General features: G+C 46.3%; 60 protein-coding genes. 20 read left to right on the top strand and 40 right to left on the bottom strand.

Annotated features, from left to right (window positions below; translation table 11 throughout):
- The first annotated feature begins 6 nt into the window (after positions 1-6).
- Entirely contained in the window at positions 7-150 is a 144-nt protein-coding gene (locus tag BM100_RS18910; protein ID WP_092513831.1) for a tail fiber assembly protein, read from the top strand.
- A gap of 26 nt (positions 151-176) precedes the next feature.
- Here BM100_RS18910 and BM100_RS18905 read toward each other — a convergent pair whose 3' ends face one another.
- The 10 genes from BM100_RS18905 to BM100_RS18860 all read right to left on the bottom strand — a co-directional run bounded on the left by BM100_RS18905 (position 177) and on the right by BM100_RS18860 (position 7,234).
- The gene (locus BM100_RS18905) at positions 177-608 is read right to left on the bottom strand and encodes a tail fiber assembly protein (protein ID WP_092513829.1); all 432 of its coding nucleotides are present in this window, start codon (positions 606-608) and stop codon (positions 177-179) included.
- Position 609: 1 nt separating this feature from the next.
- The gene (locus tag BM100_RS18900; protein ID WP_244590650.1) at positions 610-1,413 is read right to left on the bottom strand and encodes a phage tail protein; all 804 of its coding nucleotides are present in this window, start codon (positions 1,411-1,413) and stop codon (positions 610-612) included.
- A gap of 7 nt (positions 1,414-1,420) precedes the next feature.
- Positions 1,421-2,065, bottom strand: coding sequence for a DUF2612 domain-containing protein (locus BM100_RS18895; RefSeq protein ID WP_092513826.1), 645 nt, complete (start codon positions 2,063-2,065; stop codon positions 1,421-1,423).
- Positions 2,062-3,249, bottom strand: coding sequence for a baseplate J/gp47 family protein (locus tag BM100_RS18890; protein WP_092513824.1), 1,188 nt, complete (start codon positions 3,247-3,249; stop codon positions 2,062-2,064). The genes BM100_RS18895 and BM100_RS18890 overlap by 4 nt, the downstream gene beginning before the upstream one ends.
- Before the next feature lie 4 nt (positions 3,250-3,253).
- Positions 3,254-3,598 carry a contractile injection system sheath initiator gene (locus BM100_RS18885; RefSeq protein WP_092513822.1) on the bottom strand — a complete coding sequence of 115 codons (345 nt, stop codon included), beginning with the start codon at positions 3,596-3,598 and terminating at the stop codon, positions 3,254-3,256.
- Entirely contained in the window at positions 3,598-4,353 is a 756-nt protein-coding gene (locus tag BM100_RS18880) for a phage baseplate assembly protein V (RefSeq protein ID WP_092513820.1), read from the bottom strand. The genes BM100_RS18885 and BM100_RS18880 overlap by 1 nt, the downstream gene beginning before the upstream one ends.
- Complete coding sequence (locus BM100_RS18875) at positions 4,350-5,303, bottom strand: phage protein (RefSeq protein ID WP_092513818.1); 954 nt, start codon at positions 5,301-5,303, stop codon at positions 4,350-4,352. Before BM100_RS18875 ends, BM100_RS18880 begins: the two co-directional genes overlap by 4 nt.
- 47 nt (positions 5,304-5,350) lie before the next feature.
- A complete protein-coding gene (locus tag BM100_RS18870; protein WP_092513816.1) occupies positions 5,351-5,650 on the bottom strand; it encodes a hypothetical protein in 300 nt (99 codons plus the stop codon).
- Positions 5,651-5,910: 260 nt separating this feature from the next.
- The gene (locus BM100_RS18865) at positions 5,911-7,101 is read right to left on the bottom strand and encodes a Rha family transcriptional regulator (RefSeq protein WP_092513814.1); all 1,191 of its coding nucleotides are present in this window, start codon (positions 7,099-7,101) and stop codon (positions 5,911-5,913) included.
- Positions 7,082-7,234 carry an Arc family DNA-binding protein gene (locus tag BM100_RS18860; RefSeq protein WP_092513812.1) on the bottom strand — a complete coding sequence of 51 codons (153 nt, stop codon included), beginning with the start codon at positions 7,232-7,234 and terminating at the stop codon, positions 7,082-7,084. The genes BM100_RS18865 and BM100_RS18860 overlap by 20 nt, the downstream gene beginning before the upstream one ends.
- A gap of 132 nt (positions 7,235-7,366) precedes the next feature.
- Here BM100_RS18860 and BM100_RS18855 point away from each other — a divergent pair, with 132 nt between their 5' ends.
- Positions 7,367-7,711 (top strand): Arc family DNA-binding protein, encoded by a 345-nt coding sequence (locus tag BM100_RS18855; protein WP_092513810.1) that lies wholly within the window; start codon positions 7,367-7,369, stop codon positions 7,709-7,711.
- Between the two features lie 14 nt (positions 7,712-7,725).
- Here the strand turns inward: BM100_RS18855 and BM100_RS18850 are convergent, their stop codons facing one another.
- Genes BM100_RS18850 through BM100_RS18760 form a run of 20 tightly spaced genes read right to left on the bottom strand, consistent with a single transcriptional unit; the run spans position 7,726 to position 23,283 of the window.
- The gene (locus tag BM100_RS18850; protein WP_092513808.1) at positions 7,726-8,457 is read right to left on the bottom strand and encodes a DUF4431 domain-containing protein; all 732 of its coding nucleotides are present in this window, start codon (positions 8,455-8,457) and stop codon (positions 7,726-7,728) included.
- Positions 8,458-8,492: 35 nt separating this feature from the next.
- Positions 8,493-8,795: a phage baseplate plug family protein gene (locus tag BM100_RS18845; RefSeq protein ID WP_092513806.1), complete on the bottom strand. Its 303-nt coding sequence runs from the start codon at positions 8,793-8,795 to the stop codon at positions 8,493-8,495.
- Entirely contained in the window at positions 8,792-9,391 is a 600-nt protein-coding gene (locus BM100_RS18840) for a phage baseplate protein (protein ID WP_092513804.1), read from the bottom strand. Before BM100_RS18840 ends, BM100_RS18845 begins: the two co-directional genes overlap by 4 nt.
- Positions 9,391-11,592 carry a hypothetical protein gene (locus BM100_RS18835; protein WP_092513802.1) on the bottom strand — a complete coding sequence of 734 codons (2,202 nt, stop codon included), beginning with the start codon at positions 11,590-11,592 and terminating at the stop codon, positions 9,391-9,393. The genes BM100_RS18840 and BM100_RS18835 overlap by 1 nt, the downstream gene beginning before the upstream one ends.
- Complete coding sequence (locus tag BM100_RS23210; protein ID WP_169924724.1) at positions 11,579-11,728, bottom strand: DUF6889 family protein; 150 nt, start codon at positions 11,726-11,728, stop codon at positions 11,579-11,581. Before BM100_RS23210 ends, BM100_RS18835 begins: the two co-directional genes overlap by 14 nt.
- A gap of 35 nt (positions 11,729-11,763) precedes the next feature.
- Positions 11,764-12,207, bottom strand: a complete 444-nt coding sequence (locus BM100_RS18830; RefSeq protein WP_092513800.1) for a phage tail assembly chaperone — start codon at positions 12,205-12,207, stop codon at positions 11,764-11,766.
- Positions 12,208-12,218: 11 nt separating this feature from the next.
- On the bottom strand, positions 12,219-12,659 hold the full coding sequence (locus BM100_RS18825; RefSeq protein WP_092513798.1) for a phage structural protein: 441 nt from the start codon (positions 12,657-12,659) through the stop codon (positions 12,219-12,221).
- Between the two features lie 4 nt (positions 12,660-12,663).
- Positions 12,664-14,130, bottom strand: coding sequence for a DUF3383 domain-containing protein (locus BM100_RS18820; protein ID WP_092513796.1), 1,467 nt, complete (start codon positions 14,128-14,130; stop codon positions 12,664-12,666).
- 5 nt (positions 14,131-14,135) lie between these two features.
- Complete coding sequence (locus tag BM100_RS18815) at positions 14,136-14,675, bottom strand: phage neck terminator protein (protein WP_092513794.1); 540 nt, start codon at positions 14,673-14,675, stop codon at positions 14,136-14,138.
- Positions 14,672-15,052: a head-tail adaptor gene (locus tag BM100_RS18810; RefSeq protein ID WP_092513792.1), complete on the bottom strand. Its 381-nt coding sequence runs from the start codon at positions 15,050-15,052 to the stop codon at positions 14,672-14,674. The genes BM100_RS18815 and BM100_RS18810 overlap by 4 nt, the downstream gene beginning before the upstream one ends.
- Entirely contained in the window at positions 15,052-15,594 is a 543-nt protein-coding gene (locus tag BM100_RS18805; protein WP_092513790.1) for a hypothetical protein, read from the bottom strand. Before BM100_RS18805 ends, BM100_RS18810 begins: the two co-directional genes overlap by 1 nt.
- Positions 15,591-16,001, bottom strand: a complete 411-nt coding sequence (locus BM100_RS18800; RefSeq protein WP_092513787.1) for a DUF4054 domain-containing protein — start codon at positions 15,999-16,001, stop codon at positions 15,591-15,593. The genes BM100_RS18805 and BM100_RS18800 overlap by 4 nt, the downstream gene beginning before the upstream one ends.
- A complete protein-coding gene (locus BM100_RS18795; protein ID WP_092513785.1) occupies positions 15,982-16,350 on the bottom strand; it encodes an STY1053 family phage-associated protein in 369 nt (122 codons plus the stop codon). Before BM100_RS18795 ends, BM100_RS18800 begins: the two co-directional genes overlap by 20 nt.
- On the bottom strand, positions 16,351-17,289 hold the full coding sequence (locus BM100_RS18790; protein WP_092513783.1) for a DUF2184 domain-containing protein: 939 nt from the start codon (positions 17,287-17,289) through the stop codon (positions 16,351-16,353).
- Between the two features lie 9 nt (positions 17,290-17,298).
- Entirely contained in the window at positions 17,299-17,790 is a 492-nt protein-coding gene (locus BM100_RS18785; protein ID WP_092513781.1) for a structural cement protein Gp24, read from the bottom strand.
- 4 nt (positions 17,791-17,794) lie between these two features.
- The gene (locus BM100_RS18780) at positions 17,795-19,027 is read right to left on the bottom strand and encodes a DUF2213 domain-containing protein (RefSeq protein ID WP_092513779.1); all 1,233 of its coding nucleotides are present in this window, start codon (positions 19,025-19,027) and stop codon (positions 17,795-17,797) included.
- Positions 19,028-19,033: 6 nt separating this feature from the next.
- Positions 19,034-19,744: a phage head morphogenesis protein gene (locus BM100_RS18775; protein WP_244590651.1), complete on the bottom strand. Its 711-nt coding sequence runs from the start codon at positions 19,742-19,744 to the stop codon at positions 19,034-19,036.
- Entirely contained in the window at positions 19,641-21,089 is a 1,449-nt protein-coding gene (locus tag BM100_RS18770; protein ID WP_092513775.1) for a DUF1073 domain-containing protein, read from the bottom strand. Before BM100_RS18770 ends, BM100_RS18775 begins: the two co-directional genes overlap by 104 nt.
- Positions 21,089-22,708 (bottom strand): TerL protein, encoded by a 1,620-nt coding sequence (locus BM100_RS18765; protein WP_092513773.1) that lies wholly within the window; start codon positions 22,706-22,708, stop codon positions 21,089-21,091. Before BM100_RS18765 ends, BM100_RS18770 begins: the two co-directional genes overlap by 1 nt.
- A 2-nt stretch (positions 22,709-22,710) precedes the next feature.
- Positions 22,711-23,283: a terminase small subunit gene (locus BM100_RS18760; RefSeq protein WP_092513771.1), complete on the bottom strand. Its 573-nt coding sequence runs from the start codon at positions 23,281-23,283 to the stop codon at positions 22,711-22,713.
- Positions 23,284-23,482: 199 nt separating this feature from the next.
- Between BM100_RS18760 and BM100_RS23205 the strand changes: the two genes are divergently transcribed.
- On the top strand, positions 23,483-23,890 hold the full coding sequence (locus BM100_RS23205) for a C2H2-type zinc finger protein (protein ID WP_169924725.1): 408 nt from the start codon (positions 23,483-23,485) through the stop codon (positions 23,888-23,890).
- Positions 23,891-23,935: 45 nt separating this feature from the next.
- The gene (locus BM100_RS22725; RefSeq protein ID WP_139216995.1) at positions 23,936-24,352 is read left to right on the top strand and encodes a hypothetical protein; all 417 of its coding nucleotides are present in this window, start codon (positions 23,936-23,938) and stop codon (positions 24,350-24,352) included.
- Positions 24,353-24,434: 82 nt separating this feature from the next.
- Here the strand turns inward: BM100_RS22725 and BM100_RS18750 are convergent, their stop codons facing one another.
- From BM100_RS18750 to BM100_RS18715, 8 genes are all read right to left on the bottom strand, one after another.
- Positions 24,435-24,677 (bottom strand): Acb2/Tad1 domain-containing protein, encoded by a 243-nt coding sequence (locus BM100_RS18750; RefSeq protein ID WP_092513767.1) that lies wholly within the window; start codon positions 24,675-24,677, stop codon positions 24,435-24,437.
- Positions 24,658-25,200 (bottom strand): lysis protein, encoded by a 543-nt coding sequence (locus tag BM100_RS18745; protein WP_244590652.1) that lies wholly within the window; start codon positions 25,198-25,200, stop codon positions 24,658-24,660. Before BM100_RS18745 ends, BM100_RS18750 begins: the two co-directional genes overlap by 20 nt.
- A 27-nt stretch (positions 25,201-25,227) precedes the next feature.
- Positions 25,228-25,767 (bottom strand): lysozyme, encoded by a 540-nt coding sequence (locus BM100_RS18740; protein ID WP_092513763.1) that lies wholly within the window; start codon positions 25,765-25,767, stop codon positions 25,228-25,230.
- Complete coding sequence (locus tag BM100_RS18735; protein ID WP_476756454.1) at positions 25,748-25,927, bottom strand: phage holin family protein; 180 nt, start codon at positions 25,925-25,927, stop codon at positions 25,748-25,750. Before BM100_RS18735 ends, BM100_RS18740 begins: the two co-directional genes overlap by 20 nt.
- A gap of 433 nt (positions 25,928-26,360) precedes the next feature.
- Positions 26,361-26,759, bottom strand: a complete 399-nt coding sequence (locus tag BM100_RS18730; protein ID WP_092513759.1) for an antiterminator Q family protein — start codon at positions 26,757-26,759, stop codon at positions 26,361-26,363.
- 79 nt (positions 26,760-26,838) lie between these two features.
- Positions 26,839-27,522, bottom strand: a complete 684-nt coding sequence (locus BM100_RS18725; protein WP_092513757.1) for a competence protein CoiA — start codon at positions 27,520-27,522, stop codon at positions 26,839-26,841.
- Between the two features lie 259 nt (positions 27,523-27,781).
- Positions 27,782-29,854: an AAA family ATPase gene (locus tag BM100_RS18720; protein ID WP_092513755.1), complete on the bottom strand. Its 2,073-nt coding sequence runs from the start codon at positions 29,852-29,854 to the stop codon at positions 27,782-27,784.
- Between the two features lie 4 nt (positions 29,855-29,858).
- Positions 29,859-30,035 carry a helix-turn-helix domain-containing protein gene (locus BM100_RS18715; RefSeq protein ID WP_244590659.1) on the bottom strand — a complete coding sequence of 59 codons (177 nt, stop codon included), beginning with the start codon at positions 30,033-30,035 and terminating at the stop codon, positions 29,859-29,861.
- A gap of 169 nt (positions 30,036-30,204) precedes the next feature.
- On the opposite strand from BM100_RS18715, the gene BM100_RS18710 reads away from it, so the two are divergent.
- The 6 genes from BM100_RS18710 to BM100_RS18685 all read left to right on the top strand — a co-directional run bounded on the left by BM100_RS18710 (position 30,205) and on the right by BM100_RS18685 (position 35,289).
- Positions 30,205-30,879, top strand: a complete 675-nt coding sequence (locus BM100_RS18710; protein ID WP_092513751.1) for a S24 family peptidase — start codon at positions 30,205-30,207, stop codon at positions 30,877-30,879.
- 718 nt (positions 30,880-31,597) lie between these two features.
- Positions 31,598-32,047: a helix-turn-helix domain-containing protein gene (locus BM100_RS18705; RefSeq protein ID WP_092513749.1), complete on the top strand. Its 450-nt coding sequence runs from the start codon at positions 31,598-31,600 to the stop codon at positions 32,045-32,047.
- Between the two features lie 453 nt (positions 32,048-32,500).
- On the top strand, positions 32,501-32,632 hold the full coding sequence (locus BM100_RS23860; RefSeq protein WP_274539945.1) for a hypothetical protein: 132 nt from the start codon (positions 32,501-32,503) through the stop codon (positions 32,630-32,632).
- A 16-nt stretch (positions 32,633-32,648) separates the two neighbouring features.
- The gene (locus BM100_RS18695; protein WP_092513745.1) at positions 32,649-33,404 is read left to right on the top strand and encodes a hypothetical protein; all 756 of its coding nucleotides are present in this window, start codon (positions 32,649-32,651) and stop codon (positions 33,402-33,404) included.
- 2 nt (positions 33,405-33,406) lie between these two features.
- On the top strand, positions 33,407-34,705 hold the full coding sequence (locus tag BM100_RS18690) for a DUF2800 domain-containing protein (RefSeq protein WP_092513743.1): 1,299 nt from the start codon (positions 33,407-33,409) through the stop codon (positions 34,703-34,705).
- A gap of 20 nt (positions 34,706-34,725) precedes the next feature.
- Entirely contained in the window at positions 34,726-35,289 is a 564-nt protein-coding gene (locus BM100_RS18685) for a DUF2815 family protein (RefSeq protein ID WP_092513741.1), read from the top strand.
- Between the two features lie 48 nt (positions 35,290-35,337).
- Here BM100_RS18685 and BM100_RS18680 read toward each other — a convergent pair whose 3' ends face one another.
- Positions 35,338-36,060: a hypothetical protein gene (locus tag BM100_RS18680; RefSeq protein WP_092513739.1), complete on the bottom strand. Its 723-nt coding sequence runs from the start codon at positions 36,058-36,060 to the stop codon at positions 35,338-35,340.
- Between the two features lie 30 nt (positions 36,061-36,090).
- On the opposite strand from BM100_RS18680, the gene BM100_RS18675 reads away from it, so the two are divergent.
- From BM100_RS18675 to BM100_RS18655, 5 genes are read left to right on the top strand one after another with little or no spacing between them, the layout of a single operon-like run.
- Positions 36,091-38,157 carry a DNA polymerase gene (locus BM100_RS18675; RefSeq protein ID WP_092513737.1) on the top strand — a complete coding sequence of 689 codons (2,067 nt, stop codon included), beginning with the start codon at positions 36,091-36,093 and terminating at the stop codon, positions 38,155-38,157.
- A gap of 3 nt (positions 38,158-38,160) precedes the next feature.
- On the top strand, positions 38,161-38,430 hold the full coding sequence (locus tag BM100_RS18670) for a hotdog family protein (RefSeq protein WP_092513735.1): 270 nt from the start codon (positions 38,161-38,163) through the stop codon (positions 38,428-38,430).
- A 10-nt stretch (positions 38,431-38,440) separates the two neighbouring features.
- On the top strand, positions 38,441-38,683 hold the full coding sequence (locus BM100_RS18665) for an ANR family transcriptional regulator (RefSeq protein WP_092513733.1): 243 nt from the start codon (positions 38,441-38,443) through the stop codon (positions 38,681-38,683).
- Positions 38,640-38,906 carry a PDDEXK family nuclease gene (locus BM100_RS18660; RefSeq protein WP_092513731.1) on the top strand — a complete coding sequence of 89 codons (267 nt, stop codon included), beginning with the start codon at positions 38,640-38,642 and terminating at the stop codon, positions 38,904-38,906. Before BM100_RS18665 ends, BM100_RS18660 begins: the two co-directional genes overlap by 44 nt.
- Complete coding sequence (locus tag BM100_RS18655) at positions 38,903-39,070, top strand: Arc family DNA-binding protein (protein WP_092513729.1); 168 nt, start codon at positions 38,903-38,905, stop codon at positions 39,068-39,070. The genes BM100_RS18660 and BM100_RS18655 overlap by 4 nt, the downstream gene beginning before the upstream one ends.
- Here BM100_RS18655 and BM100_RS18650 read toward each other — a convergent pair.
- Positions 39,048-39,377 carry an Arc family DNA-binding protein gene (locus BM100_RS18650; protein WP_092513727.1) on the bottom strand — a complete coding sequence of 110 codons (330 nt, stop codon included), beginning with the start codon at positions 39,375-39,377 and terminating at the stop codon, positions 39,048-39,050. The two genes, BM100_RS18655 and BM100_RS18650, sit on opposite strands and share 23 nt — an antisense overlap.
- Before the next feature lie 158 nt (positions 39,378-39,535).
- Here BM100_RS18650 and BM100_RS23200 point away from each other — a divergent pair, with 158 nt between their 5' ends.
- The 5 genes from BM100_RS23200 to BM100_RS18630 all read left to right on the top strand — a co-directional run.
- Positions 39,536-39,712: a hypothetical protein gene (locus tag BM100_RS23200; RefSeq protein ID WP_169924726.1), complete on the top strand. Its 177-nt coding sequence runs from the start codon at positions 39,536-39,538 to the stop codon at positions 39,710-39,712.
- Between the two features lie 15 nt (positions 39,713-39,727).
- On the top strand, positions 39,728-40,537 hold the full coding sequence (locus BM100_RS18645) for a BRO-N domain-containing protein (protein ID WP_092513725.1): 810 nt from the start codon (positions 39,728-39,730) through the stop codon (positions 40,535-40,537).
- 9 nt (positions 40,538-40,546) lie between these two features.
- Positions 40,547-41,929, top strand: coding sequence for a DEAD/DEAH box helicase (locus BM100_RS18640; RefSeq protein WP_092513723.1), 1,383 nt, complete (start codon positions 40,547-40,549; stop codon positions 41,927-41,929).
- A gap of 92 nt (positions 41,930-42,021) precedes the next feature.
- Positions 42,022-42,249: a DUF4224 domain-containing protein gene (locus BM100_RS18635; RefSeq protein WP_092513721.1), complete on the top strand. Its 228-nt coding sequence runs from the start codon at positions 42,022-42,024 to the stop codon at positions 42,247-42,249.
- Positions 42,249-43,024: site-specific integrase (locus BM100_RS18630; protein ID WP_092513719.1), on the top strand; the 776-nt coding region annotated here is incomplete at its 3' end. The genes BM100_RS18635 and BM100_RS18630, both read left to right, overlap by 1 nt.

Below are 43,024 nucleotides of genomic sequence, written 5' to 3'. Positions count from 1 at the left end.
ACCCGCATGCTGCAATCAAAATTATTATTAGGCCGCATCACGGATGGTGAAAAAGCGCGGTTAAACGCCTGGCTGGATTACTTTGAGTTGCTTGAAGCTGTCGATACCGCCGCCGCACCCGATATCCAATGGCCGGAGCAGCCGAAATAAGCAAAGGGGCATCGTGCCCCTAACAATCATTCTGGCGCTTTAGGCCAGTCAATATCCGGTGCTGCCGAACAGTCTACCCGGTTTAATAGTACACAGTATTTTTTCCACGCTGTCAGTGCTGCCTGCTCTCCATCCGTTGTCATTTTGAGGTCAACAGCGTATTGCAGCGGGGCAATGGCATTGGTGGCCTGTGACATCAAAGACAGTTTTTCTGCTTCGGCTTGTTGCTGTACTTGTTCCGGTGTCGGCGGCGGGATATCTCCCCATGTTGGCAGACCATCGCCACCGGCGATCATCACTTTCCCATCTGGTGCATGATTTTTAAATTCCCGCGCTGTTTCATCCGAAATCGGTTTAGTATCATTAGGCCACGTTCCTGCGTTGAGGTAGAGTGGTTTCAACTCTAACGGATAGATAGCGTTATCAGACGGGCTGTATACAAAATTAACATTTCTCATTTCAATAACCTACTCCCCAAACAGTGACATACGATTCTGATGCAGAATATCCACTGCCAACCAATATTGTGGCACGGTCAATAATTTCTGTTGAAATTACAGAATTGCGGTATAGCAGATACGTTGTCGTGTTGCTGAGAGCGGATACAGCGGACATGCACACGGTTGGGAACGGGATTGGCCACTGAGTAAGCGCCGTAGCCATAGTTAGCCCGTTCGATTTCGCCACACTAACGGTCATCCATTGAATGATGAGTACGTTTTGTCCGTTATTAGCCATCGTTGGCAATATGATGTAACCCGGGGAAGACAAAAGCGCGGTAGCGGGATTCAATAAACCAAGGTTTTTCACAAACTCATTCTTATTGGGAATATCCGCCCCGTTCTTCGATTTTTCGAGCCGGCCATTAGCATTATCATTAACATATTTAACTGACTTCGGTGTTGCTGCCATATCTTCAACATAACTATTAGTTTCATTACTTAGTTTAGTAATACCTGCAACATTCAACGTCGCTGCTGGGACATTAGAGCTAACAGTCTCCCGTAAAGCCTTTAATAATCCATCTTGCAATGCCGTTAAATTCCCATCGTCTAATACATCCTTTCCTGTTGTTTCCGCAATAAACTGCGCGACAACACTCGCAATCACGGATGCTTGCCGCCAAACTTTATTCAGCTCTTGCGACTTAGCCACACCGGAGCTAAAGCCGTTAGTGCGGGCTGCTAGTTTGCCGTATTCCGCGTTTGATAATACGTTCGCCCCGTCTGCGAGACCGAACGGTAGATATTCGTTTTTTGCCATAATACCCTCACAGTTTTACTGCCCAGCCGCCAGTATCAAAACCTGCGACATATTCATTGTGGACATCAAAGCCAAACAACCCACCAGACGTAGAATTGACATAATTATTCACTCGCACTGATTGAGGCTTGATGTTCAAATACCCCTGTCGGATAACCGATTTAATAATCTCCGGTATCACACCGCCGGTTAGAAATACGTCCATTGACATATCCTGGTTATCTACGAAAAAAATCTGGTTATCCGGTAAGATCCGCTGATAAATTTTCTCCAACATTTCACTGGAACCATCCCAATGGTTGGCCTCAATTTTCACCCGCAACAAAGTTCGATACGTTTCGTCGTCCAACTCGGTAAAACCGCTATCACCGTCAAAGCGCCGTTTCCAGCTTCCCTGATCAAAACCTATTCCCTCTATATCGAAAGAGAAATACACGCCAACAATGGGCGTTTTTACATACCGTGACAGCCCTATCCATTCCCCAACAGCATCAAGCTGCACACCCACGGCATAATCCAGCGAAAACGCTTCGTTTAGCTGTAAAGCTGTTTCGGAAATTTCAGAGAGTGAACGGGTAATTAGATCAATGTGGTCAACAAATTTAAGTGCGGTACGGTGTTGCGGGGTAATGAGTTTTAAGTAATCTCTCATGTCACCACCAGTTTTATATTTTCCGGCTTACAAGCCACCGCCTCATTGAATTTAGTTTTCAGGTTGGCAGTAGTTACCGACTTAACCGAGCGGCCAATTTTTAGCTCGTAAATGTCGTAAGTTTTCCCCTCTTCATCTCCCGGTAAGTTTGCAGGTAAATACAACTTGGTCAGGTAAACGCTGTCACCAATACGAATTGAGTTAATGTAATTAACAATCGCGGTTTTGATCCGCTCACCCACCAGCGTGGTATACCCCTCAAACGGGGTAAGTTGAATTTCAATAAAAACGTCGACATCGACAGGACGTGAGAAACGTATGGGATGCACTATCTGGAATTTATCTGCTACCTTAATAACCGTGTCGCCAAAGGTTCCCCCGCCCGGTCCTTTCTTCAATGCAATGGTTTTAGCTATGGTTCTTGCGTCACCACCATCAACAATCATGGCAATGGAGTGCGCCGGGATGCCATATTCATCGGTTTGGTTAGTATCGTTCTCAAATCCTCGCAATCGTGACACGCCATGTATCAGGCTGATTGCACCCTGTACCCCGTCCAGTACCGTTCGCGATGGTAATGCTACAGATTTACGCTGACGTATCCGTAACTCAGCATCTGTTTCTATTGAACGGCCTTGTGTAGCTACCGAATGATTTCGGACAGCCTGCCAACCGCGTGTTGGTGTGCCTATTTCGGAAATATCACCTTGTGCCGCAGTAATAGATCCGCTCGTCTGGCAGATTGCTGTAACTGTTACGGTGCCGTGAGTACCAATCGTGACGACATCAGGCAGGCTCCACGAATAGCCCTGAACATCACGGACTACCCCATTTTTAACAACTGTTCCCACCTGCCCTATGATTTCTACATCACAGGTAGATTTCGTTGTTTTATGACGTGATAGCCCATTAATCGCCACGTTATTGGATAACGCGGCTCCAATAGCCGTGGAGGGGCTATAAGCGTTATATGCCGCAATAAGAGTGTTGTTCGCATCGTGAATAGCCAACGCGTAAATCGCCAGCATCTGCCCGTCTTTGCTGTCGGGTTCAAGGTACGCATCATCCTCATAAATATGACGGAAATAGCCGGTTAGTCGTTCCAATATGGTCGGATAATCAGGCGCAGTAACGCCGCTCGCGGTGATTTTGGCCGCAAGCCCTAAAGTTTCTATATTGAGCATAGTGTTATCTTTCGCTGGTTACGGTGACTTTCCCGTAGCGGGTATTGAGGGTGGCAGTAATCGTCATTTTACGGTTGTCGGGATCACGTTTAGCATCAAGTGAAACAATTTCGGTCACACCTTCGGTATTAAGCAGGCGTTCCCGAAGCAACATAGCACTGGCATAGTTTTTCTCTAATACAGCCTCTCTATATGGTGTGCCCTCTGCTGTATCCAGAAACCAATCGCCACGCCATAAATCGAGCCTCGTTTTTACTGCCTGCGCCACCGCTTCCGGTGAATTGATGAGAAACGTGTTATCCCCCTGCCCGAAACTGTAATCACCGTTATCCTCTCGTCGATATCGCATTATTGTGGCCCTCCTGTTGTTCCCCCACCGGTTTGCACTCCACCATGCCTGTGTTTCATCAGACTGATACCGCCCGAAGTCACGTCGTTTTTCACCGTAACAGGGCCGTTCATGGTTGCCGCTCCGCCGTTCGCGCCCATACCTTGTGACAAGTTACCGTTAATGGTCACATTGCCATTGAGCACAATTTCGGGGGAATTGATTTCAGTTCCACGGTTAGCTGTTGCGGTCAGCTTGCCGGGAGTTTTCACCGTGACATTATGATTACTGGGAGAGATTTCGATATAGGCTGCACCGTCGTCTGTCCGTAATTGGGCTGCATTGGTGCTAATGCCCCCTATTTTTCTCTTCTGTGATTGAGGCCCAACAATTGCAAAACCATCAGACAAATTATGTTGGCGGGGATCTACCGGCTCCTGAATACCACCATTTTGCCACCAATAATCGATGCACCTATCAGCGAAAATCACCAGACACTCGTCACCCGCCTTGATAGGGAATGTCAGGGTAACACCACCACCGCGAGGGAAAATAACCGGCACATCCACCAGCAACGGTAATGCAACCGATTCAGTCTTACCTTCGCTGTTTGTGACCGACCAGCGTATAGCGGGTTGCGCAGTAACCGTGACTGCTTCAGCATTAAATGACTGGACTACACACGGCATGGAAACATACAACCCTGAACTGACCGCCTCTCGCATTAATAAGAACGGTGTTTCAGGCTGATTAATACGTTCAAAATTAGTGATCATGCTTGCCTCACGTCCGCTTGTAATGCGGATTTACTGAGTAGTGTTTGGTCTGATTTAGCAACGCTAACCATTTCCATGTAGTACATATTTTCGCGGGTATCGCCGAAGTAATTAACGTTAATAACGATATAATCTCCATCGGCATCAATGGGTGCGGGTTGTTCCAACGAGCCTTCGTGACTGTTACCTTGCGCAATCCCCCCTGTTGATAGCCCTGCCTCATTGATAGATTCATTGTCTAACCGGATTAAAGTCCCTGGTCTGATCTTGGGATTAATAAGACATTTAACGTTTATACCTCCGCCGATAGTTTGTTCAGGCATTCCTATTAATCCTGTTTGATAAGTCAGCACTACCGCTTCGGTAAGATAGGTATGCTTGGGAATGATGTGGCATTGACCATCTTCATAACGCCATTCGGCACCGTTCTGTTTAGCCAGGATAGATAATTCATCTCGATGCATTCCGAACAGGACTTTACCCCGTGGCGCGATATTCTTCTTAAACTCAGGCCTTAAGCCGGCAACTATTCCGTACTTCTCAATATCCCGCATCAGCAACCGATCAATATCTTCCTGTGTGTAACCTGCCGATACGGTGATATTTAGTACCGCATCGTTATACGGCTGATCACCATCCCCTGCCTGTATCACGACATACGTATCCGTGGGGCTATCACGCCCTGTGTAGGTGTACTGGATTTGTCCTGCGAATATCTGTCCAGAATTGCCCTGATAACCAGCGTTGAACTTAATAATCTTGTATTCGTTCTGACGGATCTTGTTTCGTGTCTCTTCATTCAGATTGTAAACCTTGAAGATGCCTGTAGCGGGATAGGCAAAAGACGGACGAGTAATATTGAATTTTATTTTCAGGGCTGACAGATCGACGCCTTCACCCTTTTCATCTGCAATAATCAGCTTGCACTCGCGAAGCCATTGTTTTGACATAGTGACTCCGTATAAAAGCAAAAACCCGCCGAAGCGGGTTGAAATGTTTAACGTGAAACCACCTCGTGTATTGGGTAGTCAAACTCGGCGATACTATGTTCATCATGAATAAAACGCATACGACGAGATAACTCAGTAATAATTTTTTGAGCAGCGTTTAAATCTTTTCTGAGTCTCCAATACGCCTCAGCATCTACCAGAATTTTATCTCCTATTGGCTTCCAGGCCTGTTTTTTATCAGCATGGATAGTTACCAAATATTGCCCCATTATAGTTTTACTTAGCTTATCTTCATAAAAATGAACATTAGTCGTTTTACAAAAATCCTTAGTTGCTATACTAGTCAAGTCGGTTATCTCCAGTGATTTCTGGCGAAAATAGAAGCCCCTTATTGCCCCCCGCAATTAGGGGCTTCGTCGTTTTGTTTCGATATCATTTATCTCGTTATCGTAACGTTTTGTAAAGTATCTTATATATTTTATTGTTGAAATTGCGAAGAAAATCAGATAACTCACTTAAAATACTCGTAATGCGAGTATTCTTAGGGAACTATTTGCTGAATGTTATTGCCAGTACACAAAAAAGCCCCTTAACGGGGCTTAATGTTTTAGTGTGAAACTATTTCATTTATCGGATAATCGAAACTGGCTATACTCCGTTCATCATGGACAAATCGCATACGTGTAGCCATTTCTGTCATAATTCCCTGTACTGTATTCATGTCCTTACGAAGTCTCCAATAGGCTTCGGTATCAACTACCGTTCTTTCGCCTAGTGGCTCATAGTGGGAAACTTTGCCATCGGTCACTGTAACTAAATATTGGCCGTCTCGGTTAAAACGAACCGGTGCTCTCTTGATAGGTTTGACCTCACCAGTATCAAAATATAAATTCTGTGCGTCGACAGCTTCTTCAATAGTGGGATAGCACCCAATCGATATTTTCTGAGCGTCTTCATAGACAAATGCCCGATAGGGATTGGTCTTACTGTTTTGTAAATAAACACCTTTTGGCAAGCGACGGTTAACCGAGACCGTGATATTAGTTTCAACAACCGTTCTGCTTCGTGAATATTGCTCTTCCAGAATTTGCTTAAACTGCGCCTGAAACATTGGGTTTAACCAACCTGCATATTCAATGGCTAAAATCTCATGAGCGAAAATGCCGTTCCTATGTACCGTGATAACATCCTGACCTAAACTGGACAAATTGCTTAAGTCTTCTATCCATTCCTGCGCGTATTTTGTTTTTAACCAATCAGAAGGACGCTTACTTTTGGATTCCCCACTGGCATGACGCAAGGCACTCAGTTTAAACCGCCCCATTGCATCAGTAACAAGTATGATGTTTCCGATTGGCATTTGAGATGCTTGGGGTTTTGCCGTTCCTGATTCTAAAGCAAACCAACGATCAATAACTGCCGCTCTTCTTTTAACATCATATCCGGTGATGAGAATTTCGGTATGTCTACGGTCGAGTAAAAATTCAGATACATAACCACGATTGTCGATAACGGCGATCACACCGTCAACTATCTTAACTTGTTGATTTTTATGATGACGCAGATTTGCGTCATCTTTATTGAGTTCGTATAACTGCTCCAGCATTGCCCACACATCCCGAATAACATCGGTATGACGTTTACCCGTAAGTTCCGCAATTTCACGGCTAGACATAGTGACAGCTTGTGTTACAGGTGCTATATTGTTCATGTTAGTTCCTTTCATATAAACTGACGATTTAGAAGCCCCGATGGTTGCCGCCGTTGGGGTTTTGCTTTTATTGTTCAACTGTTTCATCAAATGATTTCTCCAACCGTATGATGATCTCCTGATATTCAGATCTTCTGTTTTTCAATGCTGCTTCTTTTAGCTTCCAGATTAAATCTTCTGGTAGACGTACATTTTTTTGCTTAAGGATCTCTTTTTTCATTAATTACCTCGCTTACCATATTTACTTTACTGAGTATCCTATGGCAGCACCAAGGTAGCCAATGGATACTATAGACATAGTAGTAGCCATTAACTACCATGTCAATAATATTTTTTTCATTGGATTTTACTTATGAGCCGTGACCCTCAAATAAACATTCGTCTACCACAAGACCTAAAAGATGACGTGCAGAACATGGCTTCAGACAATAAGCGCTCTGTAAATGCTGAGATTGTTGCTGTTTTGTTAGATGCAGTCAGGAAGCATGAATCAGTTAAAAATGGTCAAACTATAGACAACGAAACGCTTAACCCTGAAAAATCTCAGAATATTATAAGCATGCTGGAAATAAACGAAGAGCTTAAAAATGAGCAAATACGGCTAATGACTACTCAGAGAGAACTCCTTAGTCTAAATGAAAAACTCATACGTCAACTGGCAGAACTAATACGAATTTCTCCAAAAAAAGCCCCTTGAGGGGCTATTTGCAATTAATTTCTATCTTGATATCTATTTAATATTCGACATTCATTTTCTCGAAGTCCGAATGCACTTCCCATACCTATTTTACAACTATCTTGTAATGATCTAACAGCTAACCTTGCATAGTCATATCCATTTTCTGACCAATTATCACTCCTTGCTCTTAGTACACTTACATTTTCCGGTTTTGATGTAAAAGCATCCGATAACGCTTGCCCAGATGCCACGTCTTTCACCGCTTGTTTAATGTATATGCTACTGGATAGTTCTGGGTTATCCGCAAAAAAATCATCAAAGGTTCTACTCTTTTTTTCTTTCTGGATTTCTATTGGTTTCGCATTGCTTAATTTTATGGGTGATATATCCATTACTGAACATAACACTGGTGTCTTGTGATGTGCGGTATGTGAGTGATACAAACCACATGTAACAATGGCGTTCTGCCCTTTAAATTCCTCAAATATATTCCATTGGGCATCGTCAGACATAACAAGTTGCATAACTGCGACACCAAACTCCGGTGTATTGTCACCCCCGATCTCGTCCCCTTCTTGCGGAAATACCGAAATAAGGTCATTTAATCTTAATGATGGAAATCCTGCCGATTCTTTAGTTAAAGTGCCTTCAATTTTTACCGGAATACCATATAGATACCTATTTTCATCGCCTGTCGATTTATTTGCAGCATTAGCAGTGAGTGTAAAAAACAAAAACAGTAAGGCAATTATTTTTGTTAACATTACTTATCTCCTTTAGTTAGTTATTAAGATAATAACTATACTGAAACAAAGTATAGCCTGTTGTTTTTACCTAACTCCTCCTTGTTTGCCTCACTTTTTGGATCGTTACAATAAAAAACTAATGAACCTTTAAACCCTAAATAGCTATGCTGCTCTAAAATGTCCACACCAAAAACTAAGGGGATGCCTGTTACAATTGGCCTACTATTTGAGTGCATAATATCTAAAACCCAGCCTGCCCAATCACACCATTGCAATTGCATCCGGTAATTAATGCCACCTAACTGAATATCAAATTGTTGGTTTTCTGCTTGTAATGGGATTTCAATAATATTCATCCTAGAATCTCCAAAATCCCATTCACGAATCGGTTTAGTAAGGTATCGTTGTTTTTAGGTGTAACGGGTGTTTTAGTTCCTTTATCAACAGCAGAACCAGTATCCAATGGGTATTTCATCCGTTCAGGAGGTGCCGTTACCCCCTTCACTGTCTGAGTTTCCACAATAATCACTTCACGCAAAGTTAAAACGACCATCAACACATTTTCAGAAGTCTTATCCGTCGTAACTTCAATGGCACGGATCAGCATATTCTTATACTGACGTTTGCCCGTGGTGACGTCGAACGGTTGTTTAGAGGATTTCAGTTCAAGCAATTGCTGGTAAACCTCTTTGGGGCTTTTTCCCAGCATTGTGCCAGTGAAAAAATCAAACATTGAAACACCGTCAATCAGTGAACCGCCACCCGCAAAGCCAATTTCCATTGTCACTTCTGACGGCTTATCGTAAGCGTGATCGCTGATAGCAGCACCCAGCTGTACGGGGTGTTCGGTGATTTCCGTTGCGTCTTGGTGTTTTTCCGATATCACTACACTCGGCACTATCATCTCTATTTTTCTCGTATTCTGAGAAAATAATATTGATAAAATGTCCATTAGCTCACCTTAGTTTGCAGACTTCTCACCAAAATTGCATTGTTACGCTGCACGGCTTCACCTGTCAGCGCCGCCGCTTCATGTGGAGACTCTACCCCGGTTACATTGATCGTGAGGTTTTGTTCTATCATGGTTTGGCTATTTGCTCCGCTAGACGCTGCCCGTAATAGTTCTGGGGTGTACGGTGTTGATTGACGCATCATGTTATTGATATTCGTCTGAGCATTTTCAAACATCTTTGGATCAAAGTTAAAGCTACTGTTTTTAGCCAATGCCTTTGTAGAAGCCGGAACACCGCTGATAGCTGCCATGACCAACTGTTTATCATAAGGAAAGGCTTTACTTTCAACCATGCTCATTGCACGCATCAAAGCATACATGATGTTGTTGTTATTTAAATCTAAGCGATCGCTTCTACCTACACCCATCATTTTCGATACTCGTTGGATGTAAGCCTCAGTGTTATTTTTATCCTTACCACCAGCCGGAGCCCATGTAGATATGATATCCTCAACTGTTTGCAGTAACTTCCCAGTGGTCTTCCCGTTGAAATATCGTCGTAATTGCCATGCAGTTTTAGCTAACCCCTCATATGCGGTATTAAATTTAGCAAATCGGGGGGTTGAGTGGTTTTCAAGTACTGCGCCTTTCTGACCGGCGTAGTCTATGTTTAAGGGATTATTGTTACGAACTCCTCGTGCTTGCTTCTCGTTAACTTCAGCAACTGGATTTCCTAATGCCTTCGACTTAGCTGGTATGTATGGGTCTAACCCTAAGAGTCCATTTAGCCAATTATTTGCATCGATATACCAGTCGGGCAAACTATTTAAAAATGTTTCACGGTGGCCTTCCGCTGCCGCACTAACCCCCGGCATGGCATCTTTCTTATTCTTTTCGTTACCGTTCCATGCTTGTTTGAGTTCATCCCAAGCTAAGCTAAAGTTTCCATCGTTGAGATGGTTTAAGGCAGCGACAAGATGTGAGAGCATTTCGCTGAACTCACCAAGATGCTTGGTCAAATCTTCAAACTCGAATTTCAGCGACCATGTTTTGGGGTCAATTCCCAATAATTCCGATATTTCCTTTCCAAGCTCTTTGAACCCCGTTGTCAGTTCAGTAATTTCCGTTTTTATTTTTTTAATCGTTCCTTCCCATTTACCCCAATCGATAAAGCTATTTTTACCTTCTTTCCAACCTTGGTAATCGTCATAGAGCAAGAAGAGTGCTGCCAATAAAGCAGTAATGATGCCAATAGGTGATTTTATAAATTTTGAATTTAACGCAATCCATGCCCCAGCAACGAGGCCGAACATTTTAATTAAATTCTGGCTTTCATCATCTAAGCGTTTCCACCAACCAATCAAATCCTGAATGCCTTTAGCCCCACGAAAAACCAATTGACCGAGTATTTCGGACATTGCAAGAATTGCATCTACCACCGACATAATGACCTTTTCAATCGTCGGCCAGTTATCAAGGATAAGTTTTGTGAACTTCTCGACACTGGGTGTCAGTATTCGGGCAAGTTCACCGCCGATTTTCTCTTTTACTGAACCCGCCACCAGCTTAAGCTGAGTCATTTGGGTCATAAACGCATTGGCGTGCTTGGCTGCTGTTGTCGGGTTATAACCGAGTGTTTTGGCTATCCGATGGTAATCTGAGGCATAACCACCAATACCTCGGCGCATTGCCATCAGTGTATTTTCATCAATACCGAGGATACTGGCATACTGATTTGCTCGGTATTGTGGCAGTGCTGACAACCGTTCGCCCACCAGCGCAACGAGTGAAGCCGTATCTCTGAGCTTGCCGTTGGCATCACGGGTCTGAATGCCCATGTTACGCAGAAAGCCTTCACCTCCGGGGGTATTGCGTAAGAACTTTGCCACACCTTCCAGTGAGGAATTCAGCCCTTCAACCGTGCCGCCCGCCTGACTCACCGCATAGCCCAATGATTTGATCTGCTCGGCTGTACCACCTGTGCGTTGTGCCTGCCAGTAGAGCCTGTCCAATCCGCTGGCTGCCTGTACCGTAAAACCGACAACGGCCAGTGCTGCACCTTCTACCACAGCACCCAGTTTCAGCACATTGGCAGTGACACCCGATACCACTGCACTAAATTTTTTCTCGTCACTTTCCTTAATATCAAACCCCAGCGAGATTAGAAAATCGCGGATAGTTTCTGCGTTAGTGTTGCTCATCGTGCCACCGTTTGATTAATGCTTCGTTCTCAGCTTTGACGTCCAGTGCGTCATTCATCAGGGCGATACCGGCCAGATCGATAACGCCATTCTCTAATGACTCATACTTACACATACCTTCAAGAACGGGGCGCATCAGGTAATCGCGCCCATTAGGAAGCGTTTCTAGGGTTAGACTGGGTTGAGTGGGTCTGGCTCGTCGCTCTCTGGCAGTGCGGGAAAAAAATTACCTAATGCTCCCTTAACCACATGGCCGACAATTTTTAATAAATCCAGCCCATTGATGTCGTCGAACATCAGTTGCTGGTTAATGTAAATATTGCTCCAGACACCACCTGATTCACGGCTGACAACCGACAAACAGATATCGTTAATCTCGTAGCGATTTTCTTTCCCCAGTGAACGGATGGCGTCCGCCAGTGGCACAAGGAAATCTACTATAGCCTCTTGCATAAAAGCCGGCTTACCATCTTCACCAACGACATTGATTTTTAAGCTATCCCAAATAGGTTTCAAAGCGGGAATAACGGGCACTAATGCAACCGCTAAATCCTGTTGCTGAAATGCGTTCAGCTTACCCGCACGATATTTTTTACCCTCAATTTCAAATTCCATATTATCCCCTGTCAGAATGTGCCTAATACTGTGTCGATTTTGCCGCAGTCGAATACCCATGCGACGGTATTGCCGACTTTAGCGTTGGAAAGATCCGGTATTTTGTTGAACGCGACTGAGCGCGCTGCCGTAGCATCACCCGATACACGGTTACGGATCAGAATGACGTTGTTTCCCCAAGTTGATGAAGAAAACTGTTGTGCGTTGTACATCAGCATCAACTTGGCATTGGCGGGTGAGGTTTTAAGCAATGTCACGGTAATTGTGCCGCCCTTGCCTGCGCTCAATGAGTGCATAACTTCACCATCGGCTCCAATGGTCATGGTATTTTTGGATTCCACCATCGCAATGGTTATGCCCTCTTCCGAGGTCGCTGCGCCATTAGCCAAATCGACATGCCCACCGACACCCGTTATCGTACCGGATACGTCCATAAACGAATATGTAGCCATGTGATTACCTGTTTACGTTAATAATGACATCGGCGAAATGCACGGCACCCGCGAGTTTGATAGCACATTGGATAACCGGTGCTTTACGTTTCTCACGTTCAGCCTGTACCTGCTCGGCGATAGGTTGTGCGTAGGTGTAGTAACCTTTAGTGAGCATATCGCCCCGATTCAAGGCCCCGAATGCATCACCACCCCAAACACCCGGTGCTATCAGCCCATTAGTGACACCTTGAGCCAGTGATTGCTCAACGTTTGCCAGCAACTGAGTAACCCCTTCATCGGTCTGGGGGATCTTGGTTGTCGAGGTGTACATCAGGTTATAAAGATTGGTCTGGACATAATTCTGTAACCAATCCAGCCCGTGGCGCTCGTCAATGAATGTACCGTTTGCCATTACACCTTCTTGAATAATGGCCGTGTCGTTGTTGTAGTGAACAAAGACGTTACCGGACTTTGCTTTCAACGCGTTCGCCTGTGTTGCTGTCAGGAATTCCGCGCTGATTGAAGGTTCTTGTTTGAATTTCAGGGTGATAGTGGTGTTATTGCCCTGAAAATTCACCGTGAACATGCGGCCAAATAACGAAGCCACGGCATAAGGTTGTGCGGCATATTGCCAGAGTGTACGGCCGATAAATGCGCCTTTAAGTTGTGAGCCAATATCTGTGACAACATCAGGATCCAATACATCCGTTTTGATGACCGTGTGCCCATAAATACGGGAAACAGAAGCTGACTCGATATACCGTGAGACACTCAATACATCACGGTCAGACAGCGTATTATCTGCGATAACCAAGCCATACCATGCGCCTGATATTTCCCCCAGAGTCGCCACCGCCTCGGCAATGGTTTCAGGTTGTGTTGGGTCTATCACCGTTGCACCGGATACCTCATCCAATTTCAGCGTATCACCGATGTAAGTGCCATTGTCAGTACGGGTGATATAGCCTAATTTCCCCGATGCTTGCAGTGAGACGGTGAAGCGGGAAGAAATGCTATCCCAGAGCACAGAGACGTTTTTCAGCTTTTCAGCCACTCGCTCGGCAACACCGTTCAGGTTCGTTTCTTTGCTGAAATCGATACCCGTGATCGTGGCCTCTTTACCGTCGATAACCGATTTAAAAGAGCCGTCAGTAATGGCTGTAAAGCGGTTTATTGCCTGTTCAGACCTAGACAGCACCGCTCCACGCAGAGAGGCTGATACCTGCTCTTTTGCCCAGCGTCCGATATACAGATCAATAGGCTGAGGGGATTGTGAATAGTAGAGCGCAGCAGCCTGATATTCGGGGGTATCCATGCCGAAATCGGCACCTACACCTTCAATATCCGTGTAGTAACGCAGCCGTTCGTGTGTGTTGATAACATTACTGGCACCCACTATCAGCAACGAACCAAAGTTTCTGGACGCAGCCGCGCGCGGTGCCATGTTAACCTTGACGTTAACAATGCTCGTAATAGGTAAGCCCTGCATAGGGTTTAATCTCCAAAAAATTTAACCGGTGCGCTCGTCAGTGATTTAATGCTGTACCGACGAATCACTTTGCGCCGCAGTGTGACTGTGATGTCATAGCGGCGTACCCACTGGTTATTAATGAGTTCAGGAAAAGACGTGATCCGAGAATGTTTGACGACTGACAACCCAAGCTGGTTAAGTTCAGCGTTGTTCTGACTGGTGCCGAGACCATCACGAAAACGGCTGGCATACCCTTGGCTGCGAGGGCCATAAAACGAGGCCGAACACTCAAAATCTTCATGCCGCCAGAGTTCGCCGTGTTCATCCGTCTGGTTGGCAAACGCGGGGTGATCATCCGCAGGGATTTCCGTTACGCCAAAGCCACACCAGTCAGTATCGGCCGGAGGCTGCGCAGCCGGAACAGATGTCCAGCGTGGGCGTATCATTCCGTTGGGTAATCCTGATATCCCCCTCAGCCATTGGCTGAGTAACCGCTCCAACGCCTCATCGTAGACAGGTTCACTATCCGGTATCAGCCAACAGGCCTGTTCTGAGGTGTTCATGGTGAACCGCCATCAAATGGCATCAGTTCACAATGTGCCTGTACAAAGCCGGCTCCATAAGCGGTGTAGGGATCAACCGATTTCACCAAATATTCACGGTTCTGGTAAGTCACAATATCCCCGATTCTGCCAGTTTCTCCCGCCGTCAATCGCTCCGTGGTGACAATCAGAATATTGCCTGTCACTGTCTGGCCTGACATCCGTATCTGGGCCTCAACCGATCGGTCTACCGTGACCACACCTGAAAAATGGAAGACAGTTTCCCGTGTACTGGGGAAACCATCGGCATCAATCACAGACTGGCGGCGTTTGTAGGTCAAGGAGGGGTCGCAAAAATCAGGATCAAAAAGAACCTCTGTTACATCTAAAAAGGGCATCATTCCCCCTTATTTCGTACAACATAGGTAATGGAACGACGGTAAGCACCGGTATCAATAAGCGGTCGGGCATTAGCGTTATTTGGTGTAATTCCTGCATTTCTGTTTTCCATTTCAGCTTTCGCGCCTTTACGCCCCCGTCTGGCACGCGCCGCAACGGTGGGATCGGCGAGCGGTTCAAAATCGTGTGTGGTCATGAAGTTTTTCACACCATTCACGGCGATTATTCCCGCTTTGTTCAGCGCTTTTTCAGCCTTGTCCTGCTTACCGTCCAGCACTGCGTTTGCCGCGATTTTCAATTGCTCCGTGGTTCGTTCTTCCACGGCGCGAATACCAGGGCGAAGATGGGGGCGTGCCGGAATGTTCTGTGCAGGTGAGCCAAACTCATTGATATAACCGATACCGGCATTGCCGAACGGCACATCATCGCGACTACTGTTCTCGGCAGGAACCCCCACCAAAACATCCCGATTACCCAAGGTTTTCAGTGCCTTTAATATGGCATTGGCCTTATCCACTTTGATAGTAAGTCCACTTTTCATAACTGAATACCTCCCGCGCCGAACAGCATCAACAGTTCGTAAAATTCGGAGCCGTAGCGGGTGTTGTTCCAAAATCCCGCATTCGGATTAAGCGTCGCGCCGGTGTCATAGCTGACACTGACCTTATCTACCGATTTGGATGACACAACACCGCTATTAGTGCCCCCAGCACCGCCTATTGCCATTGACCGACTATCCACTGCCCATAGCGCCATGTAGTGGGCAACCATAAGCTCCACCAGATAAACAAACATGTCCCCCAGCCGGTTTTCGTCCAACTGCTTATCAGCCAGATTTAACCGGAACTGTATTTGAGCATCGGGGAATTTTTGATTATCAGAGAACTGAGGAAAGTCGGTGCGGAACTGGGCGACGGTAGGGAGTTGCCTATTTCTTGTTGCCCCCATTTTTACCCCCGTTGGCAGGCGGATTTTCCCCTGTTTGATGATCGCTCTGTACCAGCAATTCTCCAATTTGGGTGTCGCGCTCTTCCAGTTGCTGTTTCAATTCGGCAATCTGCTTATCGCGCTCTGCCAATTGCCCAGTCAGTCCAGCTATGGATGTGCGAAGTTCAGTCAGTTCGGCGTCATAATCTGCCGATGTCGTTTCCTTCACGGCATCAAGGGCTTCCGCATGAGCCTGTACGAACCAATGTTGTGCAATAGCTTCACTGACATCATGAACACCGATATCAAAAACTTCGGATTCACCGTTATCATGGGTAAATCGAAATGCTGCATGTACCCTGATCTTCATTTAGATACCGTCCATATAGTTCAGTGTTTCACGGTAGACCAGTTCAACCGCACCCAACTTGCCGTAGTAAGTCACCATCTGATACAGACTGCGATACTGGATCGGGATGCTTTGCAACGGCACCAGTGGGAAACGAACGAATTTTTTATCATTGGTGTAGGCAATGGCTCTATCTTTGCCTGCTACACCCACCCCTTTCGCCCACTTCACCGCACGGATATCCAACGGAATGCCATTCTGGTGATAAGCAATGGTGTTGTTTTTCAGATACGTTAACAACGACTGATTACCCGCCGAAGAAACAATAATGGACGACAACAAAGCGAACTGTTCAGGCGGGATCAACAGGTCAGTCGGCACCATCGTGTAGCCGGAGTGTGCCCACGCATCGCTCAGTATCTGGTTAATACTTTCGCGGATTTCATCCGGTGTAGACTGCGCCCACGGTTTACGGGCATTGCTGAAGTTAACCTTTTTTTGGTTCAGAAGACCTTGTAAGCCCAGCCCCTCATCCCCCATGTAAACCTGCTCGTCGGTGTCCATGTTCCATTTCAGCATCATGCCGTCATGTTTTTGGGAATCGATTGGACGTCCAACCTGTTGCGCCGCAGCCAGTTCGACTACTGTCCAACCGAGTTCCATCCCCCATAACGTCAATGGATGGCCGTCACGTTCAATGTTCACGCTGACCCCGGCCAATGCCGTTGCATTTCCACTGATCCAGTTTTTACCGTTCGGATTAGCGGAGCCAGCAGCGGCAAATTGTGTATTCGTCCAGGTTGCCATCTCATCGGCAATGGTCACATCTTCACGAAACTGGATATCACGGCTGTAAGTGTATTGCGCCAAAGGTAGATTGAGAGTCAGGTCTAAGCGCTCCAGTTCCCCAATCAGAAACGTACCGCTGTTATCTATGGTGCGTTGATCAAAAGTAAGCATGTTTTTCCCTTAAATCTTGTAAGAAATTTCAACGTTGCCATCGGCATCACCTGCGCCCGTAAACTGAGCCAGTGGAAGCAGTACCGTTTCACCCGGTATTTCTGTATTCAAGAAACTCCCTAATGGGCTTTCCTTGGTGGCTTTGCCTGTCCGCACATAAACGGGTGCCCCTTTTTTGATGCTGGATGCGTCGCCATCCAATTTCACGGTCATGTACCCGCGTTTCAGGTTATCGCCCGTGTAATTGTTGTTTATGCCGATAATGTAAGCCTTGTCCGGCATACTGGTTGTGGGATAGGGACGAACATAAATCCCCTGGATCTTGTCTGCCGTATCACCTTCTGCCAGCGGTACGAAATAGTCGCCTTCGTATTTACCCACCAGCCCATAAGCCGGAAACAGATTCGCCGATTTCAGTACAACGGGTTCGACGGTCATATCCTGTAGGCGTGAGATAGCCCCGGCAATGCCCAGCGGCATCCGCTTTAAATACACTGTCATGATGTTATTTACTCCTGTTTGCCCAGAATTCGGCGTTGGCTTTGTTCAGATCGGCAATGTGATTGCCAGAAGGTTTATTGCGGGATGAATCGCCCGTTGCTTGGGTATTACGACCTTTCGCCAGTTCAGCCACGGCATTAAAAGCCATATCAACCACACGCTTAGGCAATTTTTTAATTTCAGCATCGCCTACGATATTTCGTACCATCGCCTGATCTGCGCTGACCAAAACCTGACGTTTAAACGTGGTCAATTTAGACGGTGTAGACAAGTCAATACCCGGTACAATCAATTCCGCTTTATACGCGGAGTCACCGGTGATGTTTTCTTCCTTCTCATCCTTTTCGTCATCATCCCCTGTTTTTTCCGGGTCTTTGGGGTCTTTGGGGTCTTTGGGGTCTGTGCCGTTATCGCCCGTGCCCGATTTCCCTTCCAACGCATCCAATCGGGCGAGTATCGCATTGGCCCATTCCGGGATTTGTTCATCACCTGTTTTCATCTCCGGATCTTCTTTCGGGAGGGGTTGTTGAGGGCTGATATTGATGTTAATCGCTTTAGGCAATTCCCCCGTGCCTTCATCACCGGTCAGGGATTCAGGTGCATTGTTTAGCACTTCTTCCATCGCGGCGGAGTCTTTGGTTTTCACCGCTCGTTTCAGGCGGCTAAACCATTTTTGTGCTGTATTAGACATACTATCTCCAATTGAACAACGTGAACCGGCGCGGGCATCTTGAACCAGCGCCACATGATTACCTGTAATTTGATATTGTTCGGCTTTACCTTCGGCTGTTTGTCGATATTCGGCATCATATCCACAGGACACTTCATCAAAACCCGTATCAATGGCTTCTATTGCTTCCGTATCCTTGATAATCAAATCCGCCAACATCAGATCGGATTGTTCCCCCTCACCACGACGAACATTTTGAACATGCCCATGCGCCAAATCCCGCCAGTTATCCGGGTCAACAAACATCACATTGCCCCGAGCATCTTCGGGATGTTTTATCGTGATCGTCATTCCCTCGAATGAAGCTAGTGTGGCTTCACTAAAGACTTCTTCGGGCGAACGTTCTACAACAATTTCCCCATCGTCATCCGGCTCAAGGGTTGGCAACTCAAAATCGGCATAAAGTTGTGTGCCTGTTCGGGCAATGGGGACGTCTTTACACAATAGGGAGCCGTCGGCCAATTGGTAACGCGTGTTACCCAGCCGTGTAGTAAAGAAATATTTCATAATTAATTATTCCGGTATGACAACTTCGCAGTAGCAACGACAATTAGGCAGTGTGCCCGCATGGCCGGTTAAACCGTCTAGGGTGGGCGGCTTGGCCCATTCAACAAATTGCCCTTCCATATGTTGATGGGAGTCCCTCACATCACCGTCATGCGCGGTACGCCAGATGTAGCCGGTAGAACCCACTGATAGTGCCCGTGCCTGTGTCAGCGCCACTTCTGCCCTGCCCACTTCGGTTCGGGCAATCCGTTTTGCTCGTGACAATGCCACCTCACCGGTTCGGGCAATTTCTTGCGCGAACTGCTCATGACGTCCGCCAGTGACAACGGCTTCTATCGCTTTGTTATGGATGTCATAAACCCTGTCAGCGGCTTCCAAGGGCAGTGACTTGATGTATTTGACCTGCTCTTCAATGATGGAACGCATCACCTGACCGACAGGGGCGTTATCCACCAGATGACGCAATTCCTGGCTGATTTGCTGGCTACGTGTCCGCCACTGTTTTTCGTTGTGGCGATTGATATCAAGGGCAAACCGCTGTGCTACCCGCTGCGCCCACGGCGTAATCAGTTCACTGTAGCTATCCAGTGCGTCCATGATTTCCGTGACAGAATCATTTGAACCATCGTAAGAACCGCTGACGATCTCGCCTACCGCCTGCGCTATCGCCCGTAGACTCGTTCGATACTGGTTTTCCGGTTGACGTGATCGGCTCAACGTTTTCGATGCCGAGTCTCGGCGGCTTTTCGGTTTCCGCATTATTAATATCCTCGTCCGCTATTGAACCCCCGATACCCGTGACATCCGCCATTTCACGCAGGTCATTCATAGCAGCCTTAAGGTTCATCATGCCGCCATCCAGTGCCCCATTAAGCGCATTGACGGTATTCACGGCAATGGTGGAACGGTCGAGATCTGACATTTGCCATAGTGGGTTAAACTCGAAAGTAAAATCGTCTGGTAATGGTTGTTCGAACTCAGAGCGGTGCATCACGTCCAATAATCGCCGGATAGGTTGGCGCAATCGGCGCTCTTGTTGGGTGCCGATGTTGTCGTAATAGTTAGCCAGATCAGCATCTCCTGTCGAAAAACCTTGCGGTGACTGGCCAAATAACCGTACCAACGGGATACCCACTGCCCCGGATATCTGTTCGGCAAACTGAGCCAGGACATTATCCAGACCGCTGAACGAATATTGATGGGTTTCGAAAACATCAGTTTTATCCATCAGCGTCATGCCTTCGTTGCTCTGGAACTGCCGGATCATGTCCATGTGTTTGAGTAACGCATCCAACCTCGCCCCGCCCATCGCAATGATTTCGCGCAACTTGTCAATGCTGTAAGTCCGAAGATGGGCTTTATAAACCAACTGCGCTGCGCCGGTTGTTGCACTGTCGAACGCCGTGAGGCGATCATAAATGCGTTCAACCACTGACATGCCCCACTCATTTTCAGTCTGGGCTTGCTGGTATGGCAATGTCACCCCATCAAAACGTATCAGGCGACTGTGATGAATTTTCCATGCTGGAATGCCTCGGCCCGTATTGGTAACGTGGTAGAATTCAGGCTTGCCCAAGTCTTTACCAATATCCTTAATACGGCGGTTTAAATCGGGTTCGACCTGCCAGCGGTCAAGTGATAGCAGCCCTTTAAACCGGCCTTTACCGATGGTTTCCAGCCTCAGTGGTGTAAACGGGGCTTGCCCTTCAATCAGAATAAGCCCCACCGCCCCGCCGTAGAGCCTTGACCATTTAATGATATTGTTTAGGTTTTCCCATAATTCCAGCTCATCAAACTGCGATTCCAAAATGCCCCTTGCCTTCGGGTCTATCTCCGAGGTGATACGAAAGCCCTTGCGGGTCATATCGTCGGCTACCGAATCCACCGCCGCGCCGACTATCCATGACGAACGGTAGGCATATTCAATCAATGTGCGATTGCGGCTTGTCCAGTTAGGGCGATACGTTGATGCTGAATGTTGGTTAGGCGTGTTCATCCCGACACGCGCCATCATGTTCTCGTAGCTGTCCGCTGTGGGTTGTATTTTGCGATTTTTCGCCATTAACCACCTCGTCCTAATAATTCCCAGATTTCCATAGAGGTATCCATTGGGGCGTAGTTGATCATCACTGAGTCCGCCAAGTTCGGGGATTTAGTCCCGTCCGGTTTTTTATCCACGATAATTTTCCCGACACTATTCACGGAATAGGTGGGTTGTGATAATTCAATCAGCAATTTGTCTTTCAAAGGCATGTCGCCAGAAATAGATATCAGTTCATCGGGGTCGTAAAAATGCTCCTCAGTGACGGCTCGATACGTTTTCTGGAATCGGGTACGCAGCGACCACCACGCCTGTGCTTTGGCATTAGCGAAAAAATCTTGATTCAATCGCGCTGTACTAAAAGCATCCCCCGGTACGGCTTCCCCTTCCGGATCAAATACCGCGCCACTGCCCCGGAAGGGTGTGGCGGTAATGAGTGGAATTCGCAACGCTTTGCGTTGGTCATTGATAATTCGGGCATCACCTCGGACACCAGCCCCCAGACCATCACTATCGAACCGGAAGGCGCTTAAATTGTGCAGGCCACACCAGCCGAAGACCTTTTCAACAGAGCCGAAAATATCAGAGCCTTTACCTGACCATTCTTCGATACCGTCCAACAAGAAGCCATGTCGCCATGAAAAAGCGTTTTTATCCTTGCCTTCATCAGCAACATCCAGTGCACCCATACGAATACCAGTTGGCTGAATACCCAACGTGATATGGGCATCCACGGCCGCTTGTACCCATTCAGACGGGATCAGAATGCCTTCCACCGAGGCTTGATAGTTAATATCAACTTCCTGAGCCAAAGTGACTGGATCCAGTTTTTCTACCTGTTTGGCGTACCACGCATCATCTTTGCGTGGGTCATCCCGCCAATGGAACGTAAATACAGAAATACGCCCGCTGTGCCGCCGTTGGGCGAACGAATTCGCCATGCCGTTCGGTGTCGACACATCCTGCCGACAGTTGGTTGTGGCAGACAGTGAGGCATCCACCAGCTCAGGACGCTCAAGAAATGCCGATTCATCCACGAAGTAAAAAGAGGCACGGTCACCACGCCCGATCCCATCGCCTGCCTCTCCGGTCATGACCGATTCTGTATCCGGAAATAAGATGCGCATATGAGGCGCATGTTTACGCACATCCCATGTCCCCCGAAACTCGGCGGGCAATAGATTGATAAAGTTTCGTGCCTTATCAAACAGCGACTTAGGCGAGCCGAGTTTATCGACATACTCTTCCTTGCGAGAGCCGAAACCTGCTGCGACACCGCGATTAAACAGGCAAATCGAGGTGGCAGTGGCTATGGTCAGCCAGCTAATGCCCATATCACGGGTTTTTTCGGTTATGCCCGGTTCTTGTAGACGCCAGCACTCCATGAACCACGCGATCCACTCTTCCTGGCGCGGGAACAAGATAAAGGGAATACGGGCGGGTAATCCCCGCTCGACATTACGCGGGTCAACGGTCATGCCCCAGTCAATGATAAATTGCCCCGGATTATCTTTGTAAAATGCCCGCATCGGGGGTAATAACTCAGGATTTTGGCGAATACGCTGTAACCGCTCCATTCGCCATTCAAACACCGCGTTATAATCCGGGGTGCGAAAATCAAACGGAAACGGTATCGGCATAATTACCTCATCATTTTCTTGTAAGCGTCCGCCGCCTGTTCAGCCGTCACGTTGGCGACCTCGATAGGGCCACCCTCTGCACCGGAGTGTTCGGCTTTCACATTCTCGCGGAAGGCTTGTACTGAAACATGCTTACCCAACAATTCGAGGTTCTTGACCTTATCCGGCCATTTGATCTTTTTGAGAATGCCGACCATATCGCGCTCATCGCCTCGACCTTCGAACATTTCAGTCAGATTGAAGCCGCTTAAGTACCGCCGCCAGGATTCCGGCCACTGAGACAACGGCTTGATGCTCAGGTCTTCCTTCAAAATATCCGCCACATCCATCTGATCGATTTCAACAAGGCGCATCAGGACATAGTTTGCATCAATCCCCAGTTGCCGGTTGCGCTCTGCTTTCAGTTCATCGATCAGCGCAACAACATAGGGTTTTTGCATTAACTGGTAGCCCAGTTCACTGGCGCGCCGGGGGCTATACCCCGCCCTGATCGCCGCCTGCGTTGCATTCAAATCGACCAGATATTCACGGCAAAACATTTTCTGTTTTGTCGTCATTTTTATTGCTCTGGTCATGTTTTGGGTTCCTTAAAAAGAAAAAGCCACCACGAATGTGATGGCAGGGGTTATTGCTTTAACCACTCAAGGGAATGGGTAAAGAAATATTGTATTTAGTTTCAGAGAGTAACTAATAGTTAAGGTTTATTCGCTTGTTTTGTGGTGGAGATGGGGGTATGGGTTTTTATTATATTTTCAAACTTAAGGGAAAATATTTATGGTTAGATGCGAAATTTGTGGTGCCCATTGTAGCCCGGTTGAATTGGCAAAGCATAGATTAAGCCATGTAAATATAAGAAGTTATTCCTGTGACTTTTGCCCACAAAAATTTAATAAACTAGACGATATGATTCGTCATATAAATGCATCACATTATAATAATCCAAAAATGCAACAACAGCGGCTAGAACTACAGCAGCTAGAACAACGAGTACAACAAAAGCGAGAACAACAAGAACAAGAACGAGCACGAGAACAACACCGAGAACAACGAGAACAACGAGAACAAGAACAAGAACAAGAACAAGAACGAGCACGAGAACAAGAACGAGCACGAGCACGAGAACGAGCACGAGCACGAGCACGATACCGAGAATACGCACGAGAACGAGACCAATTCAGATAACAAGCGCGAGAACGAGGAGTTCTATCTCAGTATAGGCCACCTAACTTGCCGGTATCCCAATTTGGCGGAGTGAGCTATCCGACAACAACCTCACAACAAGGGTCGCATCATCCCTCTACGATGGCGCCACCAAATACTTTTGGCCAACCACTAGGGTATAATCAAACTGCCCAATTTGGTCTTTATCCTATGCAGAATAATCCATTTCCATCATCAAGAAGTCTTCAGCCCAGTACTTCTGGCTTACAACGGAATTCACCGACTCAAGCCAGTGAGCCACAACGGCCTGCTACTCCTGCATATGATCCTTATGCACGACCGCCAGGTGCTCCACGGCCCCCGGAGCGCACACCTTCGCCAATACGCAACGCTCTCAATAATTTCAGTAATCTGAATAGTGGTTTGGAGGATATCGATTCTTTTCTACAAGAACAGAGAGGATCGCCCAACCCACACCGTTAAAACACTTTATTTCACCATTGCCCTGAGTTTTAGGAGTTACTGACACTCCTACACCCCAGACTCATTTGCTCTGGGGTGATGATCAGAATGTGGTGGGTTGCGCTACTGCACGAACCCAGCACATAATTCCCTTTTGCAAATCTGTTCGGCCTTCATTCAGCCAACGCATGTCTATTTGATGATTGCCGGTTTGTACATTAGTGATGACTAGGTAATCATAAAGCTGACCTAATTCCTCACCTAGCGCTTTAACCTTGTTCATGCAATCAATTTCATCTTGGCTTAATTCACGGTAGCCTGTGATTTTACGGTGTTGATTTTCCATTGTTACCTCTGCATTCAGTGTTGATGTAATCCTGCAAATATCTTAGTTTTGCCCGGTCGTTGATGATGCCTTCTCGGATATCGAGAACAGCTGATCCAGCTTCTCCAGTGAGTTCGACGGTGGTTGGAGTGCCCACGCTGCCGGAGGAAGAGGCTTCACGCACAGGGCAATTGGCTTTGATGCGCAGCTTGCGACGACCAGCGGCAACATCAGCCCGAAGAGTGTCGATTTCAGTCTTGGCATGGGTTAGCTCCTGTGTGTGCTTGATGTCCAGTTCGTGCAGCATTTCAATGTGCGTATTCTGGTAGTTAATGGTGTCGGTCAGTTGCACGATTTCGGTTATCTTGTCTTCGTGAATTTCAAGTTGTCTGTTGTACTTCACGTAATAGTGGTAGGTTGAAAATGCAGTAACCGATAAAGCGATAATCAGAGCCACTATCAGATTTTTCATAGCAACAATGCCCCTACGAACAGAAACCAGCCCCAACCATCGCGACTCCCAATAGCCAGAACGAACGCACATAAGAACATCATTGCCGCCAGTGAATGCCTAGTCATCTAACCCCCAACATGTCAGTTCCGACTCCTGAGCGCGTCGCTCAACCTGACCGTAACAGCCGTTCGCTTGGCCTTGGGTCTGCCGACAATCTTTGCCACCATCAAATATCCAGCGTTTGATTTCAGCACAAGCCCCTTTCTTGTCTCCGGCGTTGAGCTTCCGGTAGAACGTGGAAGAGAAGCATTTACCGGGACCAATGTTGTACGGGCAAAAACTGGCTATACCGGCTATCTGAGGTTCAGTTAGCGGTACTTTGATATTGCTTCGTACCCAAGCAATGGCTTGCTCGGCTTCTTTGGCATTGAGGGCTTGACATTGGCTCGGCGTTAGTCTCATCCCCTGACGAACGGGAACGCCGTCTATCCGAGTGACACCCCGGCAGATAGTCCAGATACCACCCGCATCACGATAGGCTAACAGCCGATTACCTTCCTTTTCGTCCAAGAACTGTGAAAGGATGGCCGTAGCCCCCGCACCGGACAGCACCAAACCAATGACAGCCGCCGTTAATTTAGTCTTGGTCTTTGTCATTGCGGTTAAATTCCCGATGTTTGTAATACCAGTTCACGGCGAATGTGCCTACCGTGCAAAGAATGCCAGTAACAATTGCCCAGTCATTCAGTGACAGCGCGCCAAGCATCGCTGTAAATGCACCCCATCCATATGCAGTGGGGCTAGTATATTTATCCATACGCATATACACCCCACTGACGGAGTGACCATTAGGTAAGTTGATTAGGAAAAGTGCCGTAATTTACTGGCACCAGAAACGAAAAAGGCCGCACCTTAAGCGCAGCCAATATCCTAGATAATTGGTGAAAATTAGCCCCTATTTAACATAATGGTTCTAATGCGAACACCCACTTTTCAACTCAGACAAGAAACACCACCTAAGCCTCAAAAATAGCAATCTTCTCGCCTATAATGAGCTAATTTTCGATATAACATTTTTTTAACAAATCGCCACTATTGCAGTTCGTGTAAATCTGCCTGCCTAGTCGCTATTTTTCCAAGTTTTCAGTTTTCGCCCAAAAAGAAAGGCGCTCAATTTAGAGCGCCTTTTCGCAGGATATAAAAAACCATTTTTATCACAATAACACACTTTTTGCGGCCCGCACTAGTTTTCAATGCTTAATTGTTTGTTTTTTAATCGATAAATCCATATCCAATTGAATATCAAGCATTTCTAGGCAACCTTCAATGAAACTCTCTCCGCATAGTATTCGGTGCCTAACCTCTTTCTCGTTTATCTCATACTTACGCCCAATCTCCCGTTTAGATAGGCCGTGTATGTAATGCTGCTTGATGTATTCCAGCTCTTCGCCCTTTCCTCTCGCTCGCAGCCGTGCAACGCAGATATCAATAATCAATCCGTCCTCGTCGCTGCATGTTGGGCGATTATTGCCGCTGGCAGGCAGCAAGCCGCTGAATCCCGCAGCGACTGGCGACCAGCCTACTTTTAAGTTGACGTCTGATGTTGTCCAGCCTCCCCAAAGAACTAACACTTGTTGAATATCACGCATAGAATTTTACCCTGTAGTTTTGTGTATCCTGAATTTTTTTTCACTGGAAGCTGGCGCGCTTACGTGCCGGTGTGGTCTATTAAACAAATCCTGAACCACGGATACGACACCATAAAACTCTATTTGGTATATAGAATTTCCCTTTATCCCAACTACCTTTAGTTACTTTATGAAAATCTTCAGCAATGTGATACTTATGGCTTATTTGTACCCCATGTTCATGATTCGCTAACTTTATAGGCGTTATGCACCCATTTCCTAACCATAAATATATCTGTCCTAAGTTGCATGTATGTATCCAACTTTCCCATGTCGTTGGGCGTTCGAATTTAAATAGACTAGATCCTTTAGGTAAATGTTGTATCCAAATAAGCGCTATATCTTGCTCTGCATACGCTTGAGTTCTCCGCACTAAGTCCTCAATCGACACTTTACTAATTTGGATTTCGATAGCAACTTGGGTACCTGATATGTTCGCGAAAACATCCGCGCGGACTCTACCTAACGATTTTTCAAGTTCTACATGTTCAACATTAGGGTGTCCTAACAACGAATCAAACACCTGCATTTTTAAATCCATATGTCGTTCAGATTCACCTTTGCCATATCCACAATTTGAAGAACTTCTATGTGCAAAATGATGTGTTTTGATACTACCTTTTCGTAGGGTTAAAGGTTCAAAGCATTCCGGGCAGTGAAAATCACCAGGTTTTTGAGCGTCTCTCGCAATTATGATCTTGTTGTTTTGTAGTGCAGTTAACATCTCATTTTCTCCAAAGTTATTTTTACCATGACGCCCCTTCTAGCGTGACACGTGACACCCCTCTATAGAGGGGGTTGTCACGTCACGCTGTCGGATTAAGGCTTGTAATTTTCTGTCACGCATCTGTCACGACTTAACTTATTGATATTGTTTTAAATATTTGACTACCGTTTCAACTGTCACGTTGTTTGTCACGCTGCTAACTCAAATTTGCAATTTTTCCTTGTCACGTTGTTTGTCACGCTAACCTGGTCGGTTTTTAATCATCAATTGTGATCGGAGGTAGAAATATTTCCTCGTTTTCATCCTTGCAAAGATATCCGCCTTCAATGGAACGTTTTAAGGTGGTACGAAAACTGGATTCTTTACCTTCACCATCAATCCATTGTTTTCTTAGTTCTACTCGTGCGATACGACCTCCGGCATTTTCGACAAGGCCTACCATAATTGCGTTATTACCAGTTAAACCCTTAATTGCATTTTCATCATCGAAGGAGCTAATAATTTCAGCCATCGGTATATCTTCAAATACCCTTTCTGTTGTTAAACGAACTGGCGAATAAACTTCCCCTTCCGTACTCGTGTACTCATTATCAAAGGCTCCATTTTCGACGATTACATAATCTGGCAGGTCAACTACGGGAACGTTATAGCTTGCTGTTGGTTGAGTAGGCCCAGTACGTTGTTTCTCATTGATCAGATTGACTGAATCCTCTATTCGGTCAACGCGAATAACCGCGTCCACATTGGCAAACGCGGCAGATGAACCACGCATCCCTTTACTGCCGTCTTTTCCGCTATGGTGAACCACTACAACAGCCGCACCTGATTCTGTAGAGACTCTGGTAGCACCTGCCATAAAACGCGCCATGTCTCCGGCGCTGTTTTCATCGCCGGAAGTCATGGACTGGGATAAAGTATCAATAACAACCATTCTGACAGGATGCCCGGAAGCGTTAATAATGCGCTTAATTTCGTTTGACAACGCTTTGACCATTTTAGGATCAGCCAAATCGACAGCGCGGGGTAATATGTAAAAATTATTGACGGGCTTACCGTCATTCAAACGATCTGCCCATGCACCTACACGTGGGTATATAGAGCTACCCCCTTCTGCCGCGATATAGAGAACGGCACCACCTTTTAAATTGCGCCCTGCCCATCGATGCCTCATCATTGCAATTCTCAGCGCAATAGAAAGTGCCAAATAAGATTTAAAAGCCGAAGACTGACCATAAATAGCGGTAACACCTTCTGGTATAAAACCTTCAACAATAAAACGTCCGGGCTTACCATACCCACCCATATGCGGAGTAGAGACAGGCAAATCTATCTCTTCCACAACGCCTGGATTGACCCAACCACGATCTTGAGCTTGTTTGAATATGGCTGCATACCCAGTTCTATCCGCAGTTAAATGCTCTTGCCACTTTTGTTCAGTAATCTCATGATCATATTTGTCTGAGGATGCAGACCAATCATGCCAAAGCTGCTTTGCTTCATCTTCAAACTCGCTGTCTTTAAAGAAAGACAGACGGTTTCCCATAGCAATCCAAGAACTATAATCTTCAGCCAATGGTAAGATTTGAGGAAACCATAGAGCATCTCGTAAATGTTCGAAGGTATGTTGGTTGACTCTATGTAACTCAACCGAACGTTCGAGGTCATCACAATCTACTGATTCCAGAACTTCAGTTTCAATTACAGCCGTAGTATTTGGTGCTAGCATTAACTCAACATCGATAATCACGCCGTTAAAACTTTCACTTACTGCGTTTTCGTCAGGAGCAAAAACCATATGTGAAGGCTCGTAAACAGAGCGATCCCACTTAACAGGCTCATCCCCTAATAACTCATAACAATCCATTATTTCACGTTCGATTTGTGGCCCTAAAAGTTGGTATTCTGAGGCTGATACATCTCGCGATAATAAAAAACCCAACCGCCAACGTTGTTCTCTATTGGCGGTTGGGTGTCCGTGGCTGGCGGTGGTATAAGCAAAACATTGGTACAGTTTCAGAACCTTGATTACACTGTTCCAAGCTGACAAAGAACAGCCATCCATATCGAGCCATAAAACGCGGCGACTCCCTGCATTTGCAGCATTACGTCCTTTAAGTGAGTCAAGCATTGACCCCCAGATATAATTTAACAGTGACTTTTTATTACGCACGGTTGCAACAGGATCTGAAGGCTTAATATTAATAGTCTTACGCAACGCCAAAATAGCTTTTTGGTATTCAACAAAACTATCCGCCACCGCAGCCACAGGGCGACTGTCTTTAGCATTTCGTCCGACAGAGTAGTAAATCTTTTGTTTTTGGTCTGACATACGGCTATGCCTTAAAGTTAGTTATATGTGTCACATATAAATTGCTAATGGCGGATGCAGTAGACATGCGTGGGTCAATGCTAACTCCAGTAAGAATTCGGCTAAGGGACGATTGGCTAACACCCGTGAGCTCAGATAATTGTGCTTGTGTGTACCCTGACTCAACCAATTTCTGAAGCATTTCTTGTAGTGAAAGTTTAGACATGACACGATTCCTGTAAGATGAGATAGCATTAGATTAAGCAAAAACGCAAAATCATTCAACCCTCTATTGCATAAGAAATAAAGATAGAATATGCAATAAAGGATTGCTTGTTTAAAATGCAAAATTAATTTAGAGGCTAAACAGAATGTCGCTAGAAGCCGATACACTAAACAGAAATATCAAATACTTAATGCTTAAGCACGGTATAAACAGCGTAACAGAGCTATCTAAACGGGTAAAAATGCAACAATCGACCCTGCACCGGATGGTCACAGGGGAAGTCAAGGACCCAAAATATACGGTTTTAAAAAACATCGCTGATTTTTTTGGAATATCTCCAATTGATTTAATTGAATGCGACTTACAAGCACCAAAACAGACAACGATCGTAGAAATAGGTGATGAATACTATACCCAAAATTTCACTAATATCCCTGTTCGTGGAGATATAGTTATTAGTGATATGGAGGAATGTCTGGGAAGCCCAACTAATGAAGAAAGCAATCATTACTTACGTTGGCCATCCTATGATAAAGACGTATACGCGGTAAAATGTAAGGGAACATCGTTAATGCCACGAATTAAAGACGGTGAATACGTGGTCATTGAACCTAATCATAAAATATCGCCAGGTGATGAAGTTTTAATCATAGCTACCGATGATAGTGCCACTGTTAAAACATTTCTGTTCGAACGAGAAGACCAATACCATTTACTCCCTCTCAATGAAGATCACGCCCCTATACGCTCCCCAAAAAACACAATCAAAACCCTACATTATGTAGCCGGATTAGCAAAGCCCAACCTTATAATAAAATAACCACTATAAATCAATAAAATATAGTAAGCCGCATTTTAGCGGCTTTTATTTTTGCAAAATTAATGCGTTTTAGGATTGACACCAACATGCACTTCCGACTATAACTTCATTTAAGTTATTTATATGCGTTTTTGCAAAAAGATATCACCACTCGCTCTTTAACAATTTAGAAAGTCAAAACAGCGCATAGCTTCCTGTTTAGACCCCTGCGCATGAAATGCGACGTACCATCGGACGCGATCCGGTCGGTGGGAAGGTTAGTCCCGCACGAGAGTGAGTAACGGGCGCGAACGGGCAACACTGGCAAGAAGGTATGTGCTGCAATTAACTATAAGGAAAAATAATCATGGTTTAACAAAGCGGATAGACCGCAAGCGCAATGCGCCAATGCAGCAGTAATGATGCTGCCCTGAGTCGCCAAGTGGTGAGCTTGTGTAGCGACGAGTCAAGGTTCATATATTAAAAATAGCTCCGGTGCTCCAAGTTGACCGCCAATCAACTACCGGTTAGAGGCGGGGGATCCGTGGAGATGCCCTGACTACGCACTCAATGGCATGAGCGCGACCACTGCGAGAGTGTGGTTCAAAGCGCAGTTGGCTTTGAGGTGTGGTGAACATCTGAACGAGATGCAAGCAAGACTCACAAGACAGTTTGAGGTTGAATAGATCCCTGCACCACACCATCAAAACCAATTAGTTAACACATAGGATAATTAAAAATGCTAATAAGAAACATCGCGTATTTAATGGCAATACACGGATTAAAAAGCGCCACTAAGCTAGCTGAGATCCTTGATATTCCTCAGTCCACATTACATAGGCTAACATCCGGTGAAGTGGAAGATCCTAAATACTTTACTTTGAAAACTATCGGGGATTATTTCGGGCGCACTCCTGCTGAATTAATGGAATGTGATTTATCAGAAATTGATGGTGACAGGCCATATATTCACACTACCGACGATGCCCCAGAATCGAAGTTTCAAGCCCTACCCGAAGATGTTAGACAAGCAGCTATTGAAGCCTACAAAGAAATTGTTATACGGGAAGCACGAATCCCTGAAATTAAGTATGGTGAATTAGAGAAGTACGCTGAAATACAAACAGCCAGACTTGAAAATCTGGCTGAAAATTTAGTCAACGGTTTTTCAAAACTTATTGAGAGTTAATAGGGTAATAAATTAAGTTGCATTCTGATATATTCCAAATATCGGCAATAAGATTCATGAGGGAATATGTCCGTTTCAGCTTACGATATCTTCGAATATTTACTGTTTAAAATCGCCTTATTTGGTTATTCATTCTGGTTTGTTTGCATTCCTGCTGGATTGTTTTTTGCTTACGTGACAATTAAAACAAAAAAGATCGCCATAAAGATTTTATGCACTGTGTTGTCTTTATTGTTTTTAATTGCTCCTGCAATCGGTCGCATAATGTAACCAAGAACAGTAATCCCTGAATAATTCCAGCCTCGCAAATGCGAGGTTTTTTATTACCTGAATAAAGGGCGTTCCCACGCCCTGCTCCCCTTATCAAAAAGCACATCCTGTCCTTTGGCAACCACACCCGCCCATCCGTTTTGGTGAGTGTGCTTTTTGATATGCATAAAGAGGAGTTAATACGTGAGACCGAAAGTAATTCCCGTCGATAAATATCCGATAAGCAACACCGTTCGTCGCCTGCGCTGGCAACGGAAATGCGAAGAACTTAAACGTAACCCTACCACCCGATTCCCAATTACCCTGTATTCATAATAAAAAGGCTAGGAAAATGAGCTTAGAAACATCCCTACAACAAAATAATGTATTTTTGGAGCAACAAAATACACTTATCACGCAACAAAATGCCCTTATGACGCAACTGATTTCGGCATTAGCGAATAACGCTGTCACTCACTCCCTCGATACCGAAGTCACAATCAATAGCAGCCTGTTAGCTGAACCGGTAGAACAACCGTATAAGAAGGTAAAAACGGCCACGAAGAAAAAAGCCGATAACACGCCTGTCGATATCGAAGCGCTTGATTTGGAAACGATCGTTGCCCTCGCTGTTTTGTTCAAGAACGAGGCCTATAAGCTGACTGTCGATAAACTGGCTCAGGCTCGCACCATTATTGAAGGCATTGGCGAAGAAGAGCGTAACGGGCAAGCGGATGCTATGTACTGCGCCCTTTCCGGTATACAGGAAGTCGCTCCACTGAAAAAGACCACCGTTCTAGATTTGTGTTTAGAAATGGTGGAAAACTGGGATGACATCCCCGGTATCACTGAACGCCGAGAGTTCGCACTGGATTTACTCAATGAGGGCAAGACCTCAGAGCCAGAGCCAGAGCCAGAGCCAGAGGTTGACCCACAAACCTTATTTGCACAAGCCGAACAGTTAATTTTGCAACTGGCGAAAGGAGGATATCGGAAAGAAGCCGTAGACATTATCAAACAATGCGGGGGTAACAAAAGGTTAGGTGAAGTTCCACTCGATAACCTCTCCGAGGTTATTCGCCTGGCCGAGACTACATTGGAGGGCTAGCCATGCCGGAGGTACATGCAAAACTCTCCCCGTCCTCCTCGCACCGTTGGTTACGCTGTCACGGTAGCCTGGCAATGGAAGCCGGCTTGCCCAACACCGAATCACCGTTCGCGGTTGAGGGTACCGCCGCTCATGCTCTGGCGGAAATTGTCCTCAACAACCGACAAAACCCGACATTCCTAGGTGAACCCCACACGATGGGACAAAACACTGCGGATTACCTCGGCCAACATATCCTGCTTAAACCCAACACCCCGCAGGTGAATGAGGAAATGGCCGAGGCCGTTGGGCAGTATGTCGAAACGGTTTGGGGACTGGCTCAGGGGAAAGAGCTGTTAATCGAACAGCGGGTTGATTTCTCTGATGTGATTAGTGTCGAGAACTCTTTCGGCACCGCCGATGCCATCATTATTAACGGCAGTGAGCTGCAAATTCACGATCTGAAATATGGCAAGGGGGTGAAAGTTGACGCTGAGGAAAACGAGCAACTGATGCTGTATGCCCTCGGCGCCCTTGACCAATTCGACATGCTCTATGACTTCGAAACGGTACGGATGTTCATTCATCAACCCCGACTGAACCATGTTTCAGAATGGGCCACGAGTGTTGAAGCGCTGCGCCAATTTGGGGAACGCGCCAAAGACGCCGCCGCCTCGGTCATTACCATTTTCAATATTGCCCAGTGTGAAGGCGTGGACACCCTGCCCGCTGACACCTTCACACCGGGAGAAAAGCAATGCCGGTTTTGTAAGGCTAGGGCGAATTGCCTCGCATTGGAGATGCAGGTGAAGGGCACTGTCATTGATGATTTTGATGATCTGACACTCCCATTAGAACCCCAGATAGAGAAAGCCAAGGAGCAAATCCCGAAATACGACAACCAAACACTTGCTGATAAATATGCGCAGGTCGATTTTATCGAAAGCTGGTGTAAAGCCGTTAGGATTCGCGTCAATGAAGAACTCAACGCTGGGCACCCTATCCCCGGCTTTAAGTTGGTCGAGGGTAAGCAAGGCAATCGGGCTTGGGGTGTCGAAACCGATGCCGAAGCGATGTTAAAAGGCTTCAAACTCAAGCAAGACCAGATGTACACCAAGAAATTGATCAGCCCAACGCAGGCGGAAAAAGTACTCAAGAAAGACGCTCCGAAAAAATGGGATAAGCTGGAATCCCTTATTGTCCGGTCTGATGGTAAACCCACCGTCGTACCTTCAACCGATCCCCGTCCGGCACTGGACATGAACCCGATTAACGACTTTGACGACGTATCTGATGATGCGCTCGTTGCTGACCTTATCTAATCAATAATAAAGGTAGAACCATGAAAATTACTTTAAAAAACGTGCGCCTGGCATTTCCTGATTTGTTTGAAGCAACCCAAGTGAATGGGCAAGGCGATTTTAAATTCCGCGCTACTTTCCTTATTCCCAAAGAGCGAAAAGAGTTAATTGCTGAAATTGAGTCGGCCATTATTAAAGTGGCAACGGAAAAATGGGGTGCAAAAGCCGAAGGCATTATTAAAACTATTCGAGGCAATAACATGCGTTTTAACTTCCGGGATGGTGACGAAAAAACGGATTATGACGGCTACGCAGGAAATATGTTTATTTCAGCCAGTAATAAATCACGTCCTCTGGTTATTGATCGCGCCCGCTCTCCCTTGACGGCTCAGGATGGAAGAATCTATTCCGGTTGTTATGTCAACGCCACTATCAGTATTTTTGCCTACGACAACAACGGCAAAGGCATATCAGCCTCACTCAGTGGCGTTCAGTTCTTCCGCGATGGCGATGCCTTTGCAGGCGGTGGGATTGCATCAGTGAACGATTTCGATGATTTAAGCGAGGGGGCAGATGCAGACGCCGATGCAGAGGCATTAATTTAATACATTTAATTGCCCCGTTAATGCTACGGGGCAGCACTAAAAACAGGATTATTTAGGAGGGTTCAGATAACGAATAACCTCTGCCGAAAGATGAGGGTCTAACTTCATGACTTGATCATAAAAATCTCGACGTGTTTTACATTCTAAAGCTGGTTGTTTCGCTAGCTCTTGTGGGTCTTCAATATAATAATCATCGCCGTATTTTTCAGCCAATGTTTCATGAATTGATGAAATGACTTTTTCAATTTGTTCTACCGGTAATCTGTCAATTTTAACCTTTTGATTAATTGAATCAGCAATGCTATTTAAATAAGTTCTTTTAAAAACCAATTCATTAGTTAATTCTTTTAATTTATTTATATCCGGGCTTCCCTGAACCCCCGGATATAACATATTAAAGCAAAACACGCCCGTAGGATCTAAATTTAAAAAAGTATCGAACAGGTTAGCATTATACTTGCTAAATTCATTTACAGCTTCATCGGGAGCAGAGTTTAATAATCGGCCTAAATTATTTTTAATCCAAACTTTAGTAGAGAGCATCACATCTGACGTTGTAATGTCAGAAGAAAAACCTTGTTTATATAAAACCTCAAATTCTTGAGGGTCTAATTTATTCAACGCCTCTAAAATAGGATACGTCTTTAGCCTATTATCTCGTTTTTGAATTTCAGTTTCTTTTAAATATCCTTTTAGAAACAAGAGAACAACGCCAATAAAAACGAGGATCTGAATCACAAATTTTTTTTTACCACTTTTAGAACTTCTCATTTATCTCTCACCAATTTAAAACAAACTGCCATGAATCAAACAACTCTCTGGCTCGACCTCGAAACCTACAGCGAGATACCCATCAAGAATGGTACTCACGCTTACGCCGAACATGCCGAAATTATGTTATTTGCATGGGCGGTTAACAATAACCCTGTTCAGGTATGGGATGTGACTCGTGGTACACCTATGCCAAAAGAATTACATAAAAGTTTACTCGATCCTACCGTTATCCTATTCGCCCATAACAGCCACTTTGACCGTACCGTTCTGCGCCATTATATACCGAAGTTACCTCTGGGTATTAGTCGCTGGCGTGACACGATGGTACAGGCGCTGTCACATGGCTTGCCGGGGGCGCTTGGTGCCTTGTGTGAGGTGCTGGGCCTTCCGGCGGACAAAGCCAAGGATAAAGAAGGCAAGGCACTCATTCAGCTATTTTGTAAACCCAGACCTAAAAACTCAGCGCTTCGGCGGGCTACCCGCAAAACACATCCCGAAGAATGGAAGCGCTTTGTTGCCTACGCCGGGCTGGATATTGAGGCCATGCGCGAAGTGCATAACCGTCTGCCAAAGTGGAACTATCAGGGGGATGAGTTGGCACTATGGCACCGCGACCAACGGATTAACGATCGCGGTGTGTGCATGGATATCCAGCTTGCAAAAGCCGCTGTTGATGCCGTTGAACAGGAACAAAAGCAACTGGCCAAACGCACGCAGAGGCTGACCGATGGCGAAGTACAAGCGGCTACGCAGCGTGATGCGATGCTACGGCATATCACCACGGCGTTCGGCGTCGACCTGCCCGATATGCAAAAAAGCACTTTGGAAAGACGCATTGCCGACCCCGATTTACCCCTTGCGTTACGGGAATTGCTGACCATCCGGTTACAGGCCAGCACGACCAGCACCAGTAAGTACAAGGCATTGATGAATGGCATTAGCGCGGATGGACGACTACGGGGAACGTTGCAATTTTGCGGGGCATCCCGTACCGGACGTTGGGCGGGACGCCTATTCCAGCCGCAAAATTTATTGAGGCCAACACTTCCCCAAGAAACCATTAATGCCGGTATCGAAGCCCTGAAAGCAGGATGTGCGGATCTCATCTATGACAACATCATGGAATTAACCAGTTCCGCCATTCGCGCCGTAATCCGAGCACCAGAAGGTAAAAAGCTGGTCATTACTGACTTGTCCAACATCGAAGGCCGTATGCTTGCGTGGTTGGCAGGTGAACACTGGAAATTAAACGCGTTCAGCGAATTCGACAACGGTACAGGGCATGACCTCTACAAACTGGCTTATGCCCGCGCATTCAATATCGATCCCGAGGACGTGACTAAAGACCAGCGACAAATCGGTAAGGTCATGGAATTGGGCTTAGGCTACGGTGGCGGCGTTGCTGCTTTCGTGACCTTCGCCCTCACCTATGCCCTTGATTTAGATGAACTCGCCGAGGCTGCCTTACCCAACATCCCGGCTTCTGTTCAGCAAAATGCAAAGCGTTGGTATACAGAATCAGTCAAACAGAAAAACACCTATGGCCTGAGCGAACGGGTGTTTATTACCTGCGATTCGCTGAAACGCATGTGGCGCCATGCCCATGCCGCCACCGTAACGTTTTGGTATGAACTGGAAGACGCGGTTAAGCGGGCCATCACGTCACCGGGCACCACCATTCCTTGTCGCCAGTTACGCGTTCGTCGTGACGGGGCTTGGCTACGTGTGGTGTTACCGTCTGGCCGGGCGGTATGCTACCCCTCCCCCCGGCTCAACGACGGACAAATCAGTTACATGGGCACCAATCCCTACAGCCGTAAATGGCAACGGCTCAAAACCTACGGCGGAAAACTGGTTGAAAATGTCACCCAAGCGGCTGCCCGTGATGTACTGGCCGCCAACATGCCACATATAGAAAACGTCGGCTATGACATTGTACTGACCGTACACGATGAAATTATCAGTGAAGCGCCAGATACCTCCGAATATTCACCTGAACATCTCAGCACGCTACTCGCCACCAATCCCGATTGGGCACCGGACTTACCTCTGAACGCAGGCGGGTTTGAAGCGTACTACTACAGAAAGGATTAAATAATGAAACGTTGTAAAGGATGCGGCGGCTATTATGGCGAATCAAAGCCCGTCGCTGTTGATGAAAAATGTTGTTTTACCCTAACGACAACCCGCGACGGACGTTCATACAGCAGCCGCACTGTTACGGGGAAATTACTACTGATTAAACAGGACGGTTATTCCGTCATCTACCGAAAAAAGGTCTACCACACCGAGCACATTTCACACCCCGATGATCCGTCGCCGCTGGCCTTAGCTTTTTCTGAAAGCTGTATTTGCCCTATTCAATAAAGGACGCTCTATGGCATTTAAATATCGAGACAGCCCGCTTTATTTTCGGGCTGCGCGCGAGGCTGCGCACATTGAACGCGAAGGTGATTATTTACGGGCATCGAAAGCCTGGAATAAAGCCGTTCGCCATTCCCGCAATACTCAGAATATTGAGTGGGCCGAAAATCGTTCGGATTTTTGTTTAAAACAACTTGAACGGGATAAAAACAATGAAAATACGCGAAGACGTTATCGAAAAACACCTCGTCAATGAGGTGAAAAAAGCAGGTGGCATTGCCTATAAATTCGTCTTCCCCGGTCGGCGAGGTGTGCCCGACCGTATTGTTGTTTTACCTAAAGGGCGCGTGGTTTTTGTCGAGTGTAAAGCACCGGGCGAAAAGCCCCGGCCTGATCAGTTACGGGAACACGAACGGCTCAGGGCACTGGGGCAAAAGGTAGTTGTTTTGGATAGTAAGAATATGGAGGGGATATTATGAGCACAAGAAACGATCCACAACTACGGGCGCGTATCCCGCAAGAACTAAAAGATGCACTGGAAAAATCAGCGCTCCAAAATGACCGCACGTTAACCGCCGAAATTACTCGGCGACTACGTGAGAGTTTAGAGCGTGATGGGATTATTTTTTTGAGGGATGATTAAGAAGTTCATGCAATCTTTCAACTGCATGGCGTAATTCATCCTTATTTGAATCCGCCCAATCTAACGCATATTCACGCTCATATTTTTCCCTTAATTCTTCGAACTCACCGCAAAGATTTTCGTAATCATCAGCGATACGTCCGAAACCGTCACTACTGCCCACTACAGAATCTTGTACGGTTGTTTCTTCCAGACGGTCAACGATCTCAGCCGTTAACGTCCTTTTATTTTCCTTTGCCTTCTGTTCAAGCGTCTCTTTCAGTTCTGCGGGAATTCTTACCCGTAATTGGGGGTCTTCTCTACTCATCTCTAGCCTCTTGGCCTTAATTTGTATTTACGTCGTATTTACGTTGTATTGCCACTTTTTTAATTATGCCTCACGGTGAGCTTGACAACAACGACTCACGGTGAGTACACTTATTTTGTACTCACCGTGAGAATCATAAATAAAAGAGGCTACCGAAAATGACTATAAAAGTTTCACAACTAAACCATACCGATTTGCTTTCAATCATTGGCAACATTCTGGACACCGCTCAACTACTAAGCACTATCGAATCAGGATCACCTCTTGCTTTTGAGCTTATCGAATTTGCTCAACAAGCAGCACAAGAAGCATCAAATCTGAAAACTACTAACTAAAAACAGGATTCATCCATGAACAAAAATAATTTAATGACTTTCTCTAACGAAGATTTGGGTATTGAGTTGCAAGGAATGTTGTACAACGACAAACCTGTGTTTTTCGCTGTAGAAGTAGCTAAATTACTTGGCTACTCAGACCCCCACCAAACTTTAAAAATCAACTGCAAGTCATTGATTAAACTTAATTCCGTACAGTGCACGGAATTGAATTTAGGCTTCAAACCGAAAGGGATCATACTTTTAACCGAGCCAGATTTATACCGCCTCATACTGCGTAGCAAATTATCTTCGGCTGAACGTTTCCAAGATTGGGTATGCGAAGATGTTTTACCGGCGATTCGTCAAACTGGTGGATACCAAATACAACCGCAATTATCAGCAGATTATTTAGTACAAAATCCAGAACTAACACTGGCACTTATTCAAGGACAAGCTCATAGCCTTCTTTTGAAAGATCAAACAATCAAAGAAGAAAAAGAACGAGCGGATAATGCGGAGCGCACTAAAGCCCAAATTAGCCAAAAAAGGGAAGCAACAGCACTCCAACGTAATTCGGCGTTACAACGCAAATTAAATAATGCTACCCGTGAGCGAGATGATTTAGCTACACACTTCGGCGCGAGTAAAGAATGGGCGTCAACAGAACAAGTCTGGCGAGCAACCTTCACCCGACATTATTACCGGCCTTTAATGCATTGGTGTGACGAACATGAGTTATTCGATAAGTACTGCTTCGATCCCATAAAAAATGATTACGTCCTTTGTTTCCCGCACGCCGCATGGTTAGACGTTTACGGCGTTGATATCGCTAAACTGTTTTAAGGGCAAAGAATGAAACCATTTACCCCCCACTCCTACCAAAATCTCATCATTAATCATCAACTGGATATTTCCCGCTGCAATGTGTGGGCAGGTATGGGGATGGGTAAAAGTGTAGCCACACTCACCGCAATTAATGATCTATACATGGCGGGCAGCGAAACCCAACCGACATTAGTCCTAGCGCCGTTGCGTGTAGCTCGCTCTACTTGGCCTGACGAAGCGGTTAAGTGGGATCATCTACATAATATCGACGTTCAGCCCATTGTGGGCACAGTGAAAGAGCGAATGGACGCGCTCAAAAATACCAACGCCAGCGTTTTTACCACCAACTATGACAACCTAGTCTGGCTGGTTGAAACATTGGGCAATCGATGGCCGTTCGCCACCGTCATTGCTGATGAGAGCACACGGCTAAAATCCTTCCGGTTACGTAAAGGAGGTAAGCGAGCCGCAGCACTGGCAAAGGTGGCCCATAAGTATGCACGCCGCTGGGTGAATCTGACCGGCACACCCTCGCCCAATGGGTTAGTCGATTTATGGGGGCAAGCCTGGTTTGTCGATCAGGGTGAACGCCTTGGCCGCACCTACAACGCTTTTACTGCGCGCTGGTTTAATCAAGTCCGCTTTCCGGGACAACAATGGGTAAAGTTGGAGCCGTGGCCGTTTGCCCAGGAGCAAATGCAAACCGCCCTGAATGATGTGACGATTGCCCTTGATGCTGCCGACTGGTTCGATATTGAAGAGCCTATCCATAACCTTATTCGCGTCGAGCTGCCCGCCAAAGTCCGCCAGCAATATAAAGCGATGGAGAAAGAGATGTTCATGGAGCTGGACAGTATCGGAGTCGAAGCATTGAACGCAGCAGCCAAGACCGTTAAGTGCTTACAAATCGCCAGCGGGGCTATCTATACCGACGAGAACGGCACTTGGCAGGAATTGCATGATGCAAAATTACAGGCACTCGACAGTATACTTGCCGAATCCGGCGGAATGCCGGTGTTGGTTGCCTATCACTGGAAGCACGATTTAGCCCGATTGTTAAAAGCCTTTCCCAAAGGCAGACACCTTGATGCCGATCCGCAAACCCTGCGCGACTGGAACGCGGGTAAAATCCCGGTGATGTTCGCCCATCCTGCCAGTGCCGGCCACGGCCTGAACCTACAGGACGGCGGGAATATCTTGGTGTTTTTCTCGCACTGGTGGGACTTGGAGCAATACCAGCAAATCATTGAACGTATCGGCCCGACCCGACAAGCACAAGCCGGTTACCGCCGGCCGGTCTTCATCCACCATATTATCGCGGCTCACACCATGGACGAGATGGTCATGGAACGGCGCAATTCTAAGCGGGAAGTACAGGACATCTTACTTGAGGCTATGAAGAGACGGTAATTATCCAGTAACATGCCGCGTCAAATTTTCTTCGGCACCGTTTAGGCAACGGTGAAGTTCAATCCAACGGTTAATCGACAAGCGAGGTCAATATGGATGTAAAAACCGGCATCATCAGTGACGCCGATATCGCCGACATTACGGGCTATATCATCCCGTCCAAGCAATGTGAAGTACTCAAGGAAGCCGGCATTTTCTTTATCATTCGGCGAGACGGGCGACCCCGAACCACCTGGGATCATTTTAATAACCCCCTCTCACAGCGGTTCAGAAACTACGCGCCTGAACCGCAAGAACCTAATTTCGGAGCCTTAGACTAATGGGTAGATCACGCAAGAACCCCGCAGATAATTGGATGCCGCCACGCGTTCGCCGGGGGCGCTCTGCGTATGAGTTCCAAACTTATGACTGCCGGACAATCCGTTTATGTGATTTTTCTGCAACACAGGCCGAAGTCTGGGTGGCTTATGAGCAATTGCTTGCAGCCCAGAAAAACGATGAGACGTTAAACGGTCTTATCAAGGCTTTTTTTCTTTCCCCTGATTTCTTGGCATTAAGCCCAGAAACCAAGAAAGACTACCGGAAGTATTCCAACAAGTTACTGCCCGTTTTCGGCAAAATGCTGCCTGATAGTATTAAGCCGCAGCATATTCGAAAATACATGGACAAGCGCGGATTAAAAGCCAGAACCCAACCCAACCGGGAAAAGAATTTTTTATCCCGTGTATACGGTTGGGGCTATGAGCGCGGCATGGTCAGCGGTAATCCTTGTAAGGGTGTACGGCAATTTAAAGAAACCCCGCGAGATCGGTACATTACCGATGCGGAATACAATGCACTCTACTCTGTTGCCCCGCCAGTAGTTCAAATCGCAATGGAGCTGGCGTACCTGTGTTGCACGCGGCAGGCTGATATTTTGTCACTGACTTACGCTCAGGTGCATGAGGAAGGTATTTTTATTCGGCAGGGTAAAACGGGAGTCGCCCAAATTAAGGCATGGACAGAACGGCTGGATAATGTGGTTGCCATGAGCAAAAACGCGTTACCGCTTGATACTGGTGTGAGCAGTATTTATGTCCTCCACCAGCGCAAAGG

The organism is Xenorhabdus mauleonii (genome assembly GCF_900113945.1).
Lineage (GTDB): Bacteria > Pseudomonadota > Gammaproteobacteria > Enterobacterales > Enterobacteriaceae > Xenorhabdus > Xenorhabdus mauleonii.
This window is presented reverse-complemented; position numbering and strand designations above follow the sequence as displayed.

What these genes read in the sequence shown, in the direction of transcription:
- BM100_RS18880 (WP_092513820.1), bottom strand. Translation starts at nt 4,353, where the DNA reads ATGATCACTAATTTTGAACGTATTAATCAGCCTGAAACACCGTTCTTA.
- BM100_RS18720 (WP_092513755.1), bottom strand. Translation starts at nt 29,854, where the DNA reads ATGTCAGACCAAAAACAAAAGATTTACTACTCTGTCGGACGAAATGCT.
- BM100_RS18815 (WP_092513794.1), bottom strand. Translation starts at nt 14,675, where the DNA reads ATGAACACCTCAGAACAGGCCTGTTGGCTGATACCGGATAGTGAACCT.
- BM100_RS18660 (WP_092513731.1), top strand. Translation starts at nt 38,640, where the DNA reads ATGAAAATACGCGAAGACGTTATCGAAAAACACCTCGTCAATGAGGTG.
- BM100_RS18875 (WP_092513818.1), bottom strand. Translation starts at nt 5,303, where the DNA reads ATGTCAAAACAATGGCTTCGCGAGTGCAAGCTGATTATTGCAGATGAA.
- BM100_RS18895 (WP_092513826.1), bottom strand. Translation starts at nt 2,065, where the DNA reads ATGAGAGATTACTTAAAACTCATTACCCCGCAACACCGTACCGCACTT.
- BM100_RS23205 (WP_169924725.1), top strand. Translation starts at nt 23,483, where the DNA reads ATGGTTAGATGCGAAATTTGTGGTGCCCATTGTAGCCCGGTTGAATTG.
- BM100_RS18810 (WP_092513792.1), bottom strand. Translation starts at nt 15,052, where the DNA reads ATGCCCTTTTTAGATGTAACAGAGGTTCTTTTTGATCCTGATTTTTGC.
- BM100_RS18735 (WP_476756454.1), bottom strand. Translation starts at nt 25,927, where the DNA reads ATGGATAAATATACTAGCCCCACTGCATATGGATGGGGTGCATTTACA.
- BM100_RS18910 (WP_092513831.1), top strand. Translation starts at nt 7, where the DNA reads ATGCTGCAATCAAAATTATTATTAGGCCGCATCACGGATGGTGAAAAA.
- BM100_RS18740 (WP_092513763.1), bottom strand. Translation starts at nt 25,767, where the DNA reads ATGACAAAGACCAAGACTAAATTAACGGCGGCTGTCATTGGTTTGGTG.
- BM100_RS23210 (WP_169924724.1), bottom strand. Translation starts at nt 11,728, where the DNA reads ATGCGCCCCGTTCTTGAAGGTATGTGTAAGTATGAGTCATTAGAGAAT.
- BM100_RS18900 (WP_244590650.1), bottom strand. Translation starts at nt 1,413, where the DNA reads ATGGCAAAAAACGAATATCTACCGTTCGGTCTCGCAGACGGGGCGAAC.
- BM100_RS18645 (WP_092513725.1), top strand. Translation starts at nt 39,728, where the DNA reads ATGAACAAAAATAATTTAATGACTTTCTCTAACGAAGATTTGGGTATT.
- BM100_RS18785 (WP_092513781.1), bottom strand. Translation starts at nt 17,790, where the DNA reads ATGACAGTGTATTTAAAGCGGATGCCGCTGGGCATTGCCGGGGCTATC.
- BM100_RS18730 (WP_092513759.1), bottom strand. Translation starts at nt 26,759, where the DNA reads ATGCGTGATATTCAACAAGTGTTAGTTCTTTGGGGAGGCTGGACAACA.
- BM100_RS18770 (WP_092513775.1), bottom strand. Translation starts at nt 21,089, where the DNA reads ATGGCGAAAAATCGCAAAATACAACCCACAGCGGACAGCTACGAGAAC.
- BM100_RS18750 (WP_092513767.1), bottom strand. Translation starts at nt 24,677, where the DNA reads ATGGAAAATCAACACCGTAAAATCACAGGCTACCGTGAATTAAGCCAA.
- BM100_RS18845 (WP_092513806.1), bottom strand. Translation starts at nt 8,795, where the DNA reads ATGAATATTATTGAAATCCCATTACAAGCAGAAAACCAACAATTTGAT.
- BM100_RS18725 (WP_092513757.1), bottom strand. Translation starts at nt 27,522, where the DNA reads ATGTTAACTGCACTACAAAACAACAAGATCATAATTGCGAGAGACGCT.
- BM100_RS18665 (WP_092513733.1), top strand. Translation starts at nt 38,441, where the DNA reads ATGGCATTTAAATATCGAGACAGCCCGCTTTATTTTCGGGCTGCGCGC.
- BM100_RS18840 (WP_092513804.1), bottom strand. Translation starts at nt 9,391, where the DNA reads ATGGACATTTTATCAATATTATTTTCTCAGAATACGAGAAAAATAGAG.
- BM100_RS18675 (WP_092513737.1), top strand. Translation starts at nt 36,091, where the DNA reads ATGAATCAAACAACTCTCTGGCTCGACCTCGAAACCTACAGCGAGATA.
- BM100_RS18800 (WP_092513787.1), bottom strand. Translation starts at nt 16,001, where the DNA reads ATGGGGGCAACAAGAAATAGGCAACTCCCTACCGTCGCCCAGTTCCGC.
- BM100_RS18640 (WP_092513723.1), top strand. Translation starts at nt 40,547, where the DNA reads ATGAAACCATTTACCCCCCACTCCTACCAAAATCTCATCATTAATCAT.
- BM100_RS18795 (WP_092513785.1), bottom strand. Translation starts at nt 16,350, where the DNA reads ATGAAGATCAGGGTACATGCAGCATTTCGATTTACCCATGATAACGGT.
- BM100_RS18650 (WP_092513727.1), bottom strand. Translation starts at nt 39,377, where the DNA reads ATGAGTAGAGAAGACCCCCAATTACGGGTAAGAATTCCCGCAGAACTG.
- BM100_RS18890 (WP_092513824.1), bottom strand. Translation starts at nt 3,249, where the DNA reads ATGCTCAATATAGAAACTTTAGGGCTTGCGGCCAAAATCACCGCGAGC.
- BM100_RS18690 (WP_092513743.1), top strand. Translation starts at nt 33,407, where the DNA reads ATGCCGGAGGTACATGCAAAACTCTCCCCGTCCTCCTCGCACCGTTGG.
- BM100_RS18745 (WP_244590652.1), bottom strand. Translation starts at nt 25,200, where the DNA reads ATGTGCGTTCGTTCTGGCTATTGGGAGTCGCGATGGTTGGGGCTGGTT.
- BM100_RS18855 (WP_092513810.1), top strand. Translation starts at nt 7,367, where the DNA reads ATGAGCCGTGACCCTCAAATAAACATTCGTCTACCACAAGACCTAAAA.
- BM100_RS18865 (WP_092513814.1), bottom strand. Translation starts at nt 7,101, where the DNA reads ATGAAACAGTTGAACAATAAAAGCAAAACCCCAACGGCGGCAACCATC.
- BM100_RS18655 (WP_092513729.1), top strand. Translation starts at nt 38,903, where the DNA reads ATGAGCACAAGAAACGATCCACAACTACGGGCGCGTATCCCGCAAGAA.
- BM100_RS18860 (WP_092513812.1), bottom strand. Translation starts at nt 7,234, where the DNA reads ATGAAAAAAGAGATCCTTAAGCAAAAAAATGTACGTCTACCAGAAGAT.
- BM100_RS18710 (WP_092513751.1), top strand. Translation starts at nt 30,205, where the DNA reads ATGTCGCTAGAAGCCGATACACTAAACAGAAATATCAAATACTTAATG.
- BM100_RS18825 (WP_092513798.1), bottom strand. Translation starts at nt 12,659, where the DNA reads ATGGCTACATATTCGTTTATGGACGTATCCGGTACGATAACGGGTGTC.
- BM100_RS18695 (WP_092513745.1), top strand. Translation starts at nt 32,649, where the DNA reads ATGAGCTTAGAAACATCCCTACAACAAAATAATGTATTTTTGGAGCAA.
- BM100_RS18805 (WP_092513790.1), bottom strand. Translation starts at nt 15,594, where the DNA reads ATGAAAAGTGGACTTACTATCAAAGTGGATAAGGCCAATGCCATATTA.
- BM100_RS23200 (WP_169924726.1), top strand. Translation starts at nt 39,536, where the DNA reads ATGACTATAAAAGTTTCACAACTAAACCATACCGATTTGCTTTCAATC.
- BM100_RS18885 (WP_092513822.1), bottom strand. Translation starts at nt 3,598, where the DNA reads ATGCGATATCGACGAGAGGATAACGGTGATTACAGTTTCGGGCAGGGG.
- BM100_RS18715 (WP_244590659.1), bottom strand. Translation starts at nt 30,035, where the DNA reads ATGCTTCAGAAATTGGTTGAGTCAGGGTACACACAAGCACAATTATCT.
- BM100_RS18790 (WP_092513783.1), bottom strand. Translation starts at nt 17,289, where the DNA reads ATGCTTACTTTTGATCAACGCACCATAGATAACAGCGGTACGTTTCTG.
- BM100_RS18680 (WP_092513739.1), bottom strand. Translation starts at nt 36,060, where the DNA reads ATGAGAAGTTCTAAAAGTGGTAAAAAAAAATTTGTGATTCAGATCCTC.
- BM100_RS18850 (WP_092513808.1), bottom strand. Translation starts at nt 8,457, where the DNA reads ATGTTAACAAAAATAATTGCCTTACTGTTTTTGTTTTTTACACTCACT.
- BM100_RS18905 (WP_092513829.1), bottom strand. Translation starts at nt 608, where the DNA reads ATGAGAAATGTTAATTTTGTATACAGCCCGTCTGATAACGCTATCTAT.
- BM100_RS18835 (WP_092513802.1), bottom strand. Translation starts at nt 11,592, where the DNA reads ATGAGCAACACTAACGCAGAAACTATCCGCGATTTTCTAATCTCGCTG.
- BM100_RS18635 (WP_092513721.1), top strand. Translation starts at nt 42,022, where the DNA reads ATGGATGTAAAAACCGGCATCATCAGTGACGCCGATATCGCCGACATT.
- BM100_RS18780 (WP_092513779.1), bottom strand. Translation starts at nt 19,027, where the DNA reads ATGAAATATTTCTTTACTACACGGCTGGGTAACACGCGTTACCAATTG.
- BM100_RS18685 (WP_092513741.1), top strand. Translation starts at nt 34,726, where the DNA reads ATGAAAATTACTTTAAAAAACGTGCGCCTGGCATTTCCTGATTTGTTT.
- BM100_RS18820 (WP_092513796.1), bottom strand. Translation starts at nt 14,130, where the DNA reads ATGCAGGGCTTACCTATTACGAGCATTGTTAACGTCAAGGTTAACATG.
- BM100_RS18765 (WP_092513773.1), bottom strand. Translation starts at nt 22,708, where the DNA reads ATGCCGATACCGTTTCCGTTTGATTTTCGCACCCCGGATTATAACGCG.
- BM100_RS18830 (WP_092513800.1), bottom strand. Translation starts at nt 12,207, where the DNA reads ATGGAATTTGAAATTGAGGGTAAAAAATATCGTGCGGGTAAGCTGAAC.
- BM100_RS18760 (WP_092513771.1), bottom strand. Translation starts at nt 23,283, where the DNA reads ATGACCAGAGCAATAAAAATGACGACAAAACAGAAAATGTTTTGCCGT.
- BM100_RS18705 (WP_092513749.1), top strand. Translation starts at nt 31,598, where the DNA reads ATGCTAATAAGAAACATCGCGTATTTAATGGCAATACACGGATTAAAA.
- BM100_RS18670 (WP_092513735.1), top strand. Translation starts at nt 38,161, where the DNA reads ATGAAACGTTGTAAAGGATGCGGCGGCTATTATGGCGAATCAAAGCCC.